Raw genomic sequence first — 57309 nt, 5'->3', positions numbered from 1 at the left:
TGAAAGCCGCGCCACCCCAGAGACGAGGTAATTGGCATCGATTTTTGACACGCTGTTGAGTTCTCAAGGATCGGACGCACACCTTTGACTCGCTTTTCGGGCGAAGCCTCCGGGGCAACCTCTCGATCGTATGCTTTCCTGCGTCGTTTTCCCAAATCCGCTTCGCGGCGAGAAAACCGTGGTGGAAAGCCCCCACGTTGTTGCTGTTCTGGCGCACCGAAGTGCGCCGGAGAAGAACTGTACTGCATGTGGGGTTCAGCCCCGGGACCGGCCTTCTTCGCGGTGGTGACCGCGGTGGTGTCCGTTCCTCCCTGTCGGGCTGACGTCGTAAACATTAGAGGGATCCCGCCGCAGAAGACAAATCCGCAGGTCAGCGACCTGCGCGCCCTCCGCGGCGGGATCCCTCGTGCTCAGGGTGCCCGGCCCGGATGCCTCAGGGCCGGGTGAGGCGCCCCGCAGCCAGGGACTTGCGCCCTCGCCGCAGGAGCGCCACCTGCCCGTGCAGGAAGTCGTCCTCACCGAGCAGCTGCTCGGCATCGGTGAGCTTGACGTTGTTGAGCGAGGCACCGCCGTCACCGATGGCTCGTCGTGCGGCGTTGCGGGAGTCGACGAGGCCGACGGCAACCAGGGCATCGGTCACCGACATCCCCACGGAGACCTCTCCCCCGGGCAGCTCGCCCGTGGCATCGCCCAAGGTGCGCTCGTCCATCGCGGTCACGTCCCCCTTGCCGAACAACGCCTCCGACGCCGCCTGGACCGCCGCCGTCGCCGCGGCTCCGTGCACGAGGGTGGTGACGTCAGCGGCCAGGGCCTTCTGCGACTCACGCAGGAAGGGCCTGTCCGCCAGGGACTGCTCCAGCCGGGCGATCTCGTCCGCGTCACGGTCGGTGAAGACCTTGAGCAGCTTGATCACCGAGGCGTCCTCGACGTTGATCCAGTACTGGTAGAAGGCGTAGGGACTGGTCATGTCCCCGTTGAGCCAGATGGCGTTGCCCTCGCTCTTGCCGAACTTCGTCCCCGACGAGTCGGTGATCAGCGGCGTCGTGAGCAGGTGGACCGACTTCCCCTCCACCCGGTGGATCAGGTCCGATCCGGCGGTGAGGTTGCCCCACTGGTCCTGCCCACCGGTCTGCAGCGTGCAGCCGAAGTCGCGGTAGAGCTGGAGGTAGTCCAGGCCCTGGAGGATCTGGTAGCTGAACTCGGTGTACGAGATCCCCTCGTCGCTGTTCAACCGCGCCGCCACTGCGTCCTTCTTGACCATCTGGTTGACCCGGAAGTGCTTGCCGATGTCGCGCAGGAAGTCCAGCGCGGACAGGGGTGCGGTCCAGTCGAGGTTGTTCACCATGATCGCGGCGTTGTCCCCCTCGAAGTCGAGGAACGGCCGGACCTGCTCCTGGATGCCGGCGACCCACTCGGCCGTCTGCTCCTTGGTCTTGAGGATGCGTTCGGAGGAGGGCCGAGGATCACCGATCAGGCCGGTGGACCCACCCACGAGGCAGATGATCCGGTGGCCCGCGCGTTGCAGGTGCCGCATGACGATCAGCTGAACGAGGTTGCCGAAGTGCAGCGAGGGAGCTGTCGGGTCGAACCCGCAATACGCCGTGATCGGCCCGTCGGCGAGTGCTCGGCGCAGCGCGGACTCGTCGGTGGTCTGCGCCACCAGTCCTCGCCACTGCAGATCGTCGAAGATGTCGCTCACGGTGTCGGTGCTCCTTGTCCGGTCGGTCGTGCTGCGGGACCGCAGGCACGAGCACAGCCTGCCCTATGACCGGGTATGGCGGGTACGGGACGTGGTTGGTCGATTCGGTGCGGGCCGGTACACCGAGACGCTCGGTTCGTCCGCGAGCCAGAACCTCCACGGGTGCGCGTCACCGTCACCCCCTGCACCGGACACCCCCACCCGCGGACCTGTGCGCACGGAGGACAGGTCGACGCAGACCGAGGGAGCACGCAGCACCACGTCCGAGTCGTCCGCGCAGGCGTCCAGTCCGGTGTGCGCACCCGCGAGCGCCAACGTGGTCGCCAAGCGGGCAGGTCCCCGTGCCCAGTCCCGGCGCCGGATCCCCTCCCTGCGTCCCGCTGCCACGTCCTCGCCGTCGACCACCTCGCCGGCCCGCAGCAGGACCGCACTGGCCGCCCCCTCGTCACCGCAGACGATGTTGGCGCACCAGTGCATCCCGTAGGTGAAGTAGACGTAGAGGTGACCCGCCCGACCGAACATCACCGCGGTCCGTGGGGTGGGGCCGCGGAAGGCGTGCGACCCGGGGTCGGACTCCCCCGCATACGCCTCCACTTCGGTGAGGCGGACCGTCACCCCGGCGTGGCTGACGGTCGCACCGAGCAGCGCCGGGGCGACCGTCAGGACGTCGCGGGCGAAGAAGGACCGCGGCAACCGAGCACCGGGCAGGACGTGGCTCAGTCCTTGCGCCGACGGATCTTGTTGCCCAGCCACACCACGGGATCGTAGTGACGGTCGACGACACGTTCCTTGAGCGGGATGAGGGCGTTGTCGGTGATCTTGATGTGCTCGGGGCAGACCTCGGTGCAGCACTTGGTGATGTTGCAGTAGCCGAGGCCGTGCTGCTCCCGTGCGGCCGGTCGCCGGTCGGCGCTGTCGAGCGGGTGCATGTCGAGCTCGGCCACCCGCATGAGGAACCGCGGACCTGCGAAGGCGCGCTTGTTGTCCTCGTGGTCGCGCACGACGTGGCACACGTCCTGGCAGAGGAAGCACTCGATGCACTTGCGGAACTCCTGGCTGCGCTCCACGTCTACCTGCTGCATGCGGTACTCGCCCGGCTGCAGGCCCTCCGGCGGTGAGAACGCCTGGACCTCACGGGCCTTCTGGTAGTTGAACGAGACGTCGGTGACGAGGTCGCGCGTGACGGGGAACGCGCGCAGCGGCGTGACGGTGATGGTCTGGTCCTCGTCGAAGGTGCTCATCCGCGTCATGCACAGCAGGCGCGGGCGCCCGTTGATCTCCGCGCTGCACGACCCGCACTTGCCGGCCTTGCAGTTCCAGCGGACGGCGAGATCGGGCGCCTGCGTCGCCTGCAGACGGTGGATGATGTCGAGGACGACCTCCCCCTCGTTGACCTCGACGGTGTAGTCCTGCAGGTCGCCGCCCTCGTCGTCACCCCGCCACACCTTGAAATTGGCGTCGTAGCTCATGCCCCGCTCCTGTCCTCGGTCCCCTGCGCTGCTCCCGGTGGCGTCACGGCCGGCTCGTCGCGGCGTGCCAGCTCCTCGCCGGTGAGGTACTTGGCGAGCTCACTGCGCTCGAAGAGCTCGAGGAGGTCCTGGCGGATCTCGGGCACCGGCTGGCGCCGGAGGGCGACTCCCCCGACCTCGTCGATCGTGCAGACGAGGTTCACCCCGCGCCACTGCGGGTCCATGGTCGGGAAGTCCTCGCGGGTGTGGCCTCCGCGCGACTCGTTGCGCTCGAGCGCGGCCAGGGCGACGCAGCGACAGACCGCCAGCATGTTGCGCAGGTCGAGGGCCAGGTGCCATCCGGGGTTGAACGGCCGTTTCCCCTGCACACCAACGCGCTTCACCCGCTCGTCCATCTCGTCGAGCATCTCCAGCGCCTCGCGGACCTCACCCTCTCGCCGGATGATCCCGACGAGGTCGTTCATCTTCTGCTGCATCTCGCTGTGCACGGTGTAGGGGTTCTCCGACGCCGCACGGAAGGGCGCCAGGGCGACCTCGGTGGCGGTCGCGACATCTTCTTCACGAACGGCGGGACGTGAGTCGCCAAGCGCCGCAACGTATGCAGCGGCGCCGGCTCCCGCGCGACGGCCGAACACGAGCAGGTCGGACAGGCTGTTCCCACCCAGGCGGTTGGACCCGTGCATGCCCCCTGCCACCTCGCCCGCGGCGTACAGGCCGGGCACCGCCGTCGCGGCCGTGTCGGCGTCGACCTCGACCCCACCCATCACGTAGTGGCAGGTCGGCCCCACCTCCATGGGCTCGGCCGTGATGTCGACGTCGGCGAGCTCCTTGAACTGGTGGTGCATCGACGGCAGCCGGCGCGTGATCTCCTCCGCGGGCAGGCGCGTCGAGACGTCGAGGAAGACACCGCCGTGGGGTGAGCCGCGTCCCTCCTTGACCTCGCTGTTGATCGCACGGGCCACCTCGTCGCGCGGCAGCAGCTCGGGTGGGCGCTTGTTGTTCTCCGGGTCCTTGTACCAGCGGTCGGCCTCCTCCTCGGAGTCGGCGTACTGGCCCCGGAACACGTCGGGGACGTAGTCGAACATGAAGCGGTTGCCGTCGGAGTTGCGCAGCACCCCGCCGTCGCCTCGCACCGACTCGGTGACGAGGATGCCCTTCACCGACGGCGGCCACACCATGCCGGTCGGGTGGAACTGGATGAACTCCATGTTGATGAGCGCCGCACCGGCCCGCAGGGCCAGGGCGTGCCCGTCACCGGTGTACTCCCACGAGTTGCTCGTGACCTTGAACGACTTCCCGATGCCACCGGTGGCCAGGATGATCGCCGGGGCCGAGAACACGACGAACTTCCCCGACTCGCGCCAGTAGCCGAACGCTCCCGACACCACGCCGCCCTCGTCCTTGAGGATGTCGGTGATCGTCAGCTCGGCGAAGACGCGCAACCTGGACTCGTGGTCACCCGTCTCGCGGTGGTCGTCCTGCTGGAGGCTGACGATCTTCTGCTGGAGCGTGCGGATCAGCTCGAGCCCGGTGCGGTCACCGACGTGCGCGAGCCGCGGGTACTCGTGGCCACCGAAGTTGCGCTGGCTGATGCGCCCGTCCGGCGTGCGGTCGAACAACGCGCCATACGTCTCCAGCTCCCAGACGCGCTGGGGAGCCTCCTTGGCGTGCAGCTCGGCCATCCGCGGGTTGTTGAGGAACTTGCCGCCGCGCATGGTGTCGCGGAAGTGGACCTGCCAGCTGTCCTTCTCGTTGGCGTTCCCCATCGACGCGGCGATGCCCCCCTCGGCCATCACCGTGTGCGCCTTGCCGAACAGGCTCTTGCAGATGACCGCGGTCCGCAGTCCCTGCTCGCGCGCCTCGATGGCCGCGCGCAGGCCGGCACCACCGGCACCGATGACGATGACGTCGTACTCGTGCCGTTCGGGGCGTTCGAGGTCGGTCACGCAGGCTCCTAGTTGATGAGGCGCAGGTCTGAGAGGGTCCCCGAGGAGACCAGGGCGATGTAGGCGTCGGTGACGACGAGGCTGCCCAGGGTGACCCACGCGAAGAGCATGTGGCGGGCGTTGAGCTTGCCGACGAGCCCCCAGGCCTTGTAGCGCAACGGGTGCTTGCTGAAGTGGTTGAGGCGACCGCCGACGATGTTGCGACACGAGTGGCAGCCCAGCGTGTAGCACCACAGCAGGACGACGTTGGCCAGCAGGATGAGTGTCCCGAGACCCAGCCCGAAGCCACCGTCCTTGCCCCGGAACGCGTGCAGGACGTCGTAGGTGTTGATGAGGGAGATGAGGACCGCGGCGTAGAAGAAGTAGCGGTGCAGGTTCTGCATGACCAACGGGAAGCGCGTCTCGCCGGAGTAGCTCTGGTGCGCCTCGGGGACCGCACAGGCCGGCGGGCTCATCCAGAACGAGCGGTAGTAGGCCTTGCGGTAGTAGTAGCAGGTCAGCCGGAACAGCAGCAGGAACGGCAGGGTCAGCGCGGCGAACGGGATGAGGGCCGGCCACTCGCCGAACGGTGTGCCGAAGTGGGTCGAGCCGGGCTCGCACGACGTCGACAGGCACGGCGAGTAGAACGGCGTGAGGTAGCCGTAGTCGGCCACGAAGTAGTCCTTCTGGAGGCTGGCCCGGACCAGGCCGTAGAGCAGCCACGCGGTGAAGCACACGAACGTGACGAACGGCTGGAGCCACCACCGGTCCTCGCGCAGCGTCCGCGCGGGCACCCTGGCGCGGCCGGGGGCGTGGACTCCTCCACTGAAGGGGGCCGGCGCCACGTCAGTGACCCCGGGACGGACCGACGCCCTCGTCCTCGGCGTCCGACCACAGCGCCGGGTCGTACTCCTCGTCGGTGATGAAGACGATCTCGCCCGGTCCGCCGGCGCGGTCCTGCGAGCCGACACCGGCTCCCCGGGCGAGCAGGTCGACGTCGTCGGCGAGCCGCACGACGTCGTCGCGCAGGCGTTGCACGTCGATGGTGTTGCCGAGCTCCTTGGAGAGCGCGGTCACCGCCCGTCGCAGTCCGGCCACGTGACCCGCAGCCGCAGTGAGGTCGTCGCTGACACCCATGGCACCGTCCTTGTCGCGAAGGTCGAGATGGGTCGACTGTGACCCACGTCACCGAACCTAGCGCGAAGGTGCCCCGAAGTCGTGGGTCTGCGCCGAAAGTGTTTCGCGTCAGCGCACGGTGATGGGCTCCCGGGCCCAACGACGGGCCGCAGCCACCTGCTCCTGGACGCGGGCGAGCTGCTCGGCGACGCGGACCGGGGCGGTGCCACCCTTGGCGTCGCGCGACGCGAGCGACCCCTCGACGCTCAGCACGTCGCGGACCCTTGGCGTGAGGTGCGGCGAGATCGCGGCGAGGTCGGCGTCGGTGAGGTCCCAGAGCTCGATGCCCCGCCCCTCGCACTCGCGCACGCACGCGCCGGCCACCTCGTGGGCGATCCGGAAGGCGACGCCCTCGCGGACGAGCCACTCGGCGATGTCGGTGGCCAACGAAAAGCCCTGCGGCGCAAGGGAGGCGAGGCGCTCGGTGTTGAACTCCATCGTCTCGACCATCCCGCTGAAAGCGGGGAGCAGGACCTCGAGCGTGTCGACCGCGTCGAAGACCGGCTCCTTGTCCTCCTGGAGGTCGCGGTTGTAGGCCAATGGCAGCGACTTGAGCGTGGTCATCAGTCCGGCGAGGTCACCGACGAGCCGACCCGCCTTGCCGCGTGCGAGCTCGGCCACGTCTGGGTTCTTCTTCTGCGGCATGATGCTCGACCCCGTGGAGTACGCGTCGTCGAGCGTGACGAACGAGAACTCCTTGGTCGCCCACAGCACGACCTCCTCGGCCAGGCGCGACACGTCCACCGCCGTCATCGCTGCCACGAAGGCCATCTCGGCCACGAAGTCGCGTGAGGCCGTGCCGTCGATGGAGTTCTCGACCGACGTCGTGAAGCCGAGGTCGGCGGCGACGGCCTCGGGGTCGAGTCCGAGCGAGGAGCCGGCCAGGGCGCCGGAGCCGTACGGCGACACCGCCGCCCGCACGTCCCAGTCCTGGAGCCGCTGGACGTCACGCAGCAGGGCCCAGGCGTGGGCCAACAGGTGGTGGGCCAGCAGGACCGGCTGGGCGTGCTGGAGGTGCGTGCGTCCGGGCATCGCGACCTCGGGGTGGCGCACCGACTGCGAGACCAGGGCGTCGACGACGTCGAGGACGAGCGCCGCGACCGAGCGGGCGTGGTCGCGCAGGTACATCCGGAAGAGCGTGGCGACCTGGTCGTTGCGCGAGCGACCGGCCCGCAGCCGCCCACCGACATCCGCCCCGGCCCGCTCGATGAGGCCGCGCTCGAGGGCCGTGTGGACGTCCTCGTCGTCCTCGGCCGGGGTGAACGCCCCCGACTCGACGTCGGCGGCCAGCTGTGCCAGCCCGGCGAGCATCGCCTCGAGGTTCGCGTCGTCGAGCAGCCCGGCCGCGTGCAGCACCCGGGCATGGGCGCGCGACCCGGCGATGTCGTAGGGCGCGAGCCGCCAGTCGAAGTGGGTCGACTTGCTCAGCGCTGCCAGCGCATCGGCCGGGCCGCCGGCGAAGCGACCGCCCCAGAGGCTCACCTTGCCCGGCTGGGCCGGCTCGGGCTGCGAGGTGGGGTGCGGGCTGTCGGGACTCACGGGTGCTCCTGGGTATGGCGTGCGGTCGGGGGTGCGTTCTGGGTGCGGTCTGGGGAACGTCGGTCGTGCGTCAGTCGGTCGTGCCGGCCAGGGCCAGCAGGTCGGAGGCCGTCCTGCGGCTCGCGTCGGTGCCGGTGGTGATGATCATGATGGTGTCGTCGCCGGCGATGGTGCCGAGCACCCCGGCCAGGGCGGCGTGGTCGATGGCGGAGGCGAGGAAGTTCGCGGCTCCCGGCGGGGTCCGCAGCACCACGAGGTTGTGCGACGGCTCGGCGGTGACGAGCAGCTCCTCGCAGACCCGGCGCAGCCGCGCGGTCAGGGCGGTGCCGTCGGGGGCCGGGCGGGCGGTGCGGTCCCCACCCTCTCCCGGCACGGCATACACGAGCGAGCGGCCGGTGCGGACCTTGACGGCGCCGAGCTCGAGCAGGTCGCGCGACAGTGTCGCCTGGGTGACCTCGATGCCGTCCTGGGCCAGCAGCGTGAGGAGGTCTCCCTGGGAGCGCACCTCGTGCCGCCCGAGCAGCTCGACGATCCGGCGCTGGCGCCCCGTGCGGGTCGCGGCGATCGTCACGCGTCCTCCAGCAGGAAGGACAGCAGGGCCTTCTGGGCGTGCAGGCGGTTCTCGGCCTCTTCCCACACGACCGACTGCGGGCCGTCGATGACGGCGGCCTCCACCTCGTGCCCTCGGTAGGCAGGCAGGCAGTGCAGGAAGATCGCGTCCCCCGCGGCCTGCGCCATGAGTGACTCGGTCACGGCGAACGGCACGAACGGGCTAGCAGCACCCTGGCGGTCGCCCTTCTGGTCCTCCATCCCCATCGACACCCACGTGTCGGTCACGACCACATCGGCGCCGGCGACGGCCTCCGCGGGGTCGGAGGTGACGACGACGGAGCCACCCTGCTGCGCCGCGATCTCTTTGGCACGGGCCAGGATCGCCCGGTCGGGCTGGTGGCTGGTGGGGGTGCCGAGGCGCACGTGCAGGCCGGCCAGGGCGCAGCCGAGGAGGTAGGAGTGCGCCATGTTGTTGGCCCCGTCGCCGACGTAGGCGAAGGTCAGGCCGGCGAGGGACCCCTTGTGCTCCAGCACCGTCAGCAGGTCGGCGAGGATCTGGCAGGGGTGGAACTCGTCGGTGAGGGCGTTCACCACGGGCACCCCCGCGTACGCCGCCATCTCCTCGATGCGCTCCTGCCCGTGGGTGCGCCAGACGATGGCCGCGGACTGCGGACCGAGGATCCGCGCGACGTCGGCGATCGACTCGCGGGTGCCGATCTGCGCGAGGTTGCCGTCCACGACCATGGGGTAGCCGCCGAGGCCGGTGATCGCGCCCGCGAACGACACCTGGGTGCGAAGGGTGGGCTTGTCGAAGACGACGGACACCACGCGTGGCCCGGCCAGCGGGGTGCGCGAGTACGGCGCGGCCTTGAGCTCCAGCGCCCGCTGCAGCACGAGGGCCTGCTCCTCGGCGGTGAGGTCGTCGTCGCGCAGGAAGTGGCGGGTCATCAGGCGTCCTTCGTGGTCGTGACGGCGTCGAGCAGCCCGGGCAGGGCGGCGACGAACAGGTCGAGCTGCTCGGTCGTGACGACCAGCGGCGGCGCGAGCCGCAGCGCGTCGGGGGCCACGGGGTTGACGATGAACCCGGCGTCCCGAGCGGCCGACGCGACCTGGACGGCCACCGGCTCGGCGAGGGTGATGGCGCGCAGGAGTCCCTTGCCCCGGACTCCGGTGATGAGTGGATGGTCCAGTGCGGCAACGGAATCCGCGAGGTGCTGGCCGGCTTCGGCGGCATGGTGCAGAAGCCCCTGCTCCTCGATGGTGTCGATGACGGCGAGCCCGGCGGCTGCGGCCAGCGGGTTGCCGCCGAACGTCGAGCCGTGCTGCCCGACGGTGAGCAGACCGGACACCTCGGGCCCGAACGTCACGAGGGCGCCGATCGGCACCCCGCCACCGAGACCCTTGGCCAGGGTGATCGCATCGGGCACGATGCCGGCCTGCTGGAACGCGAACCACGTGCCGGTGCGCCCGATCCCGGTCTGGATCTCGTCGACGACGAGCAGGGCGCCGTGGGCGGTGGTCAGCTCGCGGGCGAGCTGGAGGTAGGCGGTCGTGGCCTCGAGCACCCCTGCCTCCCCCTGGACGGCTTCGAGGACCACGGCGCCGGTCCCCGGGCCGACCGCTGCGCGCAGTGCGTCCTCGTCGCCGTACGGCACGTGGCTCACCCCGGGCATGAGGGGCGCGAAGGGCTCGCGGTAGACCGCCTTGTGCGTCAGGGCGAGGGCGCCGGTGGTGCGGCCGTGGAAGGCACCCTCGGCCGCGACGATCCCGCCACGGCCGGTGCGGCGGCTCAGCTTGATGGCCGCCTCGATGGCCTCGGCCCCCGAGTTGGCGAAGAAGACGGCGGACCCCTCGGGTGCGTCCGCGATGCCGAGGATCCGCTCGGCGAGGGCGATCTGGCCCGGCGACGTGAACAGGTTGGAGACGTGGATCGCCTCTCCCGCCTGCTTGCTGATCGCGGCCACGAGGGCCGGGTGGCCGTGGCCGAGCGCGTTGACCGCGATGCCACCGACGAGGTCGAGGTAGCGCTTGCCGTCGACGTCGTGGACCCAGCAGCCGTCCCCGTGGGACAGCACGAGCGGAGGTCGCCCGAAGACGCCGAGGACCGAGTGCTCGTACCGCTCGAGCAGCTCGTCGTTGCGCGTGGTCATCAGGCGTCGCCTTCCGTCGTTCGAGCGGGGTTGCCGTGGGTTGCGCGGGCGTCGGTGTCCGCGTCAGGCACCACCATGGTGCCGATGCCCTCGGAGGTGAAGACCTCGAGCAGCAGGGAGTGCGGCTGCCGACCGTCGATGACGTGCGCCTGGGGGACGCCGTTGTCGACGGCGCGTACGCACGCTTCGAGCTTGGGGATCATCCCCGCGTCGACCCGGCCGAGCAGGTCCCGCGCACCGCTGACCGACAGCGACGACAGCAGCGAGTCGCGGTCCGGCCAGTCGGCGTAGACGCCCTCGACGTCCGTGAGCATGACGAGCTTGTGCGCCCCCAGCGCGACGGCCAGCGCGGCCGCCGCGGTGTCGGCGTTGATGTTGAGGACCTGGCCCTCGACATCGAGGTCCGGCGCGACCGTCGAGACGACGGGGATGCGTCCGGCGTCGAGGATGTCCTGCACCGCACCGGGATTCACCGTGACGACGTCACCGACCAGGCCGAGGTCGACCTCCTCGCCGTCGACCTGGGTGCCACGGCGGCGGGCGCCGAAGAGGCCCGCGTCCTCGCCGGACAGCCCCACGGCGACCGGGCCGTGCTGGTTGAGCAGCCCGACGAGCTCACGACCGACTTGGCCGGTGAGCACCATGCGGACGACGTCCATGACCTCCGGTGTCGTGACGCGCAGGCCGCCGCGGAACTCGCTCTCGAGCCCCAGCCGGCCGAGCATCTGGGCGATTTGCGGGCCACCGCCGTGCACGACCACGGGACGCAGCCCGGCGTAGCGCAGGAAGGCGACGTCCTGGGCGAACGCGGCCTTGAGCTCGTCGTCGACCATGGCGTTGCCGCCGTACTTGACCACGACGAGCGACCCGCGGAAGCGCTCCAGCCACGGCAGCGCCTCGACGAGGGTCTGTGCCTTGCCGCGGGCCACGCGCAGGGCGGCCTTGCCGATGTGGCCACGGACGGTGCTCGTGGGTGTGCTCGTCGGGGTGCTCACCGCGGTGGGGGCGGAGCGAGTGTGGTCGGTCATGACGGTCGGTGGCCTCAGCTGGAGTAGGCGGAGTTCTCGTGGACGTAGTCGTGGGTGAGGTCGTTGGTCCACACCGTGGCCGAGGTGTCGCCGGCGTGCAGGTCGACGACCACGTGGACCTCCCGCTCGGTGAGGTCCACGAGGGAGCGGTCCTCCCCCACGCCACCGGCGCGGCAGACCTGGACCCCGTTCATGGAGACGTCGAGCGCGTGCGGGTCGAAGGCCGCGGCGGTCGTGCCCACGGCGGCGAGCACCCGCCCCCAGTTGGGGTCGTTGCCGAAGACGGCGCACTTGAACAGGTTGTTGCGGGCGATGGAGCGGGCCACCTCGAGGGCGTCCGCCTCGCTGGCGGCCGACCGGACCTCGATGGCGATGTCGTGGTGGGCACCCTCGGCGTCAGCGATGAGCTGGCGCGCCAGGCCGGCGCAGACCGCGGTGACCGCCGAGGTGAGCTCGTCCGTGGATGGCGTCCGCCCGGACGCTCCCGACGCGAGCAGCACCACGGTGTCGTTGGTGGACTGGCAGCCGTCGGAGTCGATCCGGTCGAACGTCGCCGCCGTCGCCGACCGCAGGACGCGGTCGAGGTCCTCCTCGGCGACCACGGCGTCGGTCGTGAGGACGACGAGCATCGTGGCCAGCGCGGGGGCGAGCATCCCCGCACCCTTGGCCATGCCGCCGACGGTCCACCCGTCGCGCTCGGCGACCGCCTGCTTGTGCACGGTGTCGGTGGTCTTGATCGCCATCGCCGCGTCGTCGCCGCCGTCGTCGTGCAGCGCCGCCGCCGCGGCGTCGACCCCCGCCAGCACCTTGTCCATGGGGAGCAGCTCGCCGATCAGGCCCGTCGAGCAGACGACGACGTCACCGGCAGAGACCCCGAGCACGTCGGCGACCTTCTCGGCGGTCGCGTGGGTGTCCGCGAAACCCTGAGCTCCCGTGCAGGCGTTGGCGCCCCCGGAGTTGAGCACCACCGCGTCCACCCGGCCGTCGGTCAGCACCTGCCGCGACCACGTCACCGGGGCGGCCTCCACCCGGTTGCTCGTGAAGACCGCTGCCGCGTGGTGGTCGGGACCGTCGTTGACGACGAGCGCGAGGTCGGGCGCACCGGTGCTCTTGAGGCCGGCAGCCACCCCCGAGGCGCGGAAACCAGCCGGCGTGGTGGTGCTCACGAGGAACCTCCGGAGAGCTTGGCCGGGGCCACGGTGTGGCCACCGCGGCGCCAGGTGTCGGATGCGTCGTCGGCCCGGTCGCTGTCCACGAGGATCCAGTCGGTGTCGTAGGTCGAGAGGGCGAGGATGCTGATCTTCTTGCGCGCCAACGGTTCGAGCAGCCCGGACAGGACACCGACCATCGTGAAGTCAAGCGGTCCGGCGATCTCGAACGCGGTCAGCGGTCCTTCCTTCTGGACACCGTCGGGGAGGGTGTCGAACGCCGAGACGATCGAGGTCTCGCTGTCGGTGTAGGTGATCGACGCGAGCGGACCGGTCCGCCAGTCCCAGGTCGGCTCCTCTCCGGCCGGCAGCCGGACGAACGCCACCGCCGTGTCGTGCCGCATCAGGTGCAGGGGAAGGCTCACGGGGCCACTCCCGCGGCCGGGAGACCGGTGGTCTCGGGGAGGCCGAGAGCGAGGTTCATGCACTGCACCGCTGCTCCGGCCGTCCCCTTGGTCAGGTTGTCCACCGCGGCGACGACGAGGACCCGACCGACCCGTTCGTCGACGACCACCTGCACGTGCACGCTGTTGCTGCCGATGACGCTGCCCGTCGAGGGCCAGGCACCCTGGGGCAGCACGTGGACGAAGGGCTCGGCTGCATACGCCTCCTCCCACACGCCACGGACGGCGGCGGGGTCGGCACCCTCGGCGAGCGGGGCGGTGCAGGTGGCGAGGATGCCCCGTGGCATCGGTGCCAGCGTGGGGGTGAACGAGACGGTGACGTCCTGACCGGCGGCGAGCGACAGGTTCTGCTCGATCTCCGGCGTGTGCCGGTGGGTGCCGCCCACACCGTAGGGCGACATGGCTCCCATCACCTCGGCGCCCAGCAGGTGGGGCTTGAGGGCCTTGCCCGCACCGGAGGTGCCGGAGGCCGCCACCACCACGACGTCGCGCGGCGCGAGCACGCCGGCGGCGTACCCGGGGGCGAGGGCGAGGGAGACCGCGGTCGGGTAGCACCCGGGCACCGCGACGTGGCGCTCGCCCGCGAGGGTCTCGCGCTGCCGAGCCCCACCGGCGATCGCGAGCTCCGGCATGCCGTAGGCCCAGGTGCCGGCATGGGGCGTGTCGTAGAAGGCGTCCCAGGCCGCGGCGTCGCGCAGCCGGAAGTCGGCGCCACAGTCGATGACCACCACGTCGTCGGCCAGCTGCGCGGCGAGTGCGCCGGAGTGCCCGTGCGGGAGCGCGAGGAACACCACGTCGTGCCCGGCGAGGGTCTGCGGCGTCGTCTCCTCGATGACACGGGAGGCGAGCGGCGTCAGGTGCGGGTGGACGGCGCCGAGCAGCTGCCCGGCGCTGGACGCGGCCGTGACCGCTCCGATCTCGACCTCGGGGTGCGCCAGCAGGAGCCGGAGGATCTCTCCCCCGGCGTACCCACTGGCTCCGGCGACTGCCACGCGCTGCATGTGCATGAACATACACTGCCGTGAGAGTTCATGCAGTAACGGTCTCAGCCGAGAGGGTCGTCGTCCCCCCAGGGCACCAGCGTGATCGTGCGGTCGGTCGCGTCGAGGCCACCGGAGGCGCGGTCCCGCAGTGACGCCGGGGTGTCCACCCCGGCGCGCACCATGCGCCCCGACCAGACGTCGTGCTCCCCCGCGGCCAGCGCCAGGGCGAGGGCCGTGACCTCCCCCGGGTCGGTCCACTCGGTGCGACCCTCGTGCGCCACCATCGCCTCGGTCATGTCGGTCCGGACGACGCCGGGCGCGAGGTCGAAGGCGAAGACGCCGTGGTCACGGCCGGCGAGGTCGGTGGACCCGGTGAGGCGCGCCAACGCGGTCTTGCTCGCGTTGTACGCCGAGGCGACGGCACCCGGACGGACCCCTGCTCCGCTGTTGAGGTTGATGACGCGACCGGCGCCGGCCGCCACCATGTGCGGCAGGACGGCCCGGGTGACGAGGAACGGCCCGAGGACGTTGACCTCCATGGTGCGCCACCACTCGTCCGGGTCGGCCTCGTGGATCGGCACCTCGGTGTCGATGACCCCGGCGTTGTTGACGAGGACGTCGATCCGGCCGTGACGGTCGACCACGTCGCCCACCCAGCGGTCCACCGCTTCGCGGTCCGTGACGTCGGCGACGTCGCGCGACCCCCGCGCGACGGCATACCCCGCCTGCTCGAAGGCGTCGGCGAGGTGACGGCCGATCCCGCGGGAGGCACCGGTGACGACCGCGACGGGGACCGTCACCGCTGCACCGCTCCCGTGCGCTCCGCGGCGGAGGCGACCGCCGCATCGCGCAGGCTGCTGACCTCGTCGGTGGTGAGGGTGCGCTCGGCGGCCCGGAACGTGAGCCGGTAGGCGAGCGACTTGCGTCCCTCCCCCACCTGCTCGCCACGGTAGATGTCGAACAGCTGCACCGACTCGAGCCGATCACCGGCCCCGGCCCGCAGGGCCTGCTCCACGTGGGCGGCGGGCACCGCCTCGGCGACGACGAGGGCGACGTCGGTGTGGGCCGGCGGGTAGGTCGAGAGCTCGGACGCCTGCAGCGGGACCCCCGTGGCGGCGACGAGGACGTCGACGTCCAGCTCGGCCGCCACGGTGCGGGCCGGGAGGTCGAGCGTGGAGGTCACCTTGGGGTGCAGCTCGCCCGCGTACCCCACGACGGTGCCGTCCTCCAGCGCGATCTCGGCCACCCGACCGGGGTGCCAGGGTGCACGCTCGGTGGCGGACACGACGAGGTCCAGGCCCAGGGCGCGCCCCACCGACAGCGTCCAGCTGACGGCGTCCGAGGCGTCGACCTTGCGGGCGGGGCCCCACGGCCCACCCCGCTCGGCATCGCCGGCCGCAGCCATCGCCACGTGGCGTGGCTGGTCGGGGACGGCAGCGCGGATCCGCGCCAGGGTCTCGTCGTCGGGCTTGACCTCGATGCCGGGCACCGGTGCGTTCGACGGCTCGTCGCGACCGATGGTGACGAGCCCGAGCTCGTAGACGGCGACATCGCGCTGCCCACGGGCGACGTTGCGCCGCAACGCTTCCAGCAGGGTGTCGAGGACCGACGTGCGCAGCAGCGGCAGCTCGTCGGAGAGCGGGTTGACGAGCTGCTCGGTGCGGCGCCGGACGTCCTGGGGGGCGTAGCCCAGCGAGTCGAACAACGTCGGGGCCACGAAGGGGTAGGTCAGCACCTCGACCAGGCCCTGCTGGGCGAGGGTGGTGGCGACGACCCGACGGACGCGCTGGCCGTGGGTCAGGCCGTGGCCCGCCTTCGGCGTGGGCAGCACCGACGGGATCTGGTCGTACCCGCGGACGCGGGCCACCTCCTCGACCAGGTCGGGGCCGGTCGCGAGGTCCGGGCGCCACGACGGCGGCAGCACCGAGACGGTGCGACCACGCACGTCGTCGTCCCCGGAACCGTCGTCCGTGACCTCGCAGCCGATGGCGCGCAGCGTGCCGACGACCTCGTCGTGCGGGTAGTCGAGCCCGACGTAACGCGTGGGCAGCGTCGTGTCGAAGGTGAACGCCTCACGCGAGGGTCGCTGGTCGACGTCGGTGACGCCGGGGTCGGCAGTGCCGCCCCCGTGCGTGACGAGCAGGTCGACGGCGAGCTGCGCTGCAGCAGCCGCGACCGCCGGGTCGACCCCGCGCTCGAAGCGCTTGGAGGCCTCGGTGGTGAGCTTGTGCCGCCGTGACGAGCGAGCGACGGAGATGGGGTCGAAGTGCGCAGCCTCGATGAGGACGTCGGTCGTCGACGAGGTGACCTCCGAGGACTCGCCACCCATCACGCCGGCGATGGCCAGGGGTCGGTCGTTGCCGTCCACGATGAGCAGGTCCTGCGGGTCCAGCACCCGTGCGACGTCGTCGAGGGTGGTGAGCTTCTCCCCCGGCCGCGCCCGGCGCGTGCCCACCCCACCGGAGAGGGTGGACAGGTCGAACGCGTGCAGCGGCTGGCCGAGCAGCATCATGACGTAGTTGGTGACGTCGACGGCCAACGAGATGGGCCGCATGCCCAGCTGCGTCAGGCGCTTGGTCATCCACTGCGGCGATGCTGCGTTCGTGTCGACGCCGCGCACGATGCGCGCGACGTAGCGGTCGCACCCGGGGACACCGTCGACCGGGGCCCCGTCGGTGACCGACACGGCATACCCCTCGTCGTTGGCGGACGCCACGTCGAGGTCGGCCGGGTCACGGAAGGTGCCGCCGGTGGACAGGGCGTACTCGCGGCCGATGCCGCGCATCGAGAAGCAGTACCCACGGTCCGGGGTGACGTTGACCTCGACGACCTCGTCGGCCAGCCCGAGCAGCTCGATCGCGTCGTCACCGGGGGTCAGGTCTTCCGCGGCTTCCGGGCCCAGCAGCTGCGACAGCACGATGATGCCGTCGTGGTCCTCGCCGAGTCCGAGCTCGAGGGCCGAGCAGATCATGCCGTTGGAGACGTGGCCGTAGGTCTTGCGGGCCGAGATCTCGAACCCGCCCGGCAGCACTCCCCCGGGCAGGACGCAGACGACGAGGTCGCCCACGCCGAAGTTGTGCGCGCCGCAGACGATCTCCTGGGCCTTGCCCTCGGTGACCCGCTGGCCGTGGTCGCCCACGTCGACGGTGCACCAGTTGATCGTCTTGCCGTTCTTCTGTGGCTCGGGCTCGACCGACAGGACGCGGCCGACGACGATGGGGCCGCGGATGTCGCCACCGCTCAGCCCCTCCTCCTCGAGCCCGACCTTGACGAGGGCAGCCGCGATGTCGGCACCGGTGGCGTCGGCGGGCACGTCGGCCAGCTCACGAAGCCAGGACACGGGCGCGTGCATCAGATCTCCATTCCGAACTGGCGGGAGAAGCGGACGTCTCCCTCGACGATGTCGTGCATGTCCCCCACGCCGTGGCGCAGCATGAGCGACCGCTCGATGCCGAGCCCGAACGCGAACCCCGAGTAGCGCTCCGGGTCGATCCCGGCCGCACGCAGCACGCGCTGGTTGACCATGCCGCAACCGCCCAGCTCGATCCACCCGGTGCCCCCGCAGGTGCGGCAGGACGAGTCCTGACCACCGCAGATCCAGCACTGGCAGTCGATCTCGGCGCTCGGCTCGGTGAAGGGGAAGTAGTTGGGGCGCAGCCGCGTGACGATGCCGTCGCCGAACAGGCGCTGCACGAACGCGTCGAGCGCTCCCCGCAGGTGCGCCATGGTGATGCCCTCGTCGACGACCAGCCCCTCGAACTGGTGGAACACCGGCGTGTGCGTGGCGTCGAGGTCGTCGGTGCGGAACACCTTGCCCGGGCACAGCACGTAGATGGGCGGCTCTCGGTCGAGCATCGTGCGGATCTGCACCGGCGAGGTGTGCGTGCGCAGCACGAGGCCGCTGCCGGCCGGGGCGACGAAGAACGTGTCGGCCTCACCGCGGGCCGGGTGGTCCGGGGACAGGTTGAGGGCGTCGAAGTTCAGCCACTCCGACTCGACCTCGGGCCCCTCGGCGATCTCCCAGCCCATGGCCACGAAGATGTCCTCGATCCGCTCGGACACGAGGCTGATCGGGTGCCGGGCGCCGATCGGGCGCCGCGGGGCGCGCACGGTGAGGTCGACGGTCTCGTCGACGAGGATCCGCCCGTCGCGCTCGGCCTCGAGCTCGGCCTGGCGGGCGGTGAGCGCCTGGCCGACCCGGCCACGGGCCTGCCCGACGCGCTTGCCGGCCTCGGCCTTGGCACTCGGCGGCAGCGCACCGATCTCGCGGTTCGCCAGCGCCAGCGGGCTCTTCTCGCCCTGGTGCGCGAGACGGGCGGCCTTGAGCGCGTCCAGCGAGTCGGCCGCGGTGATCGCGGCCACGGCGTCGGCGACGGCCTGGTCGATCAGCGCGGGGTCCAGCGCGGCGACCTCGACGGGGTCGTACTGCTTGTTGGGTCCTGACATGCCACTTCCTCTGTCGGCGCAGCCTCGGGGGCTCTCCACCCGTGGGCGCGCGCGGCTCGGCGCCCGGGGCGGGCCCACCGAGTCTAGGGGCGCACGAGCGCGCCCTCGGTGGTGGGTTGGGGGCTGGGACCAGCCTTCGGAGCAGGCGGGACCGGCGCGGGGCGGGACGTCGGCCCGGTGGTGGCCACACCGCATACGGGTATGGCGCGGAGCCGACGCGCGCGGGACGGGAACCGTCCGCGGTGGGCGCCCTCAGCGCAGTCGTGCGACCGCGTCCGAAGGCACGGTAAATCGCTCGGCGAGGCGGGTCATGCCCCCAGCCTCACCGACCGGGCCCGGCGGGCGCAAGCAGGTTCTGACCCGGGACGACGCAGACGGGTGGTGCACACCGACACCGGGCCAACGCCGACTCAGGCGAGGTAGTCCGGCGGCTCCGACGGCAGGCTGAGGCGGAACTGGGCGCCACCACCCGCCGCCGACTCGACCTGGACCTGGCCGCCGTGGGCCTCGACGAGACCCTTGACGACGTAGAGGCCCAGCCCCGTGCTGCCGCGGCTCGCGCCGTGCCAGAACCGGCTGAAGACGATGTCGCGGTGGTCGTCCGGGATGCCCTTGCCCTGGTCGCTGACGACGAGGTCGATGCCCTGCCGGTGGTGCCCCTTGGACTCCAGCAGCTCCTGGGCGTCGCCGCAGGCCTTGCTCGCCGCGAGGGTGACGACGCCGTCGCCGTGGCGGAACGCGTTCTCGATGAGGTTGGACAAGATCTGGTCGAGCCGGTCGGGGTCGGCCCACACCTCGGGCAGGTCCTGCGGCACGTCGACGGCGAACCTCTCGCGGTCCTGGCCGGAGGCTACCGCGCGCTCGACGTGGCGGCCGTAGACGGCGGCGACGTCGACCGGCTGGGGACGGATCTGGAGGCGACCGGCGTCGATGCGCGAGATGTCGAGCAGCTCGGTGATGAGCCGCGTGACGCGATCCGCGTCGGCCTCGATCGTCTCGATCATGAGGCGCTTCTGGTCGTCGGTGAACCGGTCCCACCGGCGCAGCAGCGTCGAGGAGAACCCCTTCACCGAGGTCAACGGCGACCGCAGCTCGTGCGCCACCGTCGAGATCAGCGCGGCGTGGTCGGCCTCGAGGCGGCGACGCGCCTCGGCGTCACGGACCATCACGATGACGCGGTTGACGGGCTGGTTGCGGGCAGGGCGCAGGTACTTCGCCGTGACCAGCACCTCGAGGCCGCCCTCGAGCATGAGGAACTTCTCGCGGTGACCCGTGCGGATGTTGAGTCCGCGCCAGGGGTCGGTGACCTCCCACCAGTCGGTGCCGTCGCTGTCGCGCAGCGTCAGCGCCTCGCGGATGTCTCGCCCGACGAGGTCGCGGGGCTTCATGCCCAGCACCTGCACGGCACGACGGTTGAGGAAGCTGATCCGCGCGTCGGCCTCGGCGGCGATCATCCCGTCGGGGAGCAGCTCGCTGGCCATGGCGGCCCGCTCGGGGTCGAGGATGGCACCTGGCCGGTAGTCCATGCCGGGAACCCTAGCCCCTCTGTGCCGCTGCGGAGGCGTAGACACAGACCGTCGCGGCCATGGCGAGGTTGAGCGACTCGGCCGCTCCGTAGATCGGCACGCGGACGACTTCGTCGCACTGCGCCCGGACCTCCTCCTCGAGACCCCAGGCCTCGTTGCCCATGACCCAGGCGTGCGCCGGACCGAGGTCGACCTCGGGCAGCAGGACCGTGCCGGCTCCGTCGGCCGCGAGGACGCGGATCCCCGCCTCGCGCAGCCGGGCGATGGTGGCCTCCACCGGCAGGCCCGTGACGACGGGCAGGTGGAACAGCGACCCGGCGGTGGACCGCACCACCTTGGGCGCCAGGACGTCCACGGACGCATCGCTCACGAGGACGGCGTCGGCCCCGGCGGCGTCGGCGCCACGGATCACGGTGCCGGCGTTGCCGGGGTCCCGGACGTGGGTCAGCAGGACGAGCAGCCGGGGAGACGCGGCGAGGACCTCGTCCAGGGAGGCGGACGGGACCCGGCAGACCGCGGCCAGGCCCTGCGGTGTGGGGGTCTCGCTCATGGCGGCGAGGACGTCCTCGCTCACCTCGTGGACGTGCAGGTCGGCGGCGGCCGCGGCGTCCACGACCTCGCCGTAGCGCTGCGCGGCGTCGGCGGTGAGGTAGAGGTCGACGACCAGCTCGGGCTGGTGGCGGACGACCTCGCGGACGGACTGCGGCCCCTCGACGAGGAACCGACCGGTCCGTTCACGCACCGAGCGCCGGGACAGTGCCCTGACCGACTTGACCCGGTCCGACCTGATGTTGGTCAGCGGGGTGTTCGGCGGGGGCATGTCCCGGCGCTCGGGTGGAGTGCGGTGACGCGCTGGATCAGGCGTTCGCGGTCTCGGCCACGGCCGGGACGTTCGCGCGCGAGATCTCGACGAGGGCGGCGAAGGCAGCCTCGTCGTTGACGGCCAGCTCGGCCAGCATGCGACGGTCGACCTCGATCTCAGCAGCCTTGAGGCCCTGGATGAAGCGGTTGTACGTCATGCCGTTGGCGCGGGCGCCGGCGTTGATGCGCTGGATCCACAGGCGACGGAAGTCGCCCTTCTTGGCGCGACGGTCACGGTAGGCGTAACCGAGGCTGTGGGTGACCTGCTCCTTGGCCTTGCGGTAGAGGCGCGAACGCTGTCCGCGGTAACCGCTGGCGCGCTCGAGGACGACCCGGCGCTTCTTCTGGGCGTTGACTGCCCGCTTCACGCGTGCCACGTGAGTTCTCCTTGCTGTCTAACTGTCGTGCGAGGCTGCTGTGCTGAGCCCGGCCAAACAATGGGGTGGGTGGGGCTCGGCTCAGCGGCCGAGGAGCTTCTTGACCTTCTTGGAGTCCGGCTTGGACACCTCGACGTCGTTCGCGATCGAGCGCGTGAAGCGGGAGGACTTGTGCTCGAGGAGGTGGCGACCGCCGGCCTGCTCGCGCATGACCTTGCCCGTGCCGGTGATCCGGAAGCGCTTCTTCGCACCGGAGTGCGTCTTCATCTTCGGCATGAGGCCGATCTCCTTGCTGTTGGTGTGACCGTGTCGTTCGTGCAGCTGTGTTCGTGCAGGTGGTGCAGGGGTGGAACCGGCTCAGGTGGCCGGCTCGGTGGTCTCCGCCTCGGGGGCGGTGGGCTCGGCGGCCGTCTCGGTGGAGACGTCCTGCGGCTGCTCGGCGGCCTCGGCTGCCGGCGCTGCAGTCCGGGCGCGGCGCTGCTCTGCCATCGCCTCGGACTTCTTCTTCGTCGGACCTAGCACCATGATCATGTTGCGGCCGTCCTGCTTGGGGGCCGACTCGACCGTGCCCAGCTCGATGACGTCCTCGGCGAGGCGCTGCAGCAGGCGGAAGCCCAGCTCGGGCCGCGACTGCTCGCGACCGCGGAACATGATCGTCACCTTGACCTTGTCGCCGCCCTTGAGGAACCGCTCGACGTGGCCCTTCTTGGTGCCGTAGTCGTGCGGGTCGATCTTCGGGCGGAGCTTGATCTCCTTGATGACCGTGTTGACCTGGTTCTTGCGCGCTTCGCGCGCCTTCAGGGCCGCTTCGTACTTGAACTTGCCGAAGTCCATGAGCTTGGCGACCGGGGGCTTCGCCATCGGGGCCACCTCGACGAGGTCGAGGTCAGCCTCGGCGGCGAGCCGCAGCGCGTCCTCGACGCGCACGATGCCGACCTGTTCTCCGTTGGGGCCAACCAACCGCACTTCCGGGACCCGGATGCGGTCGTTGATGCGAGGCTCGCTGATGGTGGTGCTCCTTCGGTCAGGGAATCGTTCGACCACACCCAACGAGAAGAGGCTCCCCGCCGCTGTCGCGCGAGAAGCCTCACCAGTTCCGTCACGGGTCCCCCGAGGGTGCGTATGGTGCATGGCTGGCGCCCGCGACACACGTCTCGGTGACCCGTTGGACCCGGCGACCGAAGTGGTCGACGCGGGTGGAAGCAGGTGCTGCTTCTCTTGCACACCGCGCCCACCTGTGCGGTCACCGTCGGAACGATCCTCGGGCGACCCCGTGGTGGTCACGGCCGGTCGATCTGCAAGGCTACCAGCGTGAGCACGGAATCTCCCAATCCCCACCCGACCACCTCCCGCTACGCCGACCCGGCCACCGGCTCGAGCACCGATTCGAGCAGCGGCTCGAGCGCCGACGGGCCCGACCGGGTGGCGCAGCAGACCCGCGACATCTCCGAGGTGCCGGCGGTCGAGGTGATCACGACGGCGGCGATCCACCTGATGAGTGCCGCCGCGGTGAAGTGCGGCCTGGCCGAGGGGCCCGAGGCGGCCGACCACCTCGACCTCGACGAGGCCCGCCGCCTCATCAACGCGCTCGCCGGGCTCATCACGGCCTCGGCCCCCGACCTCGGGAGCCAGCACGCCGCGCCACTGCGGGACGGCCTCAAGTCGCTCCAGCTGGCCTTCCGCGAGGCCTCGGTCATCCCCGACGCCCCCGGTCAGGGCCCCGGCGAGAAGCTCACCGGCTCCGTCGTCTGAGTCAGACGGTCGCGGCGGCGCGGTCCTGCTCGTCGGAGCGGCGCGCCCGGTCCGCCCGATCCGCTCGCCCGGCCCGGTGACGACGGGCCCGGCCCGACGTGGCCACGGCCCCGACCAGGGCGATGACGAGGCCGGCTGCGGCGACCACGAGGAACCCAGCTCCCCACCCGACGTGGTCGATGGCGACGCCCGCCAGGGGCGCACCCATGGCGCCGCCGGCCGTCATGAAGGAGCCGTGCCACCCCATCGCCTCGCCGCGGGCGTCCGCGGGCACCACTCGGCTGGCCTGGTCGACGGTCGCCGTGATGGTGGGCGCACAGAACAGCCCGGCGACGAACCCGAGGACGGCCAGGGACGGAGTCCCGGAGGCGAGCGCCATCGGGGCGGTCACCAGCGCCAGGCCACCGAGCAGCCAGAACGCGGAGATGGACCTGTGGAGCCCGCCGTAGACGACCCCACCGACGAGCGAGCCGAGACCCCAGACCGCCAGGACCCAGCCGATCGCCTCGGGAGAGTCGAAGTCACGCAGCGCCGCGACGAACGCGATGTCGGAGCCCCCGAGCACGAGGGTGGCTGCGCTGGCGCCGAGGCAGATCGCGATGAACTGCGGTCTCAGCCACGACGACCGCGGCACGGACGCCGCTGCCGCGACGGCCACGCCCTGGTCGTCGACCTCGCGGGGGACGTCCTCGCGGATCACCGGGTTGGCCACCCAGAGCAGGATGCCCGCGGCGACGCCGAGCATCTGGATGGAGAACAGCACCCAGGTCGTGGGCCAGACCGTCGCGGCCCACACCCCGAGGGCGGGCCCCACCATGAAGGACAGCTCCACGGCCACCGAGTCCAGCGAGATCGCGGTGCGCCGGTCCTCCTCGGGGACGGCGACGATGATCGCCTGCCGGATGATCGAGAACGCCGGGATGACGAACAGGCCCGCGACCGAGGCCAGCACGAGCAGCGGCCAGTACGACACGAACGGTGCGATCGACCAGCAGACGGCCGCGACCACGATCGAGGGCACGACGACCCGGCGAAGACCCATCCGGTCGAGCAGCCTGCCACGCCACGGACCGCTCACGGCGATGGCGATCGTCGCCGCGGCCGAGACGAGGCCGGCGGCGGCATACGGCCGGTCGAGGGCCGACACGACGTGGAGGGTGAGGACGATCCCGCCGGCGAACACCGGCATGCGCACGAGGAACCCCAGCAGGAGCGCCCGTCGGAGGGCGGGGCTGGCGAGGACGCGGCGGTAGCGGTGGAGCACTCCCCCACTGTCGCAGCCGCGACCGACACCGGCCAAACGGGTTTCGCCCCTGACCCGGCGGGGTAGGCAGCGACGACGGATCGAGACCGGGTCGCTCCCGCAGATGCGGAGGTCGTCCTGATCCGCGAGGGTGGAAGCAGGCTCCGCGCCACCCGAACCCGACCGGCGAAGCACGAACCAGACCGCACCCGAACGAACTCGAACGAACCCGAGGAGCACCATGACTGCCCAGCACACCGGCGAGTCCATCCAGACCGCCCCGTCCGACGAGGCCAAGCTCGGTTCCCACACCGACAACGGCGCACCGGCCCCCAGCGACCGCAACTCCCTGACCCTCGGCGCCGACGGCCCGATCCTGCTGCACGACGTGCACTTCCTGAACCAGATGGCGCACTTCAACCGCGAGCGCGTGCCGGAGCGCAACGTCCACGCCAAGGGCTCGGGCGCCTTCGGCACCTTCGAGGCCACCGAGGACGTCTCGAAGTACACCAAGGCCGCGTTGTTCCAGAAGGGCTCGACCGTCGAGATGCTCGCGCGCTTCTCCACCGTCGCCGGTGAGCAGGGCTCCCCCGACACCTGGCGCGACCCGCGCGGCTTCGCGCTGAAGTTCTACACGCCCGAGGGCAACTACGACCTCGTCGGCAACAACACCCCGGTGTTCTTCATCCGCGACACGATGAAGTTCCCGCACTTCATCCGCAGCCAGAAGCGTCTCGGCGGCTCCGGCCTGCGCGACAACCACATGCAGTGGGACTTCTGGAGCCTCAACCCCGAGTCGGCCCACCAGGTCACCTACCTCATGGGCGACCGTGGCATCCCGAAGACGTTCCGCCACATGAACGGCTACGGCTCGCACACGTTCCTCTGGATCAACGAGGCCGGCGAGAAGCACTGGGTGAAGTACCACTTCCACAGCAACCAGGGCGTCGAGGGCCTGACCGGCGAGGAGGCCACCCGGATCGCCGGGCAGGACGCCGACCACCACCGCCGCGACCTCTGGGACGCGATCGAGGCCGGCGACTTCCCGAGCTGGACGCTGTCCATCCAGGCGATGCCCTACGAGGACGCCAAGACCTACCGCTTCAACCCGTTCGACCTGACCAAGGTGTGGCCGCACAGCGACTACCCCCTCATCAAGGTCGGCACGATGACCCTGAACAAGAACCCCGACAACTTCTTCGCCCAGATCGAGCAGGCGGCCTTCGAGCCGTCCGCCGTCGTCCCGGGCATCGGGTTCTCCCCCGACAAGATGCTGCTCGGCCGGGCCTTCGCCTACTCCGACACCCACCGCTACCGCATCGGCGCCAACTACCTCCAGCTGCCCGTCAACCGTCCCCGCGTGGAGAACCTCAACACGTACACCCAGGACGGTGCGATGGCGTTCGAGCACCGCGGTGACGCCCCGGTCTACGCCCCGAACAGCCAGGGCCGCGGCTACGCCGACCAGGTCGGCGAGGTCGAGGACAGCTGGGAGGCCGACGGCGCCATGGTGCGCCAGGCCTACACGCTGCGTGCCGAGGACGACGACTTCGGCCAGGCCGGCACGCTGGTCCGCGAGGTCTGGGACGACGCGCAGCGCGAGTCGTTCGTCGAGACCGTTGCGGGTCACCTGCTCGGTGGCGTGAAGTCGCCGGTGCTCGAGAAGGCGTTCGACTACTGGAAGAACGTCGACGCCGACACGGGCAAGCAGATCGAGGAGCTCGTCCGCGCCGGGCTCGGGGGCGACAACCCCGGGGGCATGGCCGACGACGCCAAGGTCGTCGAGGACCCGATCGTGGAGACGAACACGCAGGCCGCGAACTAACCCTCCGGACTGGTCACACCACCACTGCCGCGTGCCCCCGCAACCGCCGGGGGCACGCGGCATACCGTTGTCGTCGTGACGATCTACCACCTCGCCGAGCCCGCCCACTGGGCCAAGGCCCAGGACTCCGGCAGCTACACGCAATCGACCCGCGGTCGGACGCTGGAGCAGGAGGGGTTCATCCACTGTTCGTCGGCCCAGCAGTGGCCGGTGGTCCGACGCAGCTTCTACGCGGGCGTGCCAGAACCGTTGCTGCTGCTGGAGATCGACGAGGACCGCCTCACCGAGCCTCCTGTCGTCGAGGTCGGCAACCCGGTCACCGGGGAGACCTTCCCCCACCTGTATGCCGCGCTGCCCACCTCAGCGGTGGTGCGGGTCACCGAGCTCCACCCGCCGCACGACGGGTCCGGCACCCCGTCGTCCGTCAGCTGATCGAGAACGCCAACCCGTCGATGCGCGCGCGGATCTCGCCGTCGGTCGCGAGGCGCTCGCCGATGGCGGTTGCCACGGCCTGGACCCGCTCGGCCGGGAGGCCCGGGACGAGGGTCAGCGCCACCCGCAGGACGCCCTCGCCGGGGTCGCCGGCTGACAACTCGTGACCCAGGACGTCGGGCTGGTCGTGCAGAGCGTCGGCCACCGCTGCGGCGACCTGCGGGTCCTCGTGGGCCGGCAGCCACTCGCGCTGCTGGGCCAGCGCCCAGACCATGCTCGGGCGCAGGGCCAAAGGCTGCTGGCCGGCGACGTCTACGACGATGACGTCGCAGCGCTCGCTCACCGCGGCCTGGGCCGCACGGGCAGCGGTGACCGGCACCGGACGGGCTGCTGCGTCCCACGCGGCGATGGCGTCCATGGACGTGAAGACCGGGAGCGCGCGGGCACCGTCCGGGGCGACGAGGGTGACCGCGGCCATGTCGGTCTGCTTCTCGACGAGGTGGTCGCCGCTGTCGTCCACCGAGACGGGTTCGGCGACGATCGGGACGAGCAGCCGGGCCGCGGCGACTGCGGCCATGAGTGCCCGCTCGTCCCCGGGGTCGGCGAGGGCCGCGAGCAGGGTCGGGTCGGCGGCGCCGGTGTCGCCGTCGAAGCCCGTCCCGGTGAGCTCGCGCCCGCCGAACGGGATCCCGGCGGAGTCGTGACCGGCCCCGGGCGTGGACCCGGTCCCCGGCGTGGACCCGGTCACGGGCGACCCGCCACGTCGAGGGCGTCGGGCAGTGTGAACGCACCGCGGTAGAGCGCCGACCCGACGATCGCGCCCTCCACACCCTCGGCGACCAGGCCACGGATGGCCTCGATGTCGGCCAGCGTCGAGACGCCACCGGAGGCGACGACGGGGCGGTCGGTGCGGGCGCAGACGTCGCGCAGCAGCTCGAGGTTCGGGCCCTTGAGCATGCCGTCCTTGTTGACGTCGGTGACGACGTAGCGCGCGCACCCCTCGCGGTCGAGCCGCTCGAGGGTCTCCCACAGGTCGCCGCCCTCCTGGGTCCAGCCGCGGGCGGCCAGGGTCGTGCCGCGGACGTCGAGGCCGACGGCGATCCGGTCACCGTGCTCGGCGATCGCCGAGGCGGTCCACTCCGGGTCCTCCAGCGCCGCCGTCCCGAGGTTGACCCGACGGCATCCCGTGGCCAGCGCGGCCTCCAGCGACGACGCGTCACGGATGCCGCCGCTCATCTCGACCTTGATGTCGAGGCGACCGACGATGTCCGCGAGCAGCTCGCGGTTGGTCCCGCGCCCGAATGCCGCGTCGAGGTCGACGAGGTGCAGCCACTCGGCCCCCTGCTCCTGCCACGCCAGGGCCGCCTCCCACGGGTCGCCGAACTGCCCCCCGGTGCCGGCCACCCCCTGCACGAGCTGGACGGCCTGGCCGTCGGCGACGTCGACGGCGGGCAGGAGTTCGAGGCGGGGCGTGGTCATGCGGAGTCCTTCACGGGTCGGCGGTGCGTGCGGATCAGGCTGTGGGACAAAGGCTCTCAGGTATGGCGCGGGGCCACCTCAGAGGGTGCGGACCCAGTTCTCGAGCAGGGCGAGCCCGGCGTCCCCGGACTTCTCCGGGTGGAACTGGGTGGCGGACAACGGACCGTTCTCGACGGCGGCGACGAAGCGTCCGCCGTGGTCGGCCCAGGTGAGCCGGGGCGCGACGGCGGCGAAGGCACCGGTGGGCGGCTCCAGGGTCCAGTCCTGGACGGCATACGAGTGGACGAAGTAGAAGCGCTCCCCCTCGATGCCGGCGAACAGGCGGGTCTCCGCCGCAGGCTCGACCTCGCTCCACCCCATGTGCGGCACGACGTCCGCCCGCAGGCGGGCGACGGTGCCCGGCCACTCGCCGAGCCCCTCCTGGGGGTCGCCGCTGGGCTCCTCGGAGCCGTCGAACAGGACCTGCATGCCGACGCAGACCCCGAGCACGGGACGCCCTCCGGCCAGGCGCGTCTCGATGACGAGCGGGCCGTCCGCGGCCCGGAGCCCGGCCATGCAGGCGTGGAAGTTGCCGACGCCGGGGACGAACAGCCCGTCGGACTCCAGGGCCAGGCGTCGGTCGCCGGTGAGGGTGACCTCCGCACCGACGTGCTCGAGGGCGCGGACGGCCGAGCGGACGTTGCCGCTGCCGTAGTCGAACACCACGACGTGTGCCATCAGTTCTCCTCCAGTTCGGCGCGGTGCTGCGCCTGCTCGGCCATGCGGGACTCGAAGCGGGCCACCGCCTGGGCGGTGGGGGTCACGACCTGCCCGCGGGGGTGGTCGCTCGGGTCGAGGAGGTCCGCACCGGGCAGTGCCAGGACGTCCAGCAGTCGCCGCAGCAGGCGCGGCGCGTCACCGGAGTCGTCCTTGAGCACCTGGTGGACCTCCGAGGCGCTGGTGCGGGAACGCGCCGAGGCGACCAGCTCGGGCGGGCGAGCCACCTCGAGCCCGGGGGTGCGCGCCGGACCGGTCTCCGGCTCCCACACCACCCACCGGTGCGCCGGGCGGAAACCCTTGGGCTGCAGGCTGACCACCGCACGGTGGTCCACGACGAAGAAGCCGAGGGCAGGCCGCAGGCGGTAGGGCAGGGGTCTCCCCGCGAGGACCGCGATGGCGTCGTCGTAGGGGGCGCTCGCCCGTGAGGAGCGCTCGGCTGGGCGCAGTGCCGTCCATTCCCCCAGCGGCACCACGTCGCACGCGACGAGGCCCCGTCGGACCCAGGAGGCGACCGAACCGGGCTTGGCCCGCACCAGGAGCAGTCCGCGCGAGTCCCGCGCAGGCTGCCACGGGACGCTCACGTGGAGAGGCTGCCCTTCGCGCTGGGGACGCCGACCACGCGGGGGTCGCGCGCCACGGCGGCCCGCAGCGCCCGCGCCACGGCCTTGAACTGCGCTTCGACGACGTGGTGGGGGTCGCGGCCGGAGAGCACCCGGACGTGCAGGGCGATGCCGGCGCGGTAGGCGAAGGACTCCCAGACGTGCCGGGTCAGCGAGCCGACGTAGTTGCCGCCGATGAGGACGTACGCCTGACCCTCGGGCTCGCCGGTGTGGACGACGTAGGGGCGCCCGGCCACGTCGACGACGGCCTGCACCAGCGCCTCGTCGAGCGGGACCGTGGCGTCGCCGAAGCGGGAGATCCCGCTCTTGTCACCCAGGGCCTCGCGCAGGGCGTCGCCGAGCACGATGGCGACGTCCTCGACGGTGTGGTGCGCGTCGACGTCGACGTCGCCGGTGGCCTTGACGCGCAGGTCGATGAGCGAGTGCTTGGCCAGCGAGGACAGCATGTGGTCGTAGAACCGCACGCCGGTCGAGATCTCGGCGACGCCGGTGCCGTCGAGGTTGAGCTCGAGCTCGACGCTCGACTCCGAGGTCGAACGGCTCAGCGAGACCCTGCGGTCACCTGCGGTCACGACGAGCTCCTGTCCGTGGCTCTGGATGTGGCGGTGGTTGTTGCTGTGGTCGCGACCTCGGCCGCGGCGGCCAGGAACGCGTCGGTCTCGGCCGGGGTCCCGGCCGTCACACGAAGATAGTGGGGAATGCCGACGTCCCGGACCAGCACACCCCGGTCGAGCAGGTCCCGCCACGTGGCGGCGGCGTCGACCAGGCCGCCGAACAGGACGAAGTTGGCGTCGCTGGCCACCGGTGCGAACCCGAGGTCGGCCAGCTCGGCCACCATCCGGTCGCGCTGTTCCTTGATCGCCTCGACCGTCCCGAGCATCTGGTCGGCGTGGGCGAGGGCCGCGAGCGCGATCGCCTGGGTGGGCGCCGACAGGTGGTAGGGCAGGCGCACCAGTCGCAGGGCATCGACGAGGGCCGGGTCGGCGGCGAGGTACCCCAGCCGTCCGCCCGCGAAGGCGAACGCCTTGCTCATCGTCCGCGTGACGACCAGCCGCGGACGCCCCTGCAGCAGGGTGAGGGCGCTCGGGGTCCCGGGGCGGGCGAACTCGGCGTACGCCTCGTCCACGACGACCACGGCCCGCTCCGCCGCGGCATACACGGCCTCGACGACGTCGAGCGTGAGGGCGGTGCCGGTCGGGTTGTTGGGCGAGCAGAGGAACACCACGTGCGGCTGGTGCTCACGGACCTGCTCGACCGCGGACTCCACGGTGAGGTCGAACGGTGCGTCGGTGCCCTGGCCGCGCAGCCCGTCCACCCACGTGGTGCCGACCCCGGTGCTGATGAGGGGGTGCATCGAGTAGGCGGGGGTGAAGCCGAGGGCGGTGCGACCGGGCCCCCCGAAGGCGAGCACGACGTGCTGGAGCACCTCGTTGGAGCCGTTGCCGGCCCACAGCTGCGCCGGCTCCAGCTCGACCCCACCGGTGCGTGAGAGGTATGCAGCGAGCTCGGTCCGCAGCTCGGTGAACTCACGGTCGGGGTACCGGTTGAGCTCGGGTGCCACCGCCGCCACGCGCGCGGTGATGTCGGCGACGACGTCCTCCGGCACGGGGTAGGAGTTCTCGTTGGTGTTGAGCCTCACGGGCACGTCGAGCTGAGGTGCGCCGTAGGGGCTGGCGCCGCGAAGGTCGGGGCGCAGCAGGGCGTCGAGGGAGATCTGGTCGCTCACGGTGTCTCCCGGGTCAGGACGCGTCGAAGCGCGCGGTGACAGCCTCGCCGTGCGCGGGCAGGTCCTCGGCCTGGGACAGCGTCACCACGTGGTGCGCCACCTCCTGCAGCGCCGCCCGGTTGTAGTCGACGACGTGGATGCCGCGCAGGAAGGACTGCACCGACAGGCCGCTGCTGTGGCAGGCGCAGCCGCCGGTCGGCAGCACGTGGTTGGATCCGGCGATGTAGTCGCCGAGGCTCACCGGCGAGTAGGCGCCGACGAACACGGCGCCGGCGTTGCGGACCCGGGCCGCCACGGCAGCGGCGTCGCGCGTCTGGATCTCGAGGTGCTCGGCCGCATACGCGTTGACGACGTCGAGCCCACGCTCCAGGTCGTCGACGAGGACGACCCCGGACTGGGGCCCGGTGAGGGCGGTGCGGACACGCTCGGCGTGCTTGGTCGCCGGGACGCGACGCTCCACCGCAGCGGCCACGGCCTCGGCGAGGGCCGGGCTGTCGGTGACGAGGACGGAGGCGGCGTACGGGTCGTGCTCGGCCTGGCTGATGAGGTCGGCGGCGACGTGCACCGGGTCGGCGGAGTCGTCGGCGAGGACGGCGATCTCGGTGGTGCCGGCCTCGGAGTCGATGCCGATCAGGCCCTTGAGGAGACGCTTGGCGGCGGTGACGTAGACGTTGCCGGGGCCGGTGACGAGGTTGACGGGTTCGGCCACCATGGCGTCCTCACCCTCACCGTCGGTGAAGCCGTAGGCGAAGGCGGCGACGGCCTGGGCACCGCCGACGGCATACACCTCGTCGACACCCAGCAGGGCGCAGGCGGCGAGCACCGTCGGGTGCGGGTACCCGGCGAAGACGCCGGTGTTCTCGCGCTGCGGCGGGCTGGCCACGGCGAGCGACCCGACCTCGGCGATCTGGGCGGGCACGACGTTCATGACGACGCTGGAGGGGTAGACGGCGCGACCACCGGGGACGTACAGGCCGACGCGGTCGACCGGGACCCAGCGCTCGCTCACCGTGCCGCCCTCGGCGACGGTGGTGGTCGTGGTGGTGCGGCGCTGGTCCTCGTGGACGATCCGGGCCCGGCGGATGGACTCCTCCAGGGCGGCCCGCACGTCGGGGGCGAGGGTGTCGAGCGCGGCGACCAGCACCTCGGCCGGGACCCGTAGGCGGGTGGGGCGCACCCCGTCGAACCGCTCACCGAGGTCGTAGAGGGCCTCGGCGCCACGGTGGCGGACGTCCTCGCAGAGCGGGCGGACGGTCTCGACGGCGGTGGCCACGTCGAACTCGGCACGGGGAAGGAGGTGGCGCAGCTCGCGGACACCGAGCACGCGTCCGCGCAGGTCGATCGTGGACATCATGCGCCCAAGTCTAGGCGGCGCCCTGTGCGCCCCCTCGCTCGGTCTCAGCCGCCAGACGCCTTGCGCGGGATCAGGGGGTCCGTGGGCACCTCGGGTCCGAGGTCGAGGTCCTCGACTCCGCCGCCGGTCCGCTCGGCCGCCGCGGACGGGGCGTCGTCCCCGTCGCGGCCGAACGTCGCCTCGATGCTGCGGGCCACCTCCTCGCGCGGCCAGCGGGCGGCGAGGAGCACGAGGACGCCGAGCGTCACGACCGCGCAGATGCCGACGGACGCCGCGGGCGAGGTGTGCTCGGAGACCCATCCGGCGGCGAGGAAGCAGACCCCGGTCACACCGACGGACATCGCCCCCGCGAGCCCGAACACCCGTCCGCGCATGGCCGGAGGGACGAGCAGCGTGAAGGCCGACTGCAGCGGCAGCATGTAGCTCTGCAGCGCACCCGAGAGGAACCACGCCGCCCACACGACGGGCAGCGGCGGGGTGAAGACGGTGACCAGCAGCGGCAGCGGCATGAGCAGCGCCAGCCGCATGACCATGCGGAACTGGCGCTCGGCCGGCAGCCGCGAGATGAGCAGGACCCCGACGACGGCCCCGAGGATGGGCGCCGCCATGAGCAGGCCTCCCCACGTCGAGGCGCCGCTGTGCTCGGCGCCGTAGGGCAGGGCCACGGCCTCGGGGGCGGCGATGGCGAGCGCGCTCGCGAGGGACAGGAGCAGCAGCACCGTGAGGACGCGGCTGGAGCGGATCTGCTGCCAGCCCTGCGCCAGGTCGCCGGCGAGGCTGTGCAGCGGTGCCTCGACGTTCTCGACGAGGGACTTCGGGGGCGTGATCCACAGGAGCAGCGCAGCACCGAGGACGAAGGTCGTGAGGTCGAGCAGCAGCGCCTGGGTGTCCCCGATCGCACTGACGATGACCCCACCGAGCGCGAGCCCGACGGCCTGGTTGATCTGGGTGGCCAGCGTGGTCAGGCTGAAGGCGCGGGCGTAGAGCCGGCGGTCCGGGAAGATGTCGGTGAGCAGCACCTGGCCGGCCGTGATGGCCGGGCCGCCGATGAACTCCAGGACGAAGACGATGGACAGCACGAGCACGAGGGACTGCGTCGTCGCGACCGTGGCGATGAGCGCCACCACGAGCAGCGCCCGCAGCAGGTGCGTGCCCACCATCACGGTGCGTGGCGGCCAGCGGTCGCACAGGGGCGAGAGCAGGGCCCGTCCGAGGATGCTCGGGACGAGCGACACGGCGAACGTCGCCGCCGTCGCCAGCGCGGACCCGGTCCACGCGAACACCACCGACGCGATGGTGATGCGGGCGATGTAGTCACCCCACGTCGACAACGTCGAGGCCATGAAGACGGGCAGGAACACCGGGGTGCGAAGCACCTCGGTGTACGAGGGCACCCCGACGGCACCGTCCCTGCCCCTGACCATGCGCCGACCGTACCTCGCTACCGCGAACCGTAAAAGTTGAACTCGGTGACGGTCCGTGCATGTCGTGCGGCCCGGCGGTACCGGCCGGCCAGCTCTGCGCCGGAGCCCGGTTCGCCGCCGAGGATCCGGCTCACGCCGTCGGCGACACGCAGGTCCGAAGGGACGCTGTCGACCGGACGACCGCGGTAGAGCACGGCGGCGTTGCGCAGGCGCGAGGCCAGCGTCCACGACTCCTCGAGCGCCGCGGCGTGCTCGGCGCTGAGCAGGTCCGCCTCCCGGGCCGCCTCCAGCGCGGGCAGCGTGCTCGTGGTCCGCAGGCCCGGGACCTCGTGCGCGTGCTCCATCTGCAGCAGCTGGATCGTCCACTCCACGTCGGTCAGCCCGCCGCGTCCGAGCTTGAAGTGGCTCTTGGGGTCGGCGCCCCGGGGCAGCCGCTCGGCCTCCATGCGCGCCTTGAGCCTGCGGATCTCCCGCACCTGGTCAGGGGTGAGCCCGGCGTCGGGCCAGCGCAGCGGGTCGATCAGCTCGACGAACCGCTCCCCCAGCTCGACGTCCCCGGCGATGGGCGTGGCCCGCAGAAGCGCCTGGCTCTCCCACGTGAGCGACCAGCGCCGGTAGTAGGCGCGGTAGCTCTCGAGGCTGCGCACCAGCGGGCCGCTCTTGCCCTCGGGGCGCAGGTCGGCGTCGAGGCCGAGCCCGGTGTCGGGACCCGCCCCGCCGAGCAGGCGCCGCAGCTCCTGGACGGTCGCGAGGGCCTGGTCCTGGGCGTCGGAGTCCTGGGCGCCCTCGACCGGCTCGTGCACGAAGATCACGTCGGCGTCCGAGCCGTAGCCCACCTCACCCCCACCGAGGCGGCCCATCCCGACGATGAGCAGGCGCGTGGCCGGCGGACCGTGCTTCTCCGCGACGACCCGGACCGCGACGGACAGCGCGGCCTCGAGCAGGGCGGCGACGAGGTCGGTGAGCGCCATCCCGACCTGACGCAGGTCGAGCTGTCCGGTCAGGTCGGCGACGGCGATCCGGAAGAGCTCCTGGCGGCGCAGGCTGCGGGCCGCGCGGACCGCTCGGTCCGGGTCCTCCTGGCGGCCGGCCGCGGCGGTCATCCGCTTGACGAGGTCGGCGCGCGGCAGCGGCGTGAGCCCGCCGGGGTCGCCGAGGATCGCCACGGACTCCGGGGCGCCCACGAGGAGGTCCGCGGCATACCGGCTGCGCCCCAGGACGTGGGCGAGTCGCTCGGCGGCCGTGCCCTCGTCGCGCAGCAGCCGCAGGTACCAGTGCGTGGAGCCGAGCTCCTCGCTCACCTTGCGGAAGGCGAGCAGGCCGCCGTCGGGGTCCGCCTCGTCGGCGAACCACGCGAGCATCACCGGCAGGAGCGTCCGTTGGATGGCGGCCCTCCGGCTTACCCCGGAGGTGAGGGCCTCGAGGTGCCGTATGGCGCCGGCGGGGTCGCGGAAGCCCAGCGCGGCGAGGCGCTCGCGCGCCGCCTCCGGGCCCAGCCGCGCCTCGGAGCTGCTCAGCTTGGCAACCGCGGCGAGCAGAGGGCGGTAGAAGAGCCGTTCGTGGATGCGGCGGACCTCACGGGCCTGCTGCTGCCACTGGGTGACGACGGCCTTGGCGGGGTCGGAGCGGTGCCCGAGGGCCCGGCCGAGCCGGCGCAGGTCGGACTCCCCCGTAGGCATGAGGTGCGTGCGGCGCAGGCGGAACAGCTGGATCCGGTGCTCCAGGGTGCGCAGCAGCCGGTAGGCGTCGTCGAGGGTGGCGGCGTCGTCACGACCGACGTACCCGCCGCGGGCGAGGGCATCGAGTGCCTCCAGGGTCGTGCCCGAGCGCAGGGAGTCGTCGGAGCGCCCGTGGACCAGCTGGAGCAGCTGGACGCTGAACTCGACGTCACGCAGACCACCGGGCCCGAGCTTGAGCTGGCGGTCGGCCTCCGCGGCCGGCACGTGCTGCTCCACCCGGCGCCGCATGGCCTGGACGTCCTCGACGAAGTTCTCGCGCGACGCGGCCTGCCACACCATGGGGCGGACGGCGTCGAGGTACGCCTCGCCGAGGGCGCGGTCGCCCGCGACCGGACGTGCCTTGAGAAGGGCCTGGAACTCCCAGGTCTTGGCCCAGCGCTCGTAGTAGGCGCGGTGGCTGTCGATGGTGCGCACGAGTGGCCCGTTCTTGCCCTCCGGGCGCAGCGCGGCGTCCACCGGCCACAGGGTCCCCTCGCCCGTCGAGGTCGAGCAGGCCCGCATGAGGTGGGTCGCCAGGGAGGTGGCGGCCCCGATGGCACGGGACTCCTCGACGCCCTCGCGGGGCTCGGCCACGAAGATCACGTCGACGTCGCTGACGTAGTTGAGCTCGCGGCCCCCGGTCTTGCCCATCCCGATCACGGCGAAGTCGCACAGGTCGGCGTCCGACCCGACGTGCTGGCGGGCGATCTCGAGGGCGGCCTCCAGGGCTGCTTCGGCGAGGTCGGCCAGCGCCGCCGCGGCCTCGGGCAGCGCAGCGGGGGCGTCGCCCGTCGTGAGGTCGAGCGCGGCGATACCCAGCAGCTGGCGGCGGTAGCCGACGCGCAGCGCGTCGTACCCGGTCCGCTCGCCGGGCTCGCGGACCGCGTCGACGAGGTCGTGGACCCGCTGGGCCGGGGTGCGCGGCTGCGCCTCGGTGACGCTGCGCCAGTGCTCGGGGTGCGCCACCAGGTGGCCCGCGAGCGCCGTGGATGACCCGAGGACGGCGAGCAGCCGGTCACGCGCAGGTCCGGCATGACGCAGCGCACCCACGAGGCCGCTCACCTCGGCCCCGACGCCGGACTCCGCATCCCTTCGCTTGGGGGCACTGGCCCGCAGCGACTCCATGAGCCGCACCAGGCTGAGCAAGGCGAGGTCGGGGTCCGCCACGGCCGACAGGGCGTCGGGCAGCCCGTCGTTGAAGACGTCGTCGAAGGGGTCGACCAGCCCGGCGAGCGCCGGGTCGGCCAGCAGCTGCTCGGCCCGCGGCGGGTCGGCGAAGCCCAGCCGGGCCAGCGTGGCGGTCTGGGAGACCGCGCGCCCCGCCATCACGACCACGCCCTCGCGGGTCGAGCGGGGCCGGCGGCGGTCCTCACAGTCCGGGCAGGTAGCGCTCGAGCTCGAAGCGGGTGATCTCGCCGCGGTAGTCGTCCCACTCTGCGCGCTTGTTGCGCAGGAAGAAGTCGAAGACGTGCTCGCCGAGGGTGTCGGCGACGAGGTCGCTCTTCTCCATGACGCGGATGGCCTCGTGCAGCGAGGTCGGCAGAGGCTCGATCCCCATCGCCTGGCGCTCGGCCGAGGTCAGGCCCCACACGTCGTCCTCGGTCTCCGGCGGCAGCGCGTAGTCCTCCTCGATGCCCTTGAGGCCGGCGGACAGCATGAGCGCGAACGCGAGGTAGGGGTTGCAGGCTGCGTCGAGGGTGCGCACCTCGACCCGGCTGCTCTGGCCCTTGGTGGGCTTGTACATCGGCACGCGGACCATCGCCGAGCGGTTGTTGTGGCCCCAAGTCAGGTGGGCGGGGGCCTCGCCGCCTCCCCAGAGCCGCTTGTAGGAGTTGACCCACTGGTTGGTGACGGCGGTGATCTCCGCGCCGTGCCGCAGCAACCCGGCGATGAACTGACGACCCACCTTGCTCAGCTGGTAGGGAGCGCCGGCCTCGTAGAAGGCGTTGCTGTCGCCGTCGAACAGCGACATGTGGGTGTGCATGCCGGAGCCGGGGTGGTTCGCGAAGGGCTTGGGCATGAAGGAGGCGAAGATGCCCTGCTCGAGGGCGACCTCCTTGATGACCGTCCGGAAGGTCATGATGTTGTCGGCCGTCGAGAGGGCGTCGGCGTAGCGCAGGTCGATCTCGTTTTGGCCGGGACCGCCCTCGTGGTGGCTGAACTCCACCGAGATGCCCATCGACTCGAGCATGGTGATCGCGGCGCGCCGGAAGTCGTGGCCCGTGCCGTGCGGCACGTGGTCGAAATAACCGGCCTGGTCGACGGGTTCGGGGCTGTCGCCGGGCGTGAAGCCCTGCTTGAGGAGGTAGAACTCGATCTCGGGGTGCGTGTAGAAGGTGAACCCGAGGTCGGACGCTTTGCCCAGCGCGCGCTGCAGGACGTGGCGCGGGTCGGCGAAGCTCGGCGAGCCGTCGGGCAGCGTGATGTCGCAGAACATGCGGGCGGTGCCGGGGTTCTCCCCGCGCCACGGCAGCACCTGGAACGTCGCCGGGTCGGGCTTGGCCAGCATGTCGGCCTCATAGACGCGCGCGAAGCCCTCGATCGCCGAGCCGTCGAAACCGATCCCCTCGGCGAAGGCGCCCTCGAGCTCGGCGGGCGCGACGGCCACGGACTTCAGGGTCCCGAGCACGTCGGTGAACCACAGCCGCACGAAGCGGATGTCGCGCTCCTCGATGGTGCGAAGGACGAACTCCTGCTGACGATCCATGGGGGTGATCCTGCCCTAGAACGGTGGTGCGGCGCGTGCCGCACCGCCGTGGTGTTCAGCTGGCGAGCGCCGACGCGGCAGCGTTGTGCCCCGGTATGCCGCTGAGCCCGCCCCAGCGCAGAGCCACGCCGACACCACGTATGCCGCGCGGTCGCGTGGGCAGAGACACATCAATCGCGGCACGAGCGGACGTTGCGGCCTCGGTCAAGAAGCGAGTGCTACTGATGAAACTGCACCACCGGCAATGGACTGTCCTCACGCTGTCCGTCAGAGTCGGTGAAGGACATGGTGGGGTTTCGGCCGAAGGCGAAGTTGAACTGTGCCACCGCGTCTGCTGTGCCAGCGCCCGAGGTTCGCCACGTGCCTTGCTGCCCGAGTGGATAGACCGTGGAGCTCCAGCCAGCCACGTCCAGCCCACTGATGGCATTGACCTCGAAGTTGAGGTAGTCGGCGTCTGGCGGCAGAAATTTCGCTGGGATGTCCGAAGGACTCAGGTGAATGATGAAACGACCGTCCGTGCCGACCCTGACCGTGGGCGACTGCCACGTTGGCACGAGTGAACCCACTGGCAGGTCGTCGTCGGCCTCCAGGCTCACAAAGACGGTTGCGTCGTGATGAGGTTGACCGTTGCGTTGCACCATGCCGACGAGAAAGACATCTTCGGTGCCCCGGCCCGCCGGAACGGTCCAGGCCGACCGTGGGTTCGTGGAGCTGGAGCGTGCATCGTTGCTCGCGGCTTGACACGCACTCAGCAGGGTGGCGCCCACAACAACCGAAGCCAACGACTGGAGCATCCCCCGCCCGCATCTCATAAGCGGAGTAAAACAGCCCCGCGCGTCGGGAGAACGGCAAATGCCGCTACTCGCCGCGCAACTTGCGGCATGAGCGGACGTCTGCCCGATGACTTAGCGCCAGACCCGCGTGGCGTGGAGGTCGTTGGCGTCAAGCAGGTCATCCACGAGCGCTTCGCTGCCGCCGATTCCGGTCCAAGGATGGTCTATCTCGGTAGCGACGAACCAGGCGTGGTCGGCAGGCCACATGAGATTCGGGCTGTTGATCCGTCGCGGCCAGCCGGGCATCAGGTCCGCGGCCCCCCACTGCCCAGCTTCAGAGAGCGAACCTCGGAACAGTAGGTAGTCACGCCCAGGCAGACACAGCCGTGGGCTGCGGATGACCTCAGCCGTGAATGCTGGCGGCGCAGGAGGAAGCGGGCCCTCGCCATCGAGGCTGATCAGGGTCACTGACGGGCTGCCGTGAATGTCGCCGAACCCGTCCCAGAGGCCGAAGAAGCAGTCGCCAGGTGTGGTGGTGTGCTGACCCAGTACGTCCACCAGCACTTCCAGCTCGCGGTCTGCCAGATCGCCTTCGACGCACAGCAGCGCAGCCGGGTCCTGTGGGTCATCCCCCTCGTGAACGGGATGCACGAGTTGTGCGTAGCTGGCGAAGACCGCCGGTCCCCGCGACGACAGCTCGCTTCTCGGCTGGGCCTGGGCGAACCATTCCCCATACGAGAGGTCCGGTTCAGGGGTCAGTGGCATTGCTGCATTCTCCTCTGAACCCCATCGCCTCGAAAGCAGCCTGCAGCGGCAGTGGGTGCCGCACCGGCGCGACCCGAGGACCAAGACAGACGCACCGCCTGTGTCCGCAGAGCGGCATGAGCGGACGATCGACACTTCGGCATGAGCGGACGTTCGGCGTCGGCCGAGTCGTGCATGTCATTCGCGTCGCTGGGGGGCATGTGCGTGCCGCCTACATGACTCGTGACGCGCCGGTGACCCTCCGCGAGACCGGTTCCCGGGGTGGTGCCACTTCTGCCGTGGGTGGGTGGTGACAGCCCGAGTCGGTCCCGCTGAACATTGCGAGTTGAGCGGGACCAACCGTGCTTGCTGCCCTACTCGTTCGCTATGTAGTAGTTCACCAACGGAACTCCGATGAAGCCCAAGCTTTCGTAGAGTGCTCGCGCCGGGGCGTGTCCTTGATCGCCGCCGGTGCCTACGTTGATGAGCGCCAATCCCCGATCACGGAGCCGCTGGATTGCGAATCGCATCAGGGCGCTGGCGTGCCCGCGACGTTGATGGGTGGGGTGTACGGCGACCATCTCGATAATTCCTAGCGATTGGTTGCTGTCTTGCGCGAGCACGAGGAAGCCAACGACACCGCCATCTGCTGTCGTCAACACAAATGACTCGCAAGTCTCGGCGAGGCACTTTTTCCGGACCTCTGCCGCTTGAGCTTCTCGCCAGTCGGGGCGATAGAGATGACCGAAAATGGCAGTTCCGAGGATGTTCTCGAATGAAACAAATACGGGCTCCCAAGCAGAGAGCGAAAGGTCGACCACTGCTTGCAGGTCGTCGGGCGTCAAGAGCCGAATGAGACCGGCTGAAGCGCTTCGGCGAGGTTGGTTGGGCATAGAAATACTCCGTTTCAGGACGAAGGTCGACAGCGAGTCACGCGTCGACATGGGCGCTGAAAGCGGTAGAGCGATCAAGAGTAGGACGCTCGCCGCTCAGTAGCGGCGGGAACGTCCAAAGCAGCAGGTATCCACGGTAGGACGCTACCGCGCGACGGCCGTTGGCCGCCGCCTTCTTTAACATCAGTCGCCCCGGCTGACGCGTGGCCGGGCCTGCGCCCGTCCTGCATCGGCGCGAGCGGGTCGCGGCATGAGAGCGCGAAGTCCCGCCTACCTCCGACTGCGCCTTCCCTCGATAAGAATCAAAGCGACCATGCCTACTCCGCAGGCAACAGCAATCCAGCCCTCGGGGCTCCCGCCGAGCAGCGCGAGCACGCCTCCGATGACGCCCAGCGAGCCAGCGCCGAGACCCAGTCGCATAGTCGTCGCCCTCGTCATTCGACGACCATAGCCATCGGACACCTCTCCGTCCGCTCATCGGCAGATCCGGAAAGATCGGTGCGCCGTCAGGCGACGGAGGGCGACCGGCCGTGGCGATCCATCGGCGACGTCGTGTGGGTGCGGCCGTCGGGGGCGGTCCAGGTGCAGACTCCCCGCTCGTCCATGTCGACGCGCCAGCCGGCATGGTGCTTGAACCCGTGGTGGGTCGCGCACAGTGACTGCAGGTTGGTGACGGTGGTCGGGCCGTCGGGATGTCGGACGACGTGGTCGAGCTGGCAGCGTCCAGCCGGTGTGCCGCAGCCGGGGAACCGGCAGGTTCCGTCTCGGGACCGGACCGCGCGGGCGGTGCGGGCGCCGGGTCGGTAGGTGGTGGGGTCCTGCCACCGTGTCGCACCGGTGACCGAGTCGCTGCGAGACAGCCGGATCGTGACATCGGGGTCCTTGAGAAGGTCGACGACGTCGGAGGGCAGCAGCGACCCCACGGTGGGGACCTCGGTGTGCGCGGAGACGAACCACCGGTCATCGGTCTCGTGCTCGTGCAGTACGCCGTCGTCGAGCTCCTCGCACCCACCGACATCCTCATGGACACCGTCCGACTCAGCCGATGCGTGGAGCGAGGGCGTCTGGTCCACCATCGAGAGGTGCGGCTCCTCGGGCCACCCGGGCTCACCGAGGCAGGCACTCGAGACGCCGAGATCCGGCCCGTAGGTGTGCCCGGCGTCGACGGGAGCCACGAGCTCGATGGTGGTGCTGATCGTCGCGTTCGCCTCGACCAGGTCGGCCAGCGCCTCCGCCCGGGCCGCCCCGATCCGCTGACCTGGGTTGGCACGGGCGTACTCGTCGGCCAGGGCGTCGACCGCGCCGTACACACGCATCGCCACCGGCGTCGGCAGGTCCGCCACGATCCGGGTCATCTCGGTGCACTCCCCCGGGCGGGCGGTCACGTCGGCGCGGGTCCGAAACAGGTGCGCCAGGTCGACCGCCGCGTCGGGGGCGCACCGGTCGGCCGCGCGCCGGGCCCGCCGCCGCAAGGCGGCGCAGGGCAGGTGGGTGACAGGGCCTTCGAGGACGCGAGCCTCGAACTCGTGCAACCGGTCCGCCGGAGCGGCCATCGACTCCGCCGCCACCGCGTCGACCCGGTAGGGCTCGAGGTCACCCGCCCACGCGAGGGCGTGCACCGCCGGGAGAGCGCACACCACCCGACGCGCCTGCTCGACCCGCGACGACATCGTCCGCGGCGACACGTGCAACAGCGCCGCCAGTGACCCGGCCGCCAGAGCCAGGCCAGAGACCCGGCTGACACGAAGGCCCCGGGCCGTGGCGTCGATCGCCTCCTGCTCGACCCGCTCGTCACAGCGCCGGGCCACCGTCTCCATCGCCGACCGCTGCCTCGCTACGACCGCACTGGCCACCCGCTGAGACGCCAGCACCACTGCCTCCGCCTGCTCGACCGGCAGGGCCGCGATCTGCTCGTCCGACAGCGCGAACAGCTCGCCGACGAGAGCGGCCGGGTCGGCCACCTGCACGGACTTCACACTGTCGAACACGTGACCAAACCTATCGGCCACCACTGACAGTCGGACGTCTGTTGCTGGGGAAATCCCCTCTCGCCAAACGCGATTCGCTCCCAGCCATTCCCCCTACCGTGAGCTGGCACCATCCGCGTCAGCCCGCGAGCACCGCCTCAGCCCGCGAGCACCGACTGGGCGGCGTTGTGCCCCGGTATGCCGCTGACGCCACCACCGCGGCGCGCGCCGGCTCCCGCGATCCGCACCTTGGGGTGGCTCGTCTCGACCCCCCACGTGCCCACCTCGGACCCCTGCTCGGCCCACGGCCACTGCAGAGACCGGTGGAAGATGTTGCCGCCGGGCAGGCCCAGGTCTGCCTCGAGCTCGACCGGGGTGCGGGCCTCGAGGCAGTAGGCGCCGTCCCCGTCACGCAGCAGCACGTCCTGGATGGGCTCGGCCAGCACCGAGTTCAGCGACTCCAGGGTGCGCGCCAGGGCCAGGTCCTTGACCGCGTCGTGCTCCTCGCGGCTGCCGCGGAACAGGCGGGCCGGCAGGTGCAGACCGAACAGGGTCAGCGTCTGGGCGTCGGTCGCCGCGAGCTCCGGTCCGAGGATGGAACGGTCGGAGAGGCTGTGGCAGTAGATCTCGCACGGCGGGAGCTGGGGCACGCGCCCGGCTGCGGCGGCGGCATACGAGTCCTGGAGCTGGGCGTAGCCCTCGTTGATGTGGAAGGTGCCGGCGAAGGCTCCGGTGGGGTCGGCGGCTTCGTCGCGCAGGCGGGGCAGCCGCGACAGGAGCATGTTGACCTTGAGCTGGGCGCCCTCGGGCTCGGCCTCGGTCTCGATGGGCATCGCGCCCGCGGCCTCGAGCAGGCGGTTGAGGACCGTGGGGGCGCACGCCGCATGGATCGTCGACGCGGTGGCCGCGCCACCCTCCCAGCGGACCTCGCCGTCCGGGTCCACCGCGAGGACCCTTGTGCCCGTGCGGATCTCGGCACCGGCGGCCATCGCGGCGCGGGCCAGGCCGTCGGTGACTGCGCCCATGCCGCCGACCGGGACGTCCCAGTCCCCCGTGCCGCCACCGATGAGGTGGTAGAGGAAGCAGACGTTCTGGCGCAGGTCGTCGCCGCGCAGGTCGGCGAAGGTGCCGATCAGCGCGTCGGTGGCCACGATGCCGCGTACCGTGTCGTGGGCGAAGGTCGCCTCGAGGACCTCGCCGAGCGGGCGACGCACCAGCGACTCCCACAGCTCGTCGTCGCCGACGAGCGCTGCGAGGTCGTCCTCGGAGCGCAGCGGCTCCAGGACCGTCGGGAAGACCTTCTCCGCGAGCCGCTGGACGCGACCGTAGAAGTCGTCCCAGGCCGCGTGCTCGCGGCCGCCGCTCGTGAGGTCGGCGAAGCCCGCTGCTGTCGCCGCCGGGTCCCCGTGGTCGACGAGCAGGCCGCGCGTCGGGTCGGAGGGCACGGGCGTGAACGAGGAGTAGCGGCGCCGGATGAGGCGGACGTCGAGGTCGAGGTCGGTCATGATCTGCCGTGGCAGCAGGGACACCAGGTAGGAGTAGCGCGAGAGCCGCGCATCCACGCCCGGGAACGCCTGCGCCGAGACGGCGGCCCCGCCGACGTGGTCGGCGGCCTCGAGGACGAGGACCTTGCGGCCCGCGCGGGCGAGGTATGCAGCGGCGGTGAGCCCGTTGTGTCCGGCCCCGATGACGACGTCGTCGTAGTTCACACCGCAGAGCCTATTGACCTCGTCGGCGGGCGCGAGGCCCGGGACACGCAGCAGGGAGCTGGAAAGGGAGACGGAGCAGGGCCCCGGGGACGACCCGGGGCCCTGCTCGTCGTGCGGTGCTGCTCAGTCGGCCGGTGGTGCCGGACGACTGTCGGAGGTCACTTGTCGAAGCGGACCTTCAGCAGCATGTCCTGCGCGTTGTTCGTCGTCTTGGCGACCGTGATCTTGGTGCCCGAACCTGCGACCTGCACCGAGTTCTGCGGGTTGTCCGCAGTCCAGTACTTCTTCTTGTCGAGGTCGTAGAACGTCGGGATCGCCTTGCTGGACTTGACCGTCGTCGGCACACCGTTGCGGTGGAAGGTGACCGCGTCGGTCTTCTCCTGGCCGAAGGTGGCGTCGAACGGCTGGCGGCGGTTGCCGAGCAGCGTGCCGTCGGGGAACTTGACCGGCAGGTAGCGGGCGTCCACCGGGAGCACCTGGCCGTGGCCGGGGTGCACGCTGGTGTTGTTGTCGCCGTACTGGCCGTCGACGTACGTCACGAGCAGACCGTTCTGGTACGGGAAGCGCTCCACCCAGTCAGGACGGGTGTTGGACCAGCCGAAGTTGTACGGGCCCGTCTTGAGCGTCTTGTCGTAGCCGTTGTAGACGCGGTTCTCGGCGAGGTAGTAGTGCTGCACGACCTCAGAGGTCGACCCACCCATGCGCTTGAACCCGTTGGCGGTCCAGCCGTTGTCGCCGTTCTCGACGGTGTCGGTCAGGACGGTGGCGCCGTCCGCGGTGATGGTGATGTCGTCGAGGAACGGGCCCTCGTAGTGCAGACCACCATCAGTCGCGTAGCGGAAGCGGAAGTCGATCTTCTTGCCCGCGTACTTGGACAGGTCCCAGGTCTTCTGGGCCCACGGCGTCAGGGCGGCGTTGCCGGCAGGGCCGTCGACGAGGGCACCCACCTGCTCCCACGTGCTTCCACCGTTGGTCGACGCCTCGGCGTAGAGGGCGTCGTAGTCCTTCTCGATGTTGTACTGCATCCACGCCGAGACCGACCCGGAGGTCTTGCCCGTCATGTCGATCGAACGACGCAGGGTGCTGTTCAGGCCGTCGGCCGAACCGCCCCACCACTCGTACGAGCCACTGTGCGGCTTGTTGTAGCTGGTCGTCACGGTCTTGTCGGGCAGGTTGACGAGCAGGGCCTGCGGCAGCTTGGCGTCATCGCGGTCGGCCGGGCCGATCTTGACGTCGCGGTCGAAGCCGTGGTTGACCTGCTGGTAGTCCAGCCAGCCGAGCTGGAGCTTCTCCCACGCACCCATGTTGCCGGGGGTGGTGCCGATCGAGTCGGTGCCCTTGTTCAGCCACGAGCCACCCGACATCAACGTCCAGAAGCCGGTGCCGTTGTCGCCACCCGCGGTGTCGTAGAGGTCCGGCAGACCGAGGTCGTGGCCGAACTCGTGGGCGAACACCCCGAGGCCACCGTTCTCGGGCTCGGTGGTGTAGTCACCGATCCACATGCCGGAGTTGCCGAGCGGCACACCGCCGAGCAGGTTGCCGGCCGGGCCGGTCTTGCCCTGGTTGTTGGAGTAGGCGTACCAGCGGTGCGACCAGATGGCGTCCTCGCCCTGGGCGCCGCCACCGGCTTCCTCGCCCTCACCGGCGTGGATCGCCTGGAAGTGGTCGATGTAGCCGTCGGGCTCGTTGAAGTTGCCGTCGCCGTCGAAGTCGTAGCGGTCGATCTTGTCGAACTGCGCCAGGTACGTCTTGATCTCGGCGTCCGTCTTGCCCTGGGCCTTCTGGTCGTTGTACCAAGCGGTGGCGGTGTCGGCGATGAACGGCCAGTAGCCGGCGGCGTCGCTCTGCTTGTTGCTGCCGTAGGCGGCCTCGTTGTAGGGCACCGAGACCCAGTTCGAGACGTCACCCTTGGCGAGGAAGCGACCGTTGGACAGCTTGGTGTAGAAGTCCTTGAACGACTCACCCTCGCCGAACATCATGTCCAGGTAGTGCTGGCGGTTGAAGTCCTTGGTCCAGTAGGTGGAGTTGTCGTCCGTCGAGCTGCCGTCCCACTTGCGGTCCGGCGCCGGGATCTGGTTGTGCACCGGACCGGCCGTGCCGCCCGTGGTGGTCTTGGTCTTGCTGCCGAAGTCGGCGAGGACGGTGAAGATGTCCTCCTCGCGGTTCACGGGCCAGGACACGTACTTGTCCTTGGCGGCCTTGGTGCCGCGGGCCGCGGCGTTCGTGCTGCCCTTGACCTTGATGACGCGCTCGCCGCCGCGGGTCTCGGTCGTCGCCTCGCCCTTGATGAGCTTCTTGACGGCCTCCTCGCGCAGGTCGCGCTGGGCGTCGCCGAGCGGGTTGGGCAGGTCGTGCGGGCGGTTCGTGTAGTTGGGCTCCTGTGCCACGACCGGGGCGGGTTTCGCCTGGGCGGGGGCAGAAGCAAGACTCAGGGCGACCGCAGCCACGGCCGTGCCCGAGAGGACGCTCACATAACGTCTCTTCACTGAAGATCCTCCAAGTTGGCATTGCGTCGCGCGAACCTGGGTCCGGACCGCGCACCTGCGACCCAAACACGGGAACGGGTCAGGTGGATTGTCCGATTTGGTCTGGGAACGGTAAAGAAATTCACCCATTCGCCTGATTGACGCGAAGTTAACGCCTGTGGTGGCGTCGCCGACGCCTACGGCACGGCCGGGGCCCTGCCCGAAGCCCAGCCCGGCGCCGCCCGGCACTCTTCCGCGGTACAGCGACGGTCGACCGACCCGGACCACCCCGCGTCCCTAGACTCACGCCGTGAACTTCTTCTCGGCGTACGACCAGGGCTTCGCACGTGTCGCGGCCTGCACCACCCCCGTGACGATGGCCGACCCTGCGGCGAACGGGCGGGCGATCCTGGAGCAGGTGCGGTCCCTGCACGACGACGGTGTCGCCGTCGCCCTCTTCCCCGAGCTGAGCCTGTCCGGCTACGCGATCGACGACCTCTTCCTCCAGGACGTCCTGCTCGACGCGGTGGACGACGCGATCGTCGACCTGGCGAAGGCCACCGCGAAGCTGCGTCCGCTCGTCGTCGTGGGTGCGCCCGTGCGCCACGGCAACCGGCTCTACAACTGCGCCGTGGTGATCCAGGGCGGCGAGGTGCTCGGCGTCGCCCCGAAGTCGGCCCTGCCCAACTACCGCGAGTTCTACGAGAAGCGGTGGTTCGCCTCGGGCGCCGAGATCCAGGACGAGCACCTGCACGTCCCCCACTGGCCGGGCGTCGACGAGGACGGCGACATCCTGTTCGGCACCGACCTCGTCTTCGAGGCCGTCGACCTCCCCGGCCTCGCGGTCCACGCCGAGGTCTGCGAGGACATGTGGGTGCCGGTGCCGCCCAGCGCCCGCGCCGCCCTGCAGGGCGCGACGGTCCTGCTCAACCTCTCCGCCTCCCCCATCACCGTCTCCCGCGCCGAGGACCGCCACCTGCTCGCGCGGTCCGCGAGCGCCCGCTGCAACGCCGCCTACCTGTATGCCGCGGCCTCGAGCGGGGAGTCCACGACCGATCTCTCGTGGGACGGCATGACGATGGTCTACGAGATGGGCGACCTCCTCGGGGAGACCGAGCGCTTCCCCCGCGGACCGCAGGCCACCGTGGTCGACCTCGACCTCGACCGGCTCCGCCAGGAGCGGATGCGGCAGGGCTCGTTCGACGACAACCGCCACGCCTCGACCCTCGCCGGCGACGGAAACCCTGTGCGGGTCAGGGAGTTCACGCTCAACCCGCCCCGCGGCGACATCGGCCTGCGACGCAAGGTCGACCGTTTCCCGTTCGTTCCCGACGACGCGCAGCGGCTGGCGCTGGACTGCTACGAGGCCTACAACATCCAGGTGTCGGGTCTCGAGCAACGGCTCCGCGCCATGACCACCGACACCTGGCAGCCGAAGATCGTCATCGGCGTCAGCGGCGGCCTGGACTCCACCCACGCCCTGATCGTCGCGGCCAAGGCGATGGACCGTCTTGAGCGCCCCCGTACCGACATCGTCTGCCTGACCATGCCCGGCTTCGCGACCAGCGAGGGCACCAGGGCGAACGCGATCCACCTCATGGAGTCGCTCGGCACCACGTGGGAGGAGCTCGACATCCGCCCGGCCGCGACCCAGATGCTGCGCGACCTCGGGCACCCGTTCGGCCGGGGCGAGGAGATCTACGACGTCACCTTCGAGAACGTGCAGGCCGGGCTGCGCACCGACTACCTGTTCCGCGCGGCCAACCAGCGCGGCGGCATCGTCCTGGGCACCGGCGACCTGTCGGAGCTCGCCCTCGGCTGGTGCACCTACGGCGTCGGCGACCAGATGTCGCACTACGGCGTCAACAGCGGCGTCCCGAAGACGTTGATGCAGCACCTCATCCGCTGGGTCGTCTCCAGCGGGCAGTTCGAGGGCGAGGTCAACACCACCCTCACCGAGATCCTCGACCAGGAGATCAGCCCCGAGCTCGTCCCCACCAAGGAAGGGCAGAAGATCCAGTCCACCGAGGACTCGGTCGGTCCCTACGCCCTCCAGGACTTCACCCTCTTCCACGTCGTCCGCCGCGGCTACCGGCCCAGCAGGATCGCGTTCCTCGCCTGGCACGCCTGGCACGACGCCACCGCGGGCGAGTGGCCGGCGGGCTACCCCGAGAGCCGCCACGCGGCATACGACCTCGCCACGATCCGGCGCTGGCTGGAGGTCTTCGTGACCCGGTTCTTCGCCAACCAGTTCAAGCGGTCCGCACTGCCGAACGGCCCCAAGGTGAGCCAGGGCGGCACCATGTCGCCCCGCGGCGACTGGCGGATGCCCTCGGACGCGCGGGCGACGGCCTGGCTGGCCGAGATCGAGCGCAACGTCCCCAAGGACTGACGCCCGGCTCCCGGCACGGCCGCTGCATAGGATGCGGGCATGAGTGAGCATCCCACCTCCCCCACGTCCTCCCCCGAGGTCACCGCTCCCTACGGCACCGGTGTGCAGGCAGCACCGCAGCGACGGGTGCGCATCCCGCACCTGCAGGCCATGAAGGAGCGCGGCGAGAAGTGGGCCATGCTCACGGCCTACGACATGTACTCCGCGGAGATCTTCGACGAGGCCGGGATCCCCGTGCTGCTCGTCGGTGACTCGGCCGGCAACAACGTCTACGGGTTCGAGACCACCGTTCCCGTCACCGTCGACCACCTCGTGCCGCTCGTGCGTGCGGTGACCTCGGCGGCCCGGCGCGCGATGGTCGTCGCCGACCTGCCCTTCGGCTCGTACCAGGCCAGCCCGCAACAGGCGCTGGCCACGGCGACGCGGTTCATGAAGGAGGGCATGGCCCACGCGGTGAAGCTCGAGGGTGGTGCGCCGATGGTGCCCGAGGTCGAGCTGCTCGTCCGCGCCGGCATCCCCGTCATGGGGCACATCGGGTTCACCCCGCAGAGCGAGCACGTCCTCGGCGGCTACAAGGTCCAGGGCCGCGGCGACACCGCCGACCGGCTCGTCGAGGACGCCCTGGCGCTCCAGGAGGCCGGCTGCTTCGCCGTCGTCATGGAGATGGTGCCGGCGCCGCTGGCCGCGCGGGTGACCGAGGTGCTGTCGATCCCGACGATCGGCATCGGCGCCGGGCCGGAGTGCGACGCCCAGGTCCTCGTGTGGCAGGACATGGCCGGGCTGCGTGGGGGCAAGGCCCCGCGGTTCGTCAAGAAGTACGCCGACCTCCGTGGTGAGCTCGGCCGGGCCGCCGCCGCGTATGCCGCGGACGTCGCCTCCGGCGCGTTCCCGGCGGGCGAGCACTCCTTCGCGGAGTAGGGCGCGTGGCCGGTCGCGTTGTGCCGGTGCAGAACTCGCCCATCGGTAGGAGCCCATGGGCCGGTCGGCGGGGCTAACGTCCCCCGAGGACCCGGGCCATCCCGCACCGGGCCGACCCCCCTCGTCGTCATCGGAGGACCTTCGTGACCCACACCCGACGCACCGCATCCCTGGCCGCGGTCGGCGCGACCGCGCTCGCCCTGTGCCTCGCCGCAGCCCCCGCCCAGGCCACCAAGGCCGGTAGCAACAGCGCCACCGGCACCGGCTCGGTCTTCATGGTCAACCCCGTGCAGTCCACGGGCGACCAGGGCCTCACCGACCAGAAGGACGCGGACGCCGCGGTGCCGGCCTCCGCCTACGCCACGGTTCCCCTGCGCAACCTCGACGGCTCGGGCTACCTGCGCGGCGCGTGGGTCACCGTCCAGTCCGCGACGGGGACGCCGGCGTACAGCACGGCCAACACCTTCCGCTACACCCGCCACCAGGACCAGTTCGAGCAGGTGATGGCCTACTTCTGGGTCAACCAGGCGCAGGAGTACCTCCAGGGGCTCGGGTTCGGGTCGACCCTGCCGGGGATCGTCAAGCAGTCGTTCGCCGTGAAGATCGACCAGTACGGCGGCGACAACTCGTACCAGACCGACAAGCCGTACCGGATCCGCCTCGGCAAGGGAGGCGTGGACGACGCGGAGGACGCCGAGGTCATCGTGCACGAGTACGGCCACGCCGTGCACGCCTCGCAGGTCCCCGGGTACGGCACCAGCGAGGAGGCCGGCTCGATCGGCGAGTCCTTCGGCGACTACCTGGCCGTCTCGGTGGGCCTGGCTGCGGCGAAGCAGTACGGCTGGCCCGTCAAGGCCGAGGAGGCCTGCCCGATGGACTGGGACGCGACCTCGTACACCGCTGCGCCGCACTGCATCCGGCGCTTCGACCTCAACCTGACGGTCGCCGACAAGAAGGGCGAGGTCCACTACGACGGCCAGATCTGGAGCCAGGCCCTGTGGGAGATCCGCAAGGGCTACGTCGCCCTCGGCAAGACCACGGCCGCCTGGGACCGCACGCTCATCAACAGCCAGTTCTCGTATGCCGCGGGGACGAGCTTCTCGGCGGCTGCCAAGGCCACCTATCAGGAGGCACTGGCCAAGGACGGAGCGGCTGCCGCCGCCCTCGTCAAGGACCGGTTCGCCGCGCGCGGGATCGTCTTCTAGCTCCTCAGGTCTCGTCCTGCGGCGGTGCCACGCACCGTCGCAGGACGAGCAGGGCGTAGGAGCGGGCACAGCTGACCAGCTCGGCCACGGGGACCGACTCGTCGACGGCGTGGGCCTGGCGCAGCTCCCCCGGCCCGTACTGCAGGGTCGGCACGCCGTGGGCGGCGTAGTGGCGCAGGTCCGACCCGTAGGGGGCCCCTTCGACCCGGGGCGCCGGGGAGCCGGCTCCCGTCACCGCCCCCACGGTCTCCGCGAGCAGCGCGTCGCCGTCGGGCAGCGCCCCCGGTGCGAAGGCCCCACCGGGCCAGCTGACCCGGACCGGGTGCTCGGCCAGCCAGCGGTCACGACCGGCGAGCCCGGAGACGGCCTGCTCGAACACCCGCCGGGCGTCGTCCAGTCCCTCGCCCGGCAGGACGCCATACCTCCCCTCCGCCACGAGGAGGTCGGGGACGGTGCTGGCCCAAGTCCCCGACCGCACGACCCCGATCGAGATCGGTGCCACCAGGTCGAGGTGGCGGAACGCATCCGGCGCCTCGGCGTTGCGGCGGGACTCCAGGTCGCGCAGGCACTCCTGGACGACGCCGAGGTGGTCCAGTGCGCTCTCGCCCAGGGTGCGGGTCGAGCCGTGCGCCGCCCGGCCCTCGACCTCGACCCGGAACGTCAACGAGCCCGCGTTGGCAGGGATGACCGCGCCACCAGTGGGCTCGGCGATGACGCATGCGTCGCCACGGTGGCCGGCGCGCAGGGTCGCGAACGCGCCCACCCCGCCGTCCTCCTCGCCACTGACCAGGTGCACCGCCATCGGACGGGTCGCGTGGGCACCGGCGGCCGTCACCGCGCGCACCGCGGCCAGGACCGCCGCGACGCCGCCGAGCATGTCGCACACGCCCCGACCCGTGGCGGTGCCCTGCGCGAGGTGCAGGGCGAACGGGTCGGTGCGCCAACGGGCCCGGTCCTCGACCGGCACGACGTCGGTGTGCCCGCAGAGCACCAGCGCAGGCTGCCGGCGGTCATGGCTCTCGCCCCACGTGCCAACCACCGCGACCAGCCGCTCGCGCTCGACCTCCATCCCGGGGAAGTCAGGTCGCTGCTGCTCCGACGACAGGTCGACGTCCCACTCGTGCACGTCCAGGCCGAGCCCGCGCAGGCGCTCGGCACACCAGCGCTGCACGGCGACCTCCCCGGTGGTGCCGCCGACGGGTGCAGTCGCGACGAGGGCCGCGAGGTCGGCGAGCAGGGTGTCCTCGTCGATCGCCGCGAGGACCCGGCGCTCGAGGTCGGTGAGGGCCGGCGGTGAAGGGGTCATCGTCCGAGCCTGCCACGAGCACCGGGGTCGCCCGCGGCATACGGTGGGGTCATGACGCTGCGCATCGGCTACAAGGCCTCCGCCGAACAGTTCTCCCCCCGCGACCTGCTGGACTTCGCCGTCCAGGCCGAGCAGGTCGGCCTCGACAGCGTGATGGTCTCCGACCACTTCCAGCCGTGGCGCCACCACGGGGGCCACGCCCCCTTCTCGCTGGCCTGGCTCGCCGCCGTCGGGGAGCGCACGGAGCGCGTCCAGCTCGGCACGTCCGTGATGACGCCGACCTTCCGCTACAACCCGGCCGTCGTGGCGCAGGCGTTCGGCACCCTCGCCTCGTTGCAGCCGGGGCGCCTCATGCTCGGGATCGGGACCGGTGAGGCCCTCAACGAGGTCGTCGTCGGGTCCGTCGACGAGTGGCCCGAGTTCAAGGAGCGGTTCGCGCGGCTGCGCGAGGCGGTCACGCTCATGCGCAGGCTCTGGACCGAGGACCGGGTCACCTTCGAGGGCGAGTACTACCGGACCACGGACGCGACGATCTACGACAAGCCGGACCAGCCCGTGCCGGTCTACGTCGCCGCAGGCGGTCCCCTGGTCGCACGGTACGCCGGTCGCTCCGGTGACGGCTTCATCTGCACCTCGGGCAAGGGCGAGGAGCTCTACCGCGACAAGCTACTCCCGGCCGTCGACGAGGGCCTCGCAAAGTCCGGGCGCACCCGCGACGACCTCGACCGGATGATCGAGGTGAAGCTCTCCTGGGACCCGGACCGCGAGCAGGCCGTGGCGAACTGCCGTTTCTGGGCCGCGTTGTCCCTCACCGCCGAGCAGAAGCACGGCACCACCGACCCGATGGAGATGGAGCGCCTCGGCGACGAGCTCCCGGACGAGCAGGTCGCCTCGCGCTGGATCGTCACCGACGACCCGGAGGAGGTCGTCGCCAAGGTGAAGCCCTACGTCGACCTCGGGTTCAACCACCTCGTGTTCCACGGACCGGGCGCGGACCAGTCCCGTTTCCTCACGACCTTCGCCGACCGGGTGCTGCCCGGTCTGCGCGAACTCGGCTGATCGCCGGTTCCCCTGCGCCCCAAGCGAATCTACGCTGGGGGTGGCTGAACGCACTCCAGCGGACCGGCAGCGGACGAGAGGGACGACGATGACCGAGATGGAGCCCCGTACGCGGTGGTCCGAGGTGTCCGGCGGCCCGGGTGCAGCCTCCGCCTACCAGCAGCGCTTCGACGACCTCGCCGCCAGCGGTGTCGACATCCACGGCGAGGCGTCGTTCGTCGCCTCCCTCGTCGCGCCGCCGGTGCGGGTGCTCGACGCAGGGTGCGGCACCGGCCGGGTGGCCACCCAGCTGACCGCCCTGGGGTACCCCTGCGTCGGTGTGGACGCCGACGCCGAGATGGTGGACGTTGCCGAGCAGCGCGACCCGGCCACGACGTGGGTGCGCCAGGACCTCAGTCGGATGCAGCTGCGGTCGCAGGCGTTCGAGCTCGCGGTCCTCGCGGGCAACGTCGTGCCCCTGCTGGCGCCGGGCACCCTGCTCGCAGCCGTCCAGCGGATCGCGGCCCACCTGCAGCCTGGCGGTTTCCTCGTGGCGGGTTTCGGGCTCGATGCCGCCCACCTCCCGGACGGGTGCCCCGTCACACCCCTGGTCGACTACGACCGGGCGTGCGAGGTCGCCGGACTGTCGTTCCTGCGCCGCTACGCCACGTGGGAGAAGACGCCGTGGGTGGACGGCGGCGGGTACGCCGTCTCCGTCCACCGGCTCAACGACTAGCCACGAGGACTAGCCACGAGGACTAGCCACGAGGACTAGGAGTCGGCGGTGCCCTCGTTCCAGGCCCTGTCCTCGGCGTCCCAGTCCTCGGTGTTCTTCTTCGCGCTCTCGAGGGCCGACGCGGCAGCCTCCTGCGAGTCGTAGGGGCCCATGAGCTGGGCGCCCTGGCTCTTGTCGTCGTCGCTCTCGACCTGGTGGGTATCGACGTTGAACCAGTAAGCCATGGGGGTGCCTCCAACTCGACGGATCTGTGGACCTCTCTAGACTCCACCGTATGCCGTTGACCTACGCAAGCGTGGCCCCGGGCGAGGTGTCGCCGCGTCGGCCCGTCCCTGCGACGATCGAGCGGCCGGAGTACGTCGACAAGCCCGCCCCGAAGCGTGAGGAGGGCGGCGACGTCAAGGACGCCGAGACCATCGAGAAGATGCGGGTCGCCGGTCGGATCGCCGCGCAGGCCATGGCCGCAGCGGCCGCCGTCATCGCCCCCGGGGTGACGACCGACGAGGTCGACCGCGTCGGGCACGAGTTCCTCATGGATCACGGCGCCTACCCCTCGACGCTGGGCTACAAGGGCTTCCCGAAGTCGTTGTGCACCTCGGTCAACGAGGTCGTCTGCCACGGCATCCCGGACAGCCGTCCCCTCGAGGACGGCGACATCGTCAACATCGACATCACCGCGTTCATCGGCGGCGTGCACGGCGACACCGACGCCACCTACCTGTGCGGCGACGTCGACGAGGAGTCCCGCCTGCTCGTCGAGCGCACCCACGAGGCGATGATGCGCGGCATCAAGGCCGCCGTGCCCGGTCGCGAGATCAACATCATCGGCCGGGTCATCCAGAGCTACGCGAGACGATTCGGGTACGGCGTCGTCCGTGACTTCACCGGCCACGGGATCGGGACGTCGTTCCACGGCGGCCTGATCATCCCGCACTACGACGCGGCGCCGTCGTACGCGACGACCATCGAGCCGGGCATGACCTTCACCATCGAGCCGATGCTCAACCTCGGCACCCCTGAGTGGGACATGTGGGACGACGGCTGGACCGTGGTCACCAAGGACCGCCGCCGGTCGGCGCAGTTCGAGCACACCATCCTCATCACCGACAGCGGCAACGAGATCCTGACCCTGCCGTAGCACTGGCCAACCCCAGCGCACGGCGACCGCAAGGAGGCGGCACACCATGTCCAAGAACGCCAAGCAGGGACTCCCCCTCGGGATCGACGTCGGGGGCAGCGGCATCAAGGGCGCCCCCGTGGACCTCGCTGCCGGGGCCTTCGCCTCGAAGCGGCTTCGGATCGACACGCCCGCCGCCTCGACCCCCGAGGCCGTCGCGGCCGTCATCGACCAGATCGTCGACCACTTCGAGGACGTCCGCGGCGACTCCCCCATCGGCGTCACCATCCCCGGTGTCGTCACCCACGGGGTCGTGCGATCGGCCGCCAACATCGACAAGTCCTGGCTGGACTTCGACGCCGAGCCGATGCTCGAGAAGAAGCTCGGCCACGACATCGTCCTGGTCAATGACGCGGATGCCGCCGGGGTCGCAGAGCTGCACTACGGCGCAGCCAAGGGCCAGAAGGGCCTCGTGGTCATGACGACCCTGGGCACGGGGATCGGTTCGGCCCTGATCTTCGACGGCAAGCTCATCCCCAACTCCGAGCTCGGCCACCTCGAGATCGACGGGTTCGACGCCGAGTCCCGGGCCGCGTCGTCGATCAAGGACAAGGAGGGCCTCAGCTACCCCGAGTGGGCCGAGCGGCTCCAGCGCTACTACAGCCACGTCGAGGCGCTGCTCTGGCCCGACCTGTTCGTCGTCGGTGGCGGGGTCTCCAAGGACGCCGAGCAGTTCCTGCCGCTGCTGAAGCTCAAGACGCCGATCGTCGCTGCGACGCTCCAGAACAAGGCCGGCATCATCGGCGCGGCCCACCTCGCGCAGGAGGAGCACGACCGCCGCCAGAAGTAGGTCGGCAACCCGGCCCGCTGCTCAGGGCCCGTCCTTCAGGGCCCGTCCCTCGGGAGCGACCGAACCTCAGGAGCGCCCGGGGCACTGGCGCAGCACGTGTCCGGGAGCTCCGGGGGCGGCGAGCTCCAGGTCGCGTCGCACCACGCGCAGCGGTGGGCCGGTGGCGCAGGCGACGTCGAACCCGGCGTCGGTGTACTCCACGTCCAGCACGCGGGCGCCATACACCCGGGTGAAGGGTTCGCACTCGTCGAAGGCACCGCAGTCCTCGGTCACCGCGAAGTCGAACGCGGGCAGCCCCGGGGTGCCGAGCAGCTCCGCGGCGTTCTTCTGCGCGACCGCCAGGCCCCGCGTGTGCGCGGCTCCCACCAGCAGGCCCGCGTATGCCGTCGCATCGGCCTTCGTGATCCGGCCCCCCGAACGGGTCCACGAGTCGAGGTTGTCGAGCTCGACGGCCCGGAAACCGTTGCGCACACAGCGATCCAGCTCACCGACCACGACTGCGGCAGCACCGGTGCGCCGGTCCCGGTCGCCGAGGTCGAGCAGCATCTCGCCGGGCCAGTCCGGGTCCTCGACGGACGCGCCGGCGGCATCCCGCAGGACGAGGAAGGGCCGCTCGCGCAACCAGGTCGCGCGATCCTCCGGCTGGGTCTGGAAGGCATTGACGTAGCAGACGCCGTACGTGCCGGCCGGCGGGCGCGAGGACCGGTCGCGCACGACGACAGAGACCCCGGGGCCGGGCGGGTAGGCCTCGTCCAGCTGGTAGTCGAACGCCCCGGTCTCCGGCGGCAGCCGCACCACGGACGGCTGCGCGGTG

The 57309-nt window shown here is 71.1% G+C and carries 52 protein-coding genes; 10 read left to right on the top strand and 42 right to left on the bottom strand.

The annotated features are described in order from the left end of the window. Positions 1-433 precede the first annotated feature (433 nt). The 22 genes from tyrS to infC all read right to left on the bottom strand — a co-directional run bounded on the left by tyrS (position 434) and on the right by infC (position 22309). Positions 434-1699, bottom strand: a complete 1266-nt coding sequence (gene tyrS / locus ABD286_RS16675) for a tyrosine--tRNA ligase (RefSeq protein WP_344195494.1) — start codon at positions 1697-1699, stop codon at positions 434-436. Between the two features lie 63 nt (positions 1700-1762). After that, a complete protein-coding gene (locus tag ABD286_RS16670) occupies positions 1763-2452 on the bottom strand; it encodes a DNA-3-methyladenine glycosylase (protein WP_344195492.1) in 690 nt (229 codons plus the stop codon). After that, entirely contained in the window at positions 2416-3168 is a 753-nt protein-coding gene (locus tag ABD286_RS16665; protein ID WP_344195490.1) for a succinate dehydrogenase/fumarate reductase iron-sulfur subunit, read from the bottom strand. Before ABD286_RS16665 ends, ABD286_RS16670 begins: the two co-directional genes overlap by 37 nt. Next, positions 3165-5114 carry a fumarate reductase/succinate dehydrogenase flavoprotein subunit gene (locus tag ABD286_RS16660; protein ID WP_344195488.1) on the bottom strand — a complete coding sequence of 650 codons (1950 nt, stop codon included), beginning with the start codon at positions 5112-5114 and terminating at the stop codon, positions 3165-3167. Before ABD286_RS16660 ends, ABD286_RS16665 begins: the two co-directional genes overlap by 4 nt. 8 nt (positions 5115-5122) lie before the next feature. Continuing rightward, positions 5123-5938 (bottom strand): hypothetical protein, encoded by an 816-nt coding sequence (locus tag ABD286_RS16655; protein WP_344195486.1) that lies wholly within the window; start codon positions 5936-5938, stop codon positions 5123-5125. Between the two features lies 1 nt (position 5939). Continuing rightward, positions 5940-6230 (bottom strand): hypothetical protein, encoded by a 291-nt coding sequence (locus tag ABD286_RS16650; RefSeq protein WP_344195484.1) that lies wholly within the window; start codon positions 6228-6230, stop codon positions 5940-5942. A gap of 108 nt (positions 6231-6338) precedes the next feature. Next, complete coding sequence (argH, locus tag ABD286_RS16645; RefSeq protein WP_344195482.1) at positions 6339-7808, bottom strand: argininosuccinate lyase; 1470 nt, start codon at positions 7806-7808, stop codon at positions 6339-6341. Between the two features lie 70 nt (positions 7809-7878). Further along, complete coding sequence (locus tag ABD286_RS16640) at positions 7879-8379, bottom strand: arginine repressor (RefSeq protein ID WP_344195480.1); 501 nt, start codon at positions 8377-8379, stop codon at positions 7879-7881. After that, complete coding sequence (gene argF, locus ABD286_RS16635) at positions 8376-9308, bottom strand: ornithine carbamoyltransferase (protein ID WP_344195478.1); 933 nt, start codon at positions 9306-9308, stop codon at positions 8376-8378. Before argF ends, ABD286_RS16640 begins: the two co-directional genes overlap by 4 nt. Continuing rightward, positions 9308-10510 (bottom strand): acetylornithine transaminase, encoded by a 1203-nt coding sequence (locus ABD286_RS16630; protein ID WP_344195476.1) that lies wholly within the window; start codon positions 10508-10510, stop codon positions 9308-9310. Before ABD286_RS16630 ends, argF begins: the two co-directional genes overlap by 1 nt. Further along, positions 10510-11538, bottom strand: a complete 1029-nt coding sequence (gene argB, locus ABD286_RS16625) for an acetylglutamate kinase (RefSeq protein WP_344195475.1) — start codon at positions 11536-11538, stop codon at positions 10510-10512. The genes ABD286_RS16630 and argB overlap by 1 nt, the downstream gene beginning before the upstream one ends. Positions 11539-11552: 14 nt before the next feature. Further along, positions 11553-12704 (bottom strand): bifunctional glutamate N-acetyltransferase/amino-acid acetyltransferase ArgJ, encoded by a 1152-nt coding sequence (argJ, locus tag ABD286_RS16620; protein WP_344195473.1) that lies wholly within the window; start codon positions 12702-12704, stop codon positions 11553-11555. Then, positions 12701-13111, bottom strand: a complete 411-nt coding sequence (locus tag ABD286_RS16615; RefSeq protein ID WP_344195471.1) for an ACT domain-containing protein — start codon at positions 13109-13111, stop codon at positions 12701-12703. Before ABD286_RS16615 ends, argJ begins: the two co-directional genes overlap by 4 nt. Further along, on the bottom strand, positions 13108-14151 hold the full coding sequence (argC, locus tag ABD286_RS16610) for an N-acetyl-gamma-glutamyl-phosphate reductase (protein ID WP_344195469.1): 1044 nt from the start codon (positions 14149-14151) through the stop codon (positions 13108-13110). The genes ABD286_RS16615 and argC overlap by 4 nt, the downstream gene beginning before the upstream one ends. Before the next feature lie 44 nt (positions 14152-14195). Continuing rightward, entirely contained in the window at positions 14196-14933 is a 738-nt protein-coding gene (locus ABD286_RS16605) for an SDR family oxidoreductase (RefSeq protein ID WP_344195467.1), read from the bottom strand. After that, complete coding sequence (gene pheT, locus ABD286_RS16600; RefSeq protein WP_344195465.1) at positions 14930-17485, bottom strand: phenylalanine--tRNA ligase subunit beta; 2556 nt, start codon at positions 17483-17485, stop codon at positions 14930-14932. Before pheT ends, ABD286_RS16605 begins: the two co-directional genes overlap by 4 nt. Next, a complete protein-coding gene (gene pheS / locus ABD286_RS16595) occupies positions 17485-18579 on the bottom strand; it encodes a phenylalanine--tRNA ligase subunit alpha (protein ID WP_344195463.1) in 1095 nt (364 codons plus the stop codon). The genes pheT and pheS overlap by 1 nt, the downstream gene beginning before the upstream one ends. A 410-nt stretch (positions 18580-18989) precedes the next feature. Continuing rightward, positions 18990-20105, bottom strand: coding sequence for a PAS domain-containing sensor histidine kinase (locus ABD286_RS16590; RefSeq protein ID WP_344195461.1), 1116 nt, complete (start codon positions 20103-20105; stop codon positions 18990-18992). 10 nt (positions 20106-20115) lie between these two features. After that, positions 20116-20925 (bottom strand): TrmH family RNA methyltransferase, encoded by an 810-nt coding sequence (locus ABD286_RS16585; protein ID WP_344195459.1) that lies wholly within the window; start codon positions 20923-20925, stop codon positions 20116-20118. Between the two features lie 37 nt (positions 20926-20962). Beyond that, the gene (gene rplT / locus ABD286_RS16580) at positions 20963-21343 is read right to left on the bottom strand and encodes a 50S ribosomal protein L20 (protein ID WP_056917512.1); all 381 of its coding nucleotides are present in this window, start codon (positions 21341-21343) and stop codon (positions 20963-20965) included. An 81-nt stretch (positions 21344-21424) separates the two neighbouring features. Beyond that, positions 21425-21619, bottom strand: coding sequence for a 50S ribosomal protein L35 (gene rpmI / locus ABD286_RS16575; protein ID WP_056917513.1), 195 nt, complete (start codon positions 21617-21619; stop codon positions 21425-21427). Between the two features lie 81 nt (positions 21620-21700). Next, positions 21701-22309 carry a translation initiation factor IF-3 gene (infC, locus tag ABD286_RS16570; RefSeq protein ID WP_425565409.1) on the bottom strand — a complete coding sequence of 203 codons (609 nt, stop codon included), beginning with the start codon at positions 22307-22309 and terminating at the stop codon, positions 21701-21703. Positions 22310-22765: 456 nt separating this feature from the next. Here infC and ABD286_RS16565 point away from each other — a divergent pair, with 456 nt between their 5' ends. Further along, positions 22766-23095, top strand: coding sequence for a DUF1844 domain-containing protein (locus ABD286_RS16565; protein WP_344195524.1), 330 nt, complete (start codon positions 22766-22768; stop codon positions 23093-23095). A 1-nt stretch (position 23096) separates the two neighbouring features. On the opposite strand, the gene ABD286_RS16560 is transcribed toward ABD286_RS16565, so the two are convergent. Continuing rightward, entirely contained in the window at positions 23097-24359 is a 1263-nt protein-coding gene (locus tag ABD286_RS16560; RefSeq protein WP_344195456.1) for an MFS transporter, read from the bottom strand. 220 nt (positions 24360-24579) lie between these two features. Here ABD286_RS16560 and ABD286_RS16555 point away from each other — a divergent pair, with 220 nt between their 5' ends. Both ABD286_RS16555 and ABD286_RS16550 read left to right on the top strand, forming a co-directional pair. After that, positions 24580-26163, top strand: a complete 1584-nt coding sequence (locus ABD286_RS16555) for a catalase (RefSeq protein WP_344195454.1) — start codon at positions 24580-24582, stop codon at positions 26161-26163. 75 nt (positions 26164-26238) lie between these two features. Next, on the top strand, positions 26239-26595 hold the full coding sequence (locus ABD286_RS16550; protein ID WP_344195452.1) for a DUF952 domain-containing protein: 357 nt from the start codon (positions 26239-26241) through the stop codon (positions 26593-26595). On the opposite strand, the gene ABD286_RS16545 is transcribed toward ABD286_RS16550, so the two are convergent. From ABD286_RS16545 to ABD286_RS16470, 16 genes are all read right to left on the bottom strand, one after another. Then, entirely contained in the window at positions 26588-27343 is a 756-nt protein-coding gene (locus tag ABD286_RS16545) for an SseB family protein (protein ID WP_344195450.1), read from the bottom strand. The genes ABD286_RS16550 and ABD286_RS16545 overlap by 8 nt on opposite strands. Then, complete coding sequence (gene priA, locus ABD286_RS16540; protein WP_344195448.1) at positions 27340-28074, bottom strand: bifunctional 1-(5-phosphoribosyl)-5-((5-phosphoribosylamino)methylideneamino)imidazole-4-carboxamide isomerase/phosphoribosylanthranilate isomerase PriA; 735 nt, start codon at positions 28072-28074, stop codon at positions 27340-27342. The genes ABD286_RS16545 and priA overlap by 4 nt, the downstream gene beginning before the upstream one ends. A 78-nt stretch (positions 28075-28152) precedes the next feature. Further along, the gene (gene hisH / locus ABD286_RS16535; protein WP_344195446.1) at positions 28153-28791 is read right to left on the bottom strand and encodes an imidazole glycerol phosphate synthase subunit HisH; all 639 of its coding nucleotides are present in this window, start codon (positions 28789-28791) and stop codon (positions 28153-28155) included. Next, entirely contained in the window at positions 28791-29414 is a 624-nt protein-coding gene (locus tag ABD286_RS16530) for a hypothetical protein (RefSeq protein ID WP_344195444.1), read from the bottom strand. Before ABD286_RS16530 ends, hisH begins: the two co-directional genes overlap by 1 nt. Then, positions 29411-30025, bottom strand: a complete 615-nt coding sequence (gene hisB / locus ABD286_RS16525) for an imidazoleglycerol-phosphate dehydratase HisB (RefSeq protein WP_344195442.1) — start codon at positions 30023-30025, stop codon at positions 29411-29413. Before hisB ends, ABD286_RS16530 begins: the two co-directional genes overlap by 4 nt. Continuing rightward, positions 30022-31179 carry a histidinol-phosphate transaminase gene (locus ABD286_RS16520; RefSeq protein WP_344195440.1) on the bottom strand — a complete coding sequence of 386 codons (1158 nt, stop codon included), beginning with the start codon at positions 31177-31179 and terminating at the stop codon, positions 30022-30024. Before ABD286_RS16520 ends, hisB begins: the two co-directional genes overlap by 4 nt. A gap of 13 nt (positions 31180-31192) precedes the next feature. Beyond that, entirely contained in the window at positions 31193-32533 is a 1341-nt protein-coding gene (hisD, locus tag ABD286_RS16515) for a histidinol dehydrogenase (protein ID WP_344195438.1), read from the bottom strand. Between the two features lie 44 nt (positions 32534-32577). Continuing rightward, positions 32578-33957, bottom strand: a complete 1380-nt coding sequence (locus ABD286_RS16510) for an MFS transporter (RefSeq protein WP_344195436.1) — start codon at positions 33955-33957, stop codon at positions 32578-32580. 17 nt (positions 33958-33974) lie between these two features. Then, complete coding sequence (locus ABD286_RS16505; RefSeq protein ID WP_344195522.1) at positions 33975-37001, bottom strand: bifunctional [glutamine synthetase] adenylyltransferase/[glutamine synthetase]-adenylyl-L-tyrosine phosphorylase; 3027 nt, start codon at positions 36999-37001, stop codon at positions 33975-33977. 43 nt (positions 37002-37044) lie between these two features. Beyond that, positions 37045-38382: a type I glutamate--ammonia ligase gene (gene glnA / locus ABD286_RS16500; RefSeq protein ID WP_344195434.1), complete on the bottom strand. Its 1338-nt coding sequence runs from the start codon at positions 38380-38382 to the stop codon at positions 37045-37047. Positions 38383-38600: 218 nt separating this feature from the next. Further along, positions 38601-39176 carry a hypothetical protein gene (locus ABD286_RS16495; protein WP_344195432.1) on the bottom strand — a complete coding sequence of 192 codons (576 nt, stop codon included), beginning with the start codon at positions 39174-39176 and terminating at the stop codon, positions 38601-38603. Positions 39177-39287: 111 nt separating this feature from the next. Beyond that, entirely contained in the window at positions 39288-39920 is a 633-nt protein-coding gene (locus ABD286_RS16490; RefSeq protein WP_344195430.1) for a hypothetical protein, read from the bottom strand. Between the two features lie 353 nt (positions 39921-40273). Beyond that, positions 40274-40744, bottom strand: a complete 471-nt coding sequence (locus tag ABD286_RS16485; protein ID WP_344195428.1) for a GNAT family N-acetyltransferase — start codon at positions 40742-40744, stop codon at positions 40274-40276. Positions 40745-41298: 554 nt separating this feature from the next. Then, positions 41299-42780, bottom strand: coding sequence for an HNH endonuclease signature motif containing protein (locus tag ABD286_RS16480; protein WP_344195426.1), 1482 nt, complete (start codon positions 42778-42780; stop codon positions 41299-41301). Between the two features lie 137 nt (positions 42781-42917). Then, a complete protein-coding gene (locus ABD286_RS16475; protein ID WP_344195424.1) occupies positions 42918-44468 on the bottom strand; it encodes a phytoene desaturase family protein in 1551 nt (516 codons plus the stop codon). A 158-nt stretch (positions 44469-44626) separates the two neighbouring features. Next, on the bottom strand, positions 44627-46939 hold the full coding sequence (locus tag ABD286_RS16470) for an immune inhibitor A domain-containing protein (protein WP_344195422.1): 2313 nt from the start codon (positions 46937-46939) through the stop codon (positions 44627-44629). Positions 46940-47243: 304 nt separating this feature from the next. Here ABD286_RS16470 and ABD286_RS16465 point away from each other — a divergent pair, with 304 nt between their 5' ends. The 3 genes from ABD286_RS16465 (at position 47244) to ABD286_RS16455 (ending at position 51448) form a co-directional block, all read left to right on the top strand. After that, positions 47244-49325: an NAD(+) synthase gene (locus ABD286_RS16465; RefSeq protein ID WP_344195420.1), complete on the top strand. Its 2082-nt coding sequence runs from the start codon at positions 47244-47246 to the stop codon at positions 49323-49325. Between the two features lie 39 nt (positions 49326-49364). Beyond that, a complete protein-coding gene (gene panB / locus ABD286_RS16460) occupies positions 49365-50243 on the top strand; it encodes a 3-methyl-2-oxobutanoate hydroxymethyltransferase (protein WP_344195418.1) in 879 nt (292 codons plus the stop codon). Positions 50244-50386: 143 nt separating this feature from the next. Then, positions 50387-51448: a M36 family metallopeptidase gene (locus ABD286_RS16455; RefSeq protein WP_344195416.1), complete on the top strand. Its 1062-nt coding sequence runs from the start codon at positions 50387-50389 to the stop codon at positions 51446-51448. A gap of 4 nt (positions 51449-51452) precedes the next feature. Here ABD286_RS16455 and ABD286_RS16450 read toward each other — a convergent pair whose 3' ends face one another. Continuing rightward, entirely contained in the window at positions 51453-52754 is a 1302-nt protein-coding gene (locus tag ABD286_RS16450; protein WP_344195414.1) for an ArgE/DapE family deacylase, read from the bottom strand. A gap of 51 nt (positions 52755-52805) precedes the next feature. On the opposite strand from ABD286_RS16450, the gene fgd reads away from it, so the two are divergent. After that, positions 52806-53813 carry a glucose-6-phosphate dehydrogenase (coenzyme-F420) gene (gene fgd, locus ABD286_RS16445; protein WP_344195412.1) on the top strand — a complete coding sequence of 336 codons (1008 nt, stop codon included), beginning with the start codon at positions 52806-52808 and terminating at the stop codon, positions 53811-53813. Between the two features lie 88 nt (positions 53814-53901). Continuing rightward, entirely contained in the window at positions 53902-54528 is a 627-nt protein-coding gene (locus ABD286_RS16440) for a class I SAM-dependent DNA methyltransferase (protein WP_344195410.1), read from the top strand. 35 nt (positions 54529-54563) lie between these two features. On the opposite strand, the gene ABD286_RS16435 is transcribed toward ABD286_RS16440, so the two are convergent. After that, positions 54564-54752, bottom strand: a complete 189-nt coding sequence (locus ABD286_RS16435; protein ID WP_344195408.1) for a methionine aminopeptidase — start codon at positions 54750-54752, stop codon at positions 54564-54566. A gap of 50 nt (positions 54753-54802) precedes the next feature. On the opposite strand from ABD286_RS16435, the gene map reads away from it, so the two are divergent. Both map and ppgK read left to right on the top strand, forming a co-directional pair. Beyond that, positions 54803-55666 carry a type I methionyl aminopeptidase gene (gene map, locus ABD286_RS16430; RefSeq protein WP_344195406.1) on the top strand — a complete coding sequence of 288 codons (864 nt, stop codon included), beginning with the start codon at positions 54803-54805 and terminating at the stop codon, positions 55664-55666. A gap of 46 nt (positions 55667-55712) precedes the next feature. Then, positions 55713-56495 carry a polyphosphate--glucose phosphotransferase gene (ppgK, locus tag ABD286_RS16425; RefSeq protein WP_344195404.1) on the top strand — a complete coding sequence of 261 codons (783 nt, stop codon included), beginning with the start codon at positions 55713-55715 and terminating at the stop codon, positions 56493-56495. 66 nt (positions 56496-56561) lie between these two features. Here the strand turns inward: ppgK and ABD286_RS16420 are convergent, their stop codons facing one another. Further along, positions 56562-57290, bottom strand: a complete 729-nt coding sequence (locus ABD286_RS16420) for an endo alpha-1,4 polygalactosaminidase (RefSeq protein WP_344195402.1) — start codon at positions 57288-57290, stop codon at positions 56562-56564. Positions 57291-57309: the final 19 nt, after the last annotated feature.

This window comes from Pedococcus aerophilus, from assembly GCF_039532215.1.
Lineage (GTDB): Bacteria > Actinomycetota > Actinomycetes > Actinomycetales > Dermatophilaceae > Pedococcus > Pedococcus aerophilus.
Note: the sequence above shows the minus strand (reverse complement) of the source record. Positions and strands in the feature narration are given on the sequence as shown.

Excerpts from the sequence above, each read along its gene's own strand:
- ABD286_RS16665 (WP_344195490.1), bottom strand. The coding sequence starts at position 3,168 with ATGAGCTACGACGCCAATTTCAAGGTGTGGCGGGGTGACGACGAGGGC.
- ABD286_RS16650 (WP_344195484.1), bottom strand. The coding sequence starts at position 6,230 with ATGGGTGTCAGCGACGACCTCACTGCGGCTGCGGGTCACGTGGCCGGA.
- argF (WP_344195478.1), bottom strand. The coding sequence starts at position 9,308 with ATGACCCGCCACTTCCTGCGCGACGACGACCTCACCGCCGAGGAGCAG.
- ABD286_RS16630 (WP_344195476.1), bottom strand. The coding sequence starts at position 10,510 with ATGACCACGCGCAACGACGAGCTGCTCGAGCGGTACGAGCACTCGGTC.
- argB (WP_344195475.1), bottom strand. The coding sequence starts at position 11,538 with ATGACCGACCACACTCGCTCCGCCCCCACCGCGGTGAGCACCCCGACG.
- argC (WP_344195469.1), bottom strand. The coding sequence starts at position 14,151 with ATGCAGCGCGTGGCAGTCGCCGGAGCCAGTGGGTACGCCGGGGGAGAG.
- pheT (WP_344195465.1), bottom strand. The coding sequence starts at position 17,485 with ATGCACGCGCCCGTGTCCTGGCTTCGTGAGCTGGCCGACGTGCCCGCC.
- pheS (WP_344195463.1), bottom strand. The coding sequence starts at position 18,579 with ATGTCAGGACCCAACAAGCAGTACGACCCCGTCGAGGTCGCCGCGCTG.
- ABD286_RS16590 (WP_344195461.1), bottom strand. The coding sequence starts at position 20,105 with ATGGACTACCGGCCAGGTGCCATCCTCGACCCCGAGCGGGCCGCCATG.
- ABD286_RS16585 (WP_344195459.1), bottom strand. The coding sequence starts at position 20,925 with ATGCCCCCGCCGAACACCCCGCTGACCAACATCAGGTCGGACCGGGTC.
- rpmI (WP_056917513.1), bottom strand. The coding sequence starts at position 21,619 with ATGCCGAAGATGAAGACGCACTCCGGTGCGAAGAAGCGCTTCCGGATC.
- ABD286_RS16555 (WP_344195454.1), top strand. The coding sequence starts at position 24,580 with ATGACTGCCCAGCACACCGGCGAGTCCATCCAGACCGCCCCGTCCGAC.
- priA (WP_344195448.1), bottom strand. The coding sequence starts at position 28,074 with ATGACCACGCCCCGCCTCGAACTCCTGCCCGCCGTCGACGTCGCCGAC.
- hisH (WP_344195446.1), bottom strand. The coding sequence starts at position 28,791 with ATGGCACACGTCGTGGTGTTCGACTACGGCAGCGGCAACGTCCGCTCG.
- hisD (WP_344195438.1), bottom strand. The coding sequence starts at position 32,533 with ATGATGTCCACGATCGACCTGCGCGGACGCGTGCTCGGTGTCCGCGAG.
- ABD286_RS16510 (WP_344195436.1), bottom strand. The coding sequence starts at position 33,957 with ATGGTCAGGGGCAGGGACGGTGCCGTCGGGGTGCCCTCGTACACCGAG.
- ABD286_RS16505 (WP_344195522.1), bottom strand. The coding sequence starts at position 37,001 with ATGGCGGGGCGCGCGGTCTCCCAGACCGCCACGCTGGCCCGGCTGGGC.
- glnA (WP_344195434.1), bottom strand. The coding sequence starts at position 38,382 with ATGGATCGTCAGCAGGAGTTCGTCCTTCGCACCATCGAGGAGCGCGAC.
- ABD286_RS16495 (WP_344195432.1), bottom strand. The coding sequence starts at position 39,176 with ATGCTCCAGTCGTTGGCTTCGGTTGTTGTGGGCGCCACCCTGCTGAGT.
- ABD286_RS16490 (WP_344195430.1), bottom strand. The coding sequence starts at position 39,920 with ATGCCACTGACCCCTGAACCGGACCTCTCGTATGGGGAATGGTTCGCC.
- panB (WP_344195418.1), top strand. The coding sequence starts at position 49,365 with ATGAGTGAGCATCCCACCTCCCCCACGTCCTCCCCCGAGGTCACCGCT.
- ABD286_RS16450 (WP_344195414.1), bottom strand. The coding sequence starts at position 52,754 with ATGACCCCTTCACCGCCGGCCCTCACCGACCTCGAGCGCCGGGTCCTC.
- fgd (WP_344195412.1), top strand. The coding sequence starts at position 52,806 with ATGACGCTGCGCATCGGCTACAAGGCCTCCGCCGAACAGTTCTCCCCC.
- ABD286_RS16440 (WP_344195410.1), top strand. The coding sequence starts at position 53,902 with ATGACCGAGATGGAGCCCCGTACGCGGTGGTCCGAGGTGTCCGGCGGC.
- ABD286_RS16435 (WP_344195408.1), bottom strand. The coding sequence starts at position 54,752 with ATGGCTTACTGGTTCAACGTCGATACCCACCAGGTCGAGAGCGACGAC.
- map (WP_344195406.1), top strand. The coding sequence starts at position 54,803 with ATGCCGTTGACCTACGCAAGCGTGGCCCCGGGCGAGGTGTCGCCGCGT.
- ppgK (WP_344195404.1), top strand. The coding sequence starts at position 55,713 with ATGTCCAAGAACGCCAAGCAGGGACTCCCCCTCGGGATCGACGTCGGG.